At 34.2% G+C, this 57671-nt stretch carries 56 protein-coding genes and 1 pseudogene (1 of these 57 running past the window's edge); 15 read left to right on the forward strand and 42 right to left on the reverse strand.

The window, feature by feature from the left end:
• A partial coding sequence (locus tag CQ058_RS24170) for a Gly-Xaa-Xaa repeat protein (protein WP_142396402.1) occupies positions 1-824 on the forward strand: 824 nt, incomplete at its 5' end.
• Between the two features lie 81 nt (positions 825-905).
• Here CQ058_RS24170 and hfq read toward each other — a convergent pair.
• A complete protein-coding gene (gene hfq, locus CQ058_RS24175; RefSeq protein WP_000813896.1) occupies positions 906-1130 on the reverse strand; it encodes an RNA chaperone Hfq in 225 nt (74 codons plus the stop codon).
• Between the two features lie 21 nt (positions 1131-1151).
• A complete protein-coding gene (gene miaA, locus CQ058_RS24180) occupies positions 1152-2105 on the reverse strand; it encodes a tRNA (adenosine(37)-N6)-dimethylallyltransferase MiaA (protein ID WP_002192716.1) in 954 nt (317 codons plus the stop codon).
• A 180-nt stretch (positions 2106-2285) separates the two neighbouring features.
• Here miaA and CQ058_RS24185 point away from each other — a divergent pair, with 180 nt between their 5' ends.
• Positions 2286-2531, forward strand: a complete 246-nt coding sequence (locus tag CQ058_RS24185; RefSeq protein WP_033728137.1) for a hypothetical protein — start codon at positions 2286-2288, stop codon at positions 2529-2531.
• Positions 2532-2593: 62 nt separating this feature from the next.
• On the opposite strand, the gene CQ058_RS24190 is transcribed toward CQ058_RS24185, so the two are convergent.
• The 8 genes from CQ058_RS24190 to gabP all read right to left on the reverse strand — a co-directional run bounded on the left by CQ058_RS24190 (position 2594) and on the right by gabP (position 11607).
• On the reverse strand, positions 2594-3559 hold the full coding sequence (locus CQ058_RS24190) for a 3D domain-containing protein (RefSeq protein ID WP_002014694.1): 966 nt from the start codon (positions 3557-3559) through the stop codon (positions 2594-2596).
• A 348-nt stretch (positions 3560-3907) separates the two neighbouring features.
• Positions 3908-5767, reverse strand: a complete 1860-nt coding sequence (locus CQ058_RS24195; RefSeq protein ID WP_002190435.1) for a PTS fructose transporter subunit IIABC — start codon at positions 5765-5767, stop codon at positions 3908-3910.
• A gap of 13 nt (positions 5768-5780) precedes the next feature.
• A complete protein-coding gene (pfkB, locus tag CQ058_RS24200) occupies positions 5781-6692 on the reverse strand; it encodes a 1-phosphofructokinase (protein ID WP_002128626.1) in 912 nt (303 codons plus the stop codon).
• The gene (locus CQ058_RS24205) at positions 6689-7441 is read right to left on the reverse strand and encodes a DeoR/GlpR family DNA-binding transcription regulator (RefSeq protein ID WP_002128628.1); all 753 of its coding nucleotides are present in this window, start codon (positions 7439-7441) and stop codon (positions 6689-6691) included. The genes pfkB and CQ058_RS24205 overlap by 4 nt, the downstream gene beginning before the upstream one ends.
• Positions 7442-7598: 157 nt before the next feature.
• Positions 7599-8762, reverse strand: coding sequence for an iron-containing alcohol dehydrogenase (locus tag CQ058_RS24210; RefSeq protein ID WP_002190436.1), 1164 nt, complete (start codon positions 8760-8762; stop codon positions 7599-7601).
• A 119-nt stretch (positions 8763-8881) separates the two neighbouring features.
• On the reverse strand, positions 8882-9424 hold the full coding sequence (locus tag CQ058_RS24215; protein ID WP_000228316.1) for a DUF420 domain-containing protein: 543 nt from the start codon (positions 9422-9424) through the stop codon (positions 8882-8884).
• Positions 9425-9740: 316 nt separating this feature from the next.
• Positions 9741-10079 (reverse strand): hypothetical protein, encoded by a 339-nt coding sequence (locus CQ058_RS24225; RefSeq protein ID WP_080019309.1) that lies wholly within the window; start codon positions 10077-10079, stop codon positions 9741-9743.
• A 133-nt stretch (positions 10080-10212) separates the two neighbouring features.
• On the reverse strand, positions 10213-11607 hold the full coding sequence (gene gabP, locus CQ058_RS24230) for a GABA permease (protein WP_000360102.1): 1395 nt from the start codon (positions 11605-11607) through the stop codon (positions 10213-10215).
• Positions 11608-11877: 270 nt separating this feature from the next.
• Here gabP and CQ058_RS24240 point away from each other — a divergent pair, with 270 nt between their 5' ends.
• Positions 11878-12960 (forward strand): chitinase, encoded by a 1083-nt coding sequence (locus CQ058_RS24240; RefSeq protein WP_002190438.1) that lies wholly within the window; start codon positions 11878-11880, stop codon positions 12958-12960.
• Between the two features lie 54 nt (positions 12961-13014).
• On the opposite strand, the gene CQ058_RS24245 is transcribed toward CQ058_RS24240, so the two are convergent.
• Both CQ058_RS24245 and CQ058_RS24250 read right to left on the reverse strand, forming a co-directional pair.
• A complete protein-coding gene (locus tag CQ058_RS24245) occupies positions 13015-14226 on the reverse strand; it encodes a M20 metallopeptidase family protein (RefSeq protein WP_002167780.1) in 1212 nt (403 codons plus the stop codon).
• A gap of 124 nt (positions 14227-14350) precedes the next feature.
• Positions 14351-15244, reverse strand: a complete 894-nt coding sequence (locus CQ058_RS24250; RefSeq protein WP_002128636.1) for a metallophosphoesterase — start codon at positions 15242-15244, stop codon at positions 14351-14353.
• Positions 15245-15440: 196 nt separating this feature from the next.
• Between CQ058_RS24250 and CQ058_RS24255 the strand changes: the two genes are divergently transcribed.
• On the forward strand, positions 15441-16256 hold the full coding sequence (locus CQ058_RS24255) for a formate/nitrite transporter family protein (RefSeq protein WP_002192713.1): 816 nt from the start codon (positions 15441-15443) through the stop codon (positions 16254-16256).
• A 141-nt stretch (positions 16257-16397) separates the two neighbouring features.
• A complete protein-coding gene (locus CQ058_RS24260) occupies positions 16398-16670 on the forward strand; it encodes an HU family DNA-binding protein (RefSeq protein WP_002033657.1) in 273 nt (90 codons plus the stop codon).
• 19 nt (positions 16671-16689) lie between these two features.
• On the opposite strand, the gene CQ058_RS24265 is transcribed toward CQ058_RS24260, so the two are convergent.
• The 6 genes from CQ058_RS24265 to CQ058_RS24290 all read right to left on the reverse strand — a co-directional run bounded on the left by CQ058_RS24265 (position 16690) and on the right by CQ058_RS24290 (position 22506).
• Complete coding sequence (locus CQ058_RS24265) at positions 16690-17169, reverse strand: GNAT family N-acetyltransferase (RefSeq protein WP_002128639.1); 480 nt, start codon at positions 17167-17169, stop codon at positions 16690-16692.
• A 218-nt stretch (positions 17170-17387) separates the two neighbouring features.
• A complete protein-coding gene (locus CQ058_RS24270; RefSeq protein WP_002190442.1) occupies positions 17388-19808 on the reverse strand; it encodes a heavy metal translocating P-type ATPase in 2421 nt (806 codons plus the stop codon).
• Positions 19809-19902: 94 nt separating this feature from the next.
• Positions 19903-20109: a copper chaperone CopZ gene (gene copZ, locus CQ058_RS24275; protein WP_002033654.1), complete on the reverse strand. Its 207-nt coding sequence runs from the start codon at positions 20107-20109 to the stop codon at positions 19903-19905.
• Positions 20110-20304: 195 nt separating this feature from the next.
• Entirely contained in the window at positions 20305-20607 is a 303-nt protein-coding gene (locus tag CQ058_RS24280) for a metal-sensing transcriptional repressor (protein WP_002014668.1), read from the reverse strand.
• A 292-nt stretch (positions 20608-20899) separates the two neighbouring features.
• Positions 20900-21127, reverse strand: coding sequence for a hypothetical protein (locus CQ058_RS24285; protein ID WP_002190443.1), 228 nt, complete (start codon positions 21125-21127; stop codon positions 20900-20902).
• A 308-nt stretch (positions 21128-21435) separates the two neighbouring features.
• The gene (locus CQ058_RS24290; RefSeq protein WP_002190444.1) at positions 21436-22506 is read right to left on the reverse strand and encodes a helix-turn-helix transcriptional regulator; all 1071 of its coding nucleotides are present in this window, start codon (positions 22504-22506) and stop codon (positions 21436-21438) included.
• Positions 22507-22593: 87 nt separating this feature from the next.
• Here CQ058_RS24290 and CQ058_RS24295 point away from each other — a divergent pair, with 87 nt between their 5' ends.
• Positions 22594-23283 carry a class I SAM-dependent methyltransferase gene (locus tag CQ058_RS24295; RefSeq protein ID WP_002190445.1) on the forward strand — a complete coding sequence of 230 codons (690 nt, stop codon included), beginning with the start codon at positions 22594-22596 and terminating at the stop codon, positions 23281-23283.
• Between the two features lie 37 nt (positions 23284-23320).
• Here the strand turns inward: CQ058_RS24295 and CQ058_RS24300 are convergent, their stop codons facing one another.
• The 6 genes from CQ058_RS24300 to CQ058_RS24325 form a co-directional block, all read right to left on the reverse strand.
• The gene (locus CQ058_RS24300) at positions 23321-24139 is read right to left on the reverse strand and encodes an alpha/beta hydrolase (protein WP_002192712.1); all 819 of its coding nucleotides are present in this window, start codon (positions 24137-24139) and stop codon (positions 23321-23323) included.
• Between the two features lie 17 nt (positions 24140-24156).
• Positions 24157-24978, reverse strand: coding sequence for an ABC transporter ATP-binding protein (locus CQ058_RS24305; RefSeq protein WP_002014663.1), 822 nt, complete (start codon positions 24976-24978; stop codon positions 24157-24159).
• A gap of 14 nt (positions 24979-24992) precedes the next feature.
• Complete coding sequence (locus CQ058_RS24310) at positions 24993-26015, reverse strand: FecCD family ABC transporter permease (RefSeq protein WP_002190450.1); 1023 nt, start codon at positions 26013-26015, stop codon at positions 24993-24995.
• Positions 26008-27015 carry a FecCD family ABC transporter permease gene (locus CQ058_RS24315; RefSeq protein ID WP_002014660.1) on the reverse strand — a complete coding sequence of 336 codons (1008 nt, stop codon included), beginning with the start codon at positions 27013-27015 and terminating at the stop codon, positions 26008-26010. Before CQ058_RS24315 ends, CQ058_RS24310 begins: the two co-directional genes overlap by 8 nt.
• A gap of 27 nt (positions 27016-27042) precedes the next feature.
• On the reverse strand, positions 27043-28008 hold the full coding sequence (locus tag CQ058_RS24320; RefSeq protein WP_002014659.1) for an iron-hydroxamate ABC transporter substrate-binding protein: 966 nt from the start codon (positions 28006-28008) through the stop codon (positions 27043-27045).
• A gap of 303 nt (positions 28009-28311) precedes the next feature.
• A complete protein-coding gene (locus CQ058_RS24325) occupies positions 28312-29070 on the reverse strand; it encodes an exodeoxyribonuclease III (protein ID WP_002190451.1) in 759 nt (252 codons plus the stop codon).
• Positions 29071-29224: 154 nt separating this feature from the next.
• Here CQ058_RS24325 and CQ058_RS24330 point away from each other — a divergent pair.
• From CQ058_RS24330 to CQ058_RS24340, 3 genes and pseudogenes are all read left to right on the forward strand, one after another.
• A pseudogene (locus CQ058_RS24330) lies at positions 29225-29796 on the forward strand (bifunctional transcriptional activator/DNA repair enzyme AdaA).
• A gap of 4 nt (positions 29797-29800) precedes the next feature.
• The gene (locus tag CQ058_RS24335) at positions 29801-30325 is read left to right on the forward strand and encodes a methylated-DNA--[protein]-cysteine S-methyltransferase (protein WP_002190454.1); all 525 of its coding nucleotides are present in this window, start codon (positions 29801-29803) and stop codon (positions 30323-30325) included.
• Between the two features lie 2 nt (positions 30326-30327).
• A complete protein-coding gene (locus CQ058_RS24340; protein WP_002190455.1) occupies positions 30328-31239 on the forward strand; it encodes a DNA-3-methyladenine glycosylase 2 in 912 nt (303 codons plus the stop codon).
• 34 nt (positions 31240-31273) lie between these two features.
• Here the strand turns inward: CQ058_RS24340 and CQ058_RS24345 are convergent, their stop codons facing one another.
• Together CQ058_RS24345 and pepT are read right to left on the reverse strand one after the other, a co-directional pair.
• Complete coding sequence (locus CQ058_RS24345) at positions 31274-32338, reverse strand: lactonase family protein (RefSeq protein ID WP_002142814.1); 1065 nt, start codon at positions 32336-32338, stop codon at positions 31274-31276.
• Between the two features lie 101 nt (positions 32339-32439).
• The gene (pepT, locus tag CQ058_RS24350) at positions 32440-33672 is read right to left on the reverse strand and encodes a peptidase T (RefSeq protein ID WP_002190456.1); all 1233 of its coding nucleotides are present in this window, start codon (positions 33670-33672) and stop codon (positions 32440-32442) included.
• Between the two features lie 182 nt (positions 33673-33854).
• Between pepT and CQ058_RS24355 the strand changes: the two genes are divergently transcribed.
• Positions 33855-34499, forward strand: a complete 645-nt coding sequence (locus CQ058_RS24355; protein WP_105590019.1) for a YczE/YyaS/YitT family protein — start codon at positions 33855-33857, stop codon at positions 34497-34499.
• Positions 34500-34566: 67 nt separating this feature from the next.
• On the opposite strand, the gene CQ058_RS24360 is transcribed toward CQ058_RS24355, so the two are convergent.
• Together CQ058_RS24360 and CQ058_RS24365 are read right to left on the reverse strand one after the other, a co-directional pair.
• Positions 34567-35142, reverse strand: coding sequence for a histidine phosphatase family protein (locus CQ058_RS24360; protein ID WP_002142816.1), 576 nt, complete (start codon positions 35140-35142; stop codon positions 34567-34569).
• A gap of 224 nt (positions 35143-35366) precedes the next feature.
• Positions 35367-35756, reverse strand: coding sequence for a VOC family protein (locus CQ058_RS24365; RefSeq protein ID WP_002014647.1), 390 nt, complete (start codon positions 35754-35756; stop codon positions 35367-35369).
• A gap of 426 nt (positions 35757-36182) precedes the next feature.
• Between CQ058_RS24365 and CQ058_RS24370 the strand changes: the two genes are divergently transcribed.
• On the forward strand, positions 36183-38903 hold the full coding sequence (locus CQ058_RS24370) for a putative bifunctional diguanylate cyclase/phosphodiesterase (protein ID WP_142396404.1): 2721 nt from the start codon (positions 36183-36185) through the stop codon (positions 38901-38903).
• 107 nt (positions 38904-39010) lie between these two features.
• On the opposite strand, the gene CQ058_RS24375 is transcribed toward CQ058_RS24370, so the two are convergent.
• The 4 genes from CQ058_RS24375 to CQ058_RS24390 are packed head-to-tail and all read right to left on the reverse strand — an operon-like array spanning position 39011 to position 42359.
• Positions 39011-40075, reverse strand: a complete 1065-nt coding sequence (locus CQ058_RS24375) for an undecaprenyldiphospho-muramoylpentapeptide beta-N-acetylglucosaminyltransferase (RefSeq protein ID WP_002190459.1) — start codon at positions 40073-40075, stop codon at positions 39011-39013.
• Between the two features lie 48 nt (positions 40076-40123).
• Positions 40124-40468 (reverse strand): DUF6572 domain-containing protein, encoded by a 345-nt coding sequence (locus CQ058_RS24380; RefSeq protein WP_170972799.1) that lies wholly within the window; start codon positions 40466-40468, stop codon positions 40124-40126.
• Positions 40468-41376 (reverse strand): SDR family oxidoreductase, encoded by a 909-nt coding sequence (locus CQ058_RS24385; RefSeq protein ID WP_002128673.1) that lies wholly within the window; start codon positions 41374-41376, stop codon positions 40468-40470. Before CQ058_RS24385 ends, CQ058_RS24380 begins: the two co-directional genes overlap by 1 nt.
• The gene (locus CQ058_RS24390) at positions 41373-42359 is read right to left on the reverse strand and encodes a UDP-N-acetylglucosamine 4,6-dehydratase family protein (protein WP_002142824.1); all 987 of its coding nucleotides are present in this window, start codon (positions 42357-42359) and stop codon (positions 41373-41375) included. Before CQ058_RS24390 ends, CQ058_RS24385 begins: the two co-directional genes overlap by 4 nt.
• Before the next feature lie 467 nt (positions 42360-42826).
• On the opposite strand from CQ058_RS24390, the gene CQ058_RS24395 reads away from it, so the two are divergent.
• Both CQ058_RS24395 and CQ058_RS24400 read left to right on the forward strand, forming a co-directional pair.
• Positions 42827-44005: a DUF2515 domain-containing protein gene (locus CQ058_RS24395; RefSeq protein WP_002192709.1), complete on the forward strand. Its 1179-nt coding sequence runs from the start codon at positions 42827-42829 to the stop codon at positions 44003-44005.
• A complete protein-coding gene (locus CQ058_RS24400; protein WP_002190462.1) occupies positions 43980-44381 on the forward strand; it encodes a CBO0543 family protein in 402 nt (133 codons plus the stop codon). Before CQ058_RS24395 ends, CQ058_RS24400 begins: the two co-directional genes overlap by 26 nt.
• A 27-nt stretch (positions 44382-44408) precedes the next feature.
• Here CQ058_RS24400 and CQ058_RS24405 read toward each other — a convergent pair whose 3' ends face one another.
• The 10 genes from CQ058_RS24405 to CQ058_RS24455 form a co-directional block, all read right to left on the reverse strand.
• Positions 44409-44831 (reverse strand): YfmQ family protein, encoded by a 423-nt coding sequence (locus CQ058_RS24405; protein ID WP_002190463.1) that lies wholly within the window; start codon positions 44829-44831, stop codon positions 44409-44411.
• 65 nt (positions 44832-44896) lie between these two features.
• On the reverse strand, positions 44897-45568 hold the full coding sequence (locus CQ058_RS24410) for an LrgB family protein (protein WP_002190465.1): 672 nt from the start codon (positions 45566-45568) through the stop codon (positions 44897-44899).
• Positions 45569-45591: 23 nt separating this feature from the next.
• Positions 45592-45948, reverse strand: coding sequence for a CidA/LrgA family holin-like protein (locus CQ058_RS24415; RefSeq protein ID WP_002190466.1), 357 nt, complete (start codon positions 45946-45948; stop codon positions 45592-45594).
• A 33-nt stretch (positions 45949-45981) separates the two neighbouring features.
• On the reverse strand, positions 45982-47415 hold the full coding sequence (gene pdxR, locus CQ058_RS24420; RefSeq protein WP_002190467.1) for a MocR-like pyridoxine biosynthesis transcription factor PdxR: 1434 nt from the start codon (positions 47413-47415) through the stop codon (positions 45982-45984).
• A gap of 67 nt (positions 47416-47482) precedes the next feature.
• Positions 47483-48280, reverse strand: coding sequence for an alpha/beta fold hydrolase (locus tag CQ058_RS24425; RefSeq protein WP_105590021.1), 798 nt, complete (start codon positions 48278-48280; stop codon positions 47483-47485).
• Positions 48280-48960, reverse strand: a complete 681-nt coding sequence (gene bshB2 / locus CQ058_RS24430) for a bacillithiol biosynthesis deacetylase BshB2 (protein WP_002190469.1) — start codon at positions 48958-48960, stop codon at positions 48280-48282. Before bshB2 ends, CQ058_RS24425 begins: the two co-directional genes overlap by 1 nt.
• A 32-nt stretch (positions 48961-48992) precedes the next feature.
• Positions 48993-49187, reverse strand: coding sequence for a hypothetical protein (locus tag CQ058_RS24435; RefSeq protein ID WP_002014626.1), 195 nt, complete (start codon positions 49185-49187; stop codon positions 48993-48995).
• 199 nt (positions 49188-49386) lie between these two features.
• The gene (locus CQ058_RS24445) at positions 49387-50094 is read right to left on the reverse strand and encodes a GntR family transcriptional regulator (protein WP_002088023.1); all 708 of its coding nucleotides are present in this window, start codon (positions 50092-50094) and stop codon (positions 49387-49389) included.
• Positions 50095-50124: 30 nt separating this feature from the next.
• Entirely contained in the window at positions 50125-51534 is a 1410-nt protein-coding gene (locus tag CQ058_RS24450; protein ID WP_002014623.1) for a glycoside hydrolase family 1 protein, read from the reverse strand.
• 232 nt (positions 51535-51766) lie between these two features.
• On the reverse strand, positions 51767-53461 hold the full coding sequence (locus CQ058_RS24455) for a methyl-accepting chemotaxis protein (protein ID WP_033728138.1): 1695 nt from the start codon (positions 53459-53461) through the stop codon (positions 51767-51769).
• A 556-nt stretch (positions 53462-54017) separates the two neighbouring features.
• Between CQ058_RS24455 and CQ058_RS24460 the strand changes: the two genes are divergently transcribed.
• Complete coding sequence (locus tag CQ058_RS24460; RefSeq protein ID WP_002033705.1) at positions 54018-55355, forward strand: NAD(P)/FAD-dependent oxidoreductase; 1338 nt, start codon at positions 54018-54020, stop codon at positions 55353-55355.
• A 550-nt stretch (positions 55356-55905) separates the two neighbouring features.
• On the forward strand, positions 55906-57671 hold the 5' portion of the coding sequence (locus CQ058_RS24465; RefSeq protein WP_002190471.1) for an LTA synthase family protein. It continues 154 nt past the right edge of the window; 1766 of the gene's 1920 nt are visible here — the first part of the coding sequence; it begins with the start codon at positions 55906-55908; its stop codon lies beyond the right edge, outside the window.

Below are 57671 nucleotides of genomic sequence, written 5' to 3' on the forward strand. Positions count from 1 at the left end.
AAGGTAATACAGGTGCCACTGGACCTCAAGGCGTTCAAGGTAACACGGGTGCTACTGGACCTCAAGGCGCTCAAGGTAACACGGGTGCTACCGGACCTCAAGGCGCTCAAGGTAACACGGGTGCTACTGGACCTCAAGGTGCGCAAGGTAACACAGGTGCTACTGGTATAGGAGTTACCGGACCTACCGGACCTTCTGGTGGGCCTCCTGGACCTACTGGACCTACTGGACCTCAAGGTAACACGGGTGCTACCGGACCTCAAGGTGTTCAAGGTAACACGGGTGCTACCGGACCTCAAGGTGTTCAAGGTAACACAGGTGCTACCGGACCTCAAGGTGCTCAAGGTAACACAGGTGCTACCGGACCTCAAGGTGTTCAAGGACCAACGGGTGCTACTGGTATAGGAGTTACCGGACCTACTGGACCTAGCTTCCCAGTAGCAACAATCGTTGTAACAAACAACATCCAACAAACAGTACTCCAATTTAATAACTTTATTTTTAGTACTGCAATTAACGTAAACAATATTATCTTTAACGGCACAAATACAGTTACTGTTATTAACGCTGGTATTTATGTAATTAGCGTATCTATTTCTACAACTGCGCCAGGATGCGCTCCACTTGGAGTAGGAATTTCAATTAATGGAGCTGTTGCTACTGACAACTTCTCTTCAAATCTAATAGGCGACTCACTTTCATTTACTACAATCGAAACATTAGCTGCTGGAGCAAACATTTCTGTCCAATCTACTCTTAACGAGATTACGATCCCTGCAACAGGAAACACTAACATTCGTCTTACTGTATTTAGAATCGCTTAAATTTCACTATTTATTGTTTATGACAAATAAAAAAAAGAGCGAGAAACTCGCTCTTTTTTTGTTATGTACAATAATTCATTACTACTCTAATTCAATTGAAACATTTTTTTGTGGTACAAATGTAGAAATTGCATGTTTATAAATAAGCTGTTGCTTACCTTCTGTTTCCAGCAGGACTGTAAAATTATCAAATCCTTTAATTAATCCACGAAGCTGGAAACCATTTAATAAGTACAGCGTAACGAACGTATTCTCTTTACGGAGTTGATTTAAAAACTGATCTTGAATATTGATTGATTGCTTCATGTCGAATCCTCCTCTTTTTCTCTACTTACTATTATTCGACTTTAGTTGTAGCTTTCCTTCTATGTATCGTAAAATTTCTGACGTTTTTTCACCATCAGTAACATCGAACCACGTGACATCCATCTTATTACGGAACCACGTTAATTGACGTTTTGCATAACGGCGTGAATTCGTCTTTAATTGTGATACCGCTTCTTCTAAAGATACACGATTCTCAAAATAATCATATATCTCTTTATAACCAATCGCTTGAATAGATTGACAATCTCGCACTCCTCTTTCATGTAAACCTTTTACTTCTTCTAATAAACCTTGTTCAATCATTAGGTTAACACGTAAGTTAATGCGATCGTATAGCATTTCTCGATCCATTGTCAAGCCAATTAATGAAACATCGTACAGTAACTCATTTTCTTGTTTTTCGAGCTGGTTACTCATTTTTTCACCCGTCGTGTGAAAAATTTCTAACGCCCGAATAACACGCCTTACATTATTGGCATGAATACGCTCCGCACTTTCTGGATCTACTTCTTGTAACTTTTTATGTACATATTCCACACCGTGTTCTAATGCTAACTTTTCCATCTGTTCTCGGTATGTAGCGTCCCCAGCCTCATCTGTAAACTGGTAATCGAATAGAACAGATTGTATATAGAGACCGGTTCCACCAACAATAATTGGTAATTTCCCGCGCTCTGTAATTTCTCGAATGCACTTACGGACACGTTCTTGAAATTCCGCCACAGAAAATGAATCTTCCGGATCTTTTATATCAATCATATAATGTGGAATTCCGTCCATCTCATCTGTCGTCACCTTTGCAGTCCCGATATCCATCGTACGATAAATTTGCATGGAATCACCACTAATAATCTCACCATTCAACGCTTTTGCAAGATCGATACTTAATTTCGTCTTTCCGACAGCAGTTGGCCCAATGATGACAGCAACTTTTTCACGTTGCACTTCTCCCATATCATTCAACTCTCTTTATGTAATATACTCCATCTATTGATTATACCCAATCTTACCAATTTTAACGGCATGATTGCAAGTTCTTTGAATCTAGTACATGAAATTACACAAAAAAAGAGCATAGCTTGTCCAATTCTGCATATACATGATAAAAAATAGCTCGGAGAGGGTGCAATGACTATGAAACAAGCGACTATCGATTTTCCATTATTAATAAAAGACCTTATTTTAGCTACTGCTACAAAAGAACAAAATTGTTCACAAGAAGAATTATACTTCGCACTAAATTGTTTACTACGTTCCTTTCATTCTACTCTTCAAGAAGCAACGTTACATCCAGAAAATAAAAATACAGAGTATATGCAAACTCAATTTTGCACCGCGTATAAAATTATTACAGGTAAAACAATTTACCCTTTTCAATAATTCTTATATAAAAAAAGCGGCCGCTTAGACATTTTCAAGCAGCCGTTTTTTATTTTAATAAATTATTTTATAACTTTCACTTTAACGGATTTACGCCCCCAACTATCAGCAGTGCTATCTGAACCAACTAAAACATCAATACGGTTTCCTTTAATCGCGCCACCAGTATCTCCAGCAATTGCTTCTCCATATCCTTCTACCCACACTTTTGATCCGAGAGGAATTACTTTCGGATCAACAGCAATAACTTTCATATTTGGATTCGCTGTTAAATCATGCCCCATCGCAGTTAACACACGACCACCATATGTGCCATTTTCACTCGGGTGAGCTGTGTAAGCTGTCGCTTCTACTGTTATTTCACGACCAGCAGGTTCACTTGTTTCAGTAGATTTTGCCACTGGCTTAGTTGCCGGCTTCGCTTGCGCTACTGGTTTACTTGATGCTCCACTTTTAACTGATTCTTTTCCATTAACTGCCGTATCATTTTTAGCCGGTGCTTTCTCCTTAACTGATGTATCATTTTTAACCGCCGTTTTCACCTTAGTTGGCGCTTCATCTTGAGCTGGAACTTCTTTTCTTTCAATAACAGGTGCTGTACCTGTTAAAAATGGTATGTGAACATACGCCGCTTTCCCGCCATATTCGAATTGTAACCATTCGTTTTGTACTTGATTTGTCGTTTCAATCAAGTCATCTTTTTTAAGCGTGCCAAGAATTTCTGAATCAGTATTCGCTCCAGCACGAATGTTTAATACGTTTGCTGTTACATAATAAGAACTTTTCGTAAACTCAGCACTTACAAAAGCTTCTTTACCATCTAATTTAATTTTGGACCATCCGTTTTCTGTATTTATAACATCTAATTTATTTCCACTTAACATTTTACCTACAAGTTTTGATTCTACAGTTGGGTTTTCTCTAACGTTTAATACATCTGTTGTTACAATCGTTTCCGCTTTAGCAGAACCTGCAAAAATCCCAAGACCAAAAACTGCTGCTGTTGCTATACCTAATAATTTTTTCATGAATAGCCTCCATTTGCTTTGTTTTCGTGTTCTCATTATAGCAACAGTTTTTTGTAGAATTTCGAAAATCACACAATTACAAAGCATTCGTAATAAACGATTAATGATTTGTAACATAAATTTCCATATTAAAAAATTGTATTTCTACCAAAATTAGCAATAGTTTTCATATATTTCTCACAAATTAGTATAAGAATTTTTTTCCAGAAAAAATTACAGTATTACTTTTTTGTTACAAAAAAATCACTTTTCATTACATATTTTACCAAAATCCATCATAATCCAATTATTAAATTACTTTTTATAACGAAAAAGGAACAACTCCTATTAGCTGTCCCTTTTTATCTTTTATTTAACTTTCTTCTTCCAAACACCTATCATAATAGCTGAAACAATCGTTCCAATTAATATAGAAACAATATATAGCAACGGTTTATTCACTAATGCGATAACAAACAATCCACCATGCGGTGCCGGCAATGTAATTTGGAATAACATAGATAAGGCACCCGCGATACTTGAACCAACAACACAACTTACTATTACTCGAACCGGATCGGCAGCTGCAAATGGAATCGCACCTTCTGTAATAAACGATGCTCCCATAATATAATTTGTTAAACCAGATTTACGTTCTGCTTCTGTAAATTTTGTTTTAAAGAATGTGGTTGCGAATGCAATCGCAAGTGGCGGTACCATACCACCAGCCATAACTGCTGAGTGCACTCCAAAATTCTGCGCTTCTATTGCAGCAATACCAAATGTAAATGCCGCTTTATTAATTGGACCACCCATATCAATTGCCATCATACCACCTAAAATAAGACCTAATAATATAGCATTCGTACCGTTCAAACCATTTAACCATCCTGTTAACATTTCATTTAATGCTACTACAGGCGGATTTACTACTTTTTGCATAACAACTCCTGTAATCAACAATCCAAAGACTGGATATAACAAAACAGGTTTAATTCCTTCTAACTGTACTGGTAATCCTGAAAATAATCTTTTCAATCCTAAAACAACATATCCAGCTAAGAAACCAGCAATTAATCCACCTAAAAATCCCGCATTCGCTTGTGCTGCTAAAAACCCACCTACAACACCAGGCATAAAACCAGGACGATCAGCAATAGAACTCGCAATAAATCCAGCTAAGATTGGTACAAGGAATAAAAACGCACCTGTTTTTCCTCCCCCAATAGACATGAACAATTCAGCTAAAGGACCTTCCGCTTTTATACCACCAAACGAAAACGCTAGCGCTATTAAAATCCCACCACCAACAACGAACGGAAGCATATTACTTACACCGCTCATTAAATGCTTATAAATTCCTAGCCCTTTTTCTTTCTCTACATTTTCTGCCTTCCCATCCTCTTTTACCCCTTTAAAGATTGGTGCATCTTGTTTTATAGCTCGATTAAGAAGGATTTCAGTTTTTCTAATCCCATCGGCGACTGGTACTTGAATGACATGCTTCCCAGCAAAACGATTCATTTCTACTTGTTTATCTGCAGCTACAATAATAGCCGTTGCGCGTTCAATGTCCTCTTTCGTTAAATCGTTTTTAACACCTGTTGATCCATTCGTTTCAACTTTAATCGCTATTCCTAACTCTGCTGCTTTTGCTTTCAAACTATCCGCAGCCATATATGTGTGAGCGATACCAGTCGGACAAGCTGTAACAGCTAATACGTATGGCTCATTCCCTTCCGGCTTTGCTACTTCAACTTCTTCGTCTTCTTTTTCATTCTCTTTTTCATCAAATAAACGGAGAAGCTCATCCTCATCCTTTGCTTCTAATAATTGCTTGCGGAACCCTTCATCCATCAATAACGTAGAGAGACGAGATAACGTTTCTAAATGAGTATTATTCGCCCCTTCACTCGCAGCAATCATAAAAAACAGATGTGCAGGCTGTCCATCAAGCGACTCATAGTTGATACCGCTTACACTTCTACCAAAACAAATCGATGGTTGTTTTACGGCATTCGTCTTCGCATGAGGTATAGCAATCCCTTCCCCTATGCCAGTTGTACTTTGTGACTCCCGCTTTAAAATAGCTTCTTTAAATTCAGCTTTACTATTTAAACGATTTGCTCCGTCTAATTTCTCAACTAATTCATCTATGACAGCTTCTTTATTTGAAGCTGTCAAGTTCATAATAACTGTATCCCTTTTTAATAGTTCTGTAATTTTCATATGTTGCTTCCCCCTATCGCTTAGTTACAATTACTTGCGACAATAATTCTTCTACTTTTTCTTTTTCACATAAATCAGCTGAAAATGCTGTTGCACTCCCTGTTGCAACGCCATATTGAAATGCCTTTTCAATATCTTTTGTCTGTTCATATTTACCTACAAATCCTGCAACGAGAGAATCTCCGGCCCCAACCGAATTAATTACAACACCTTTTGGAACAGTTGCTTCATATATACCTTGTGCCGTAAATAATAAAGCCCCATCTCCAGCCATTGATACGATAACATGCTCTACACCTTGTTCAACTAATTTTCTTCCAAACGGTAAAACATCTTCTACTGTTGAAATCTCTACTCCGAATAACTCACCAAGTTCATGATGATTAGGCTTTATTAAAAATGGTTTATTTTTAATTACATGCTGCAGCGCACTTCCACTTGCATCGACTACTACGCGAATACCTTTCTCAGCTCCGAGCGCTGCGATTGATTCATAAAAAGTAGTTGAGATAGACGCCGGTACACTTCCAGCTAGTACAACACAATCTCCCTGCCTCATACTTTCGATTTGTTTCATTAATTGTTCAAATTGTTCATTTGTCACATTAGGACCTTGCCCATTTAATTCTGTCTCTTCTTGCCCTTTTATTTTCACATTAATTCGGGAATCACCGTCTACTTGGACGAAGTTTGTTGTTACACCTTCCGCCTGTAATACATCTTTAATAAATCGACCGGTAAATCCACCAGTAAATCCAAGCGCTACATTTTCAACACCTAAACGATGAAGAACACGAGAAACGTTAATGCCTTTCCCTCCAGGAAATTTCATATCTTTCTCTGCTCGATTTACTGCGCCTAAATCGAAGGAATTAACTTGTACTACATAATCAATAGATGGGTTTAAAGTAACTGTATAGATCATTGTTTATCAGCCTCAATTACATTGGTTTGTCTTTTATATTTTTCTAAATCAATTTCTAAATGGTTTGTAATAATATTCGCTTCTTCAACATTGGCAATTTTCGCAAATGCAACTTCTGAGAACTTACTTTCATCAATTAAGAAATATCCTTCGTTCGCAAATGTTAATGCCATTTGTTTTAAAAGTGCCTCTTCTGGATCTGGAGTTGTAAAACCAAGCTGTTCATGTACACCATTTGCTCCTAAGAAACATTTATCAAAACGGTACTTTTGCATACTTTCCTGTGCCATAGCACCAATTAAAGCTTTCGTCCTACTCTTCATCATCCCGCCTAGTAAATACGCACGAATATTATTTTCAACTAAAGCTTCAATATGCATAAGTCCATTCGTTACGACAGTAACATCTTTGTTTATTAAAAATGGAATCATTTCAAATGTTGTACTTCCTGCATCTAAATAAACGCAATCCCCTTGTTCAACAATACTAGCCGCATACTTGGCAATTTGTTGTTTTATTTGAATGTTTTTGGATGATTTTTCAATCATCGTTGGCTCCTGTCCTTTTCCTGTTAAAACAGAGGCACCACCATGAACTCTTTTTAATAACCTTTGTTTTTCTAATTGTGCTAAATCACGACGAATTGTCGATTCAGAGCTTTCTGTTCTTTCAACTAATTGTTGTAATTTAACAACCTTCTGCTCTTTTACAAGTTGCAATATCATTTGATGACGTTCAGGAGTTAACATTTTATTCACCTCTTCTTTGATTACAGTATAATGAAAACGATCACAAAAATCAACCATAAACAGTCAAAAATAATCACTATCAATCAAAACCGGTTATAAACAAAAAAAAGAAACCTATTTGATACAACAATCAAATAGGTTTCTTCTCTCGCTTCACTTATAAAGAAGCTTTATAAATTGCAAGAACATCATCTTTATTTAATTTTTTAAAGTTACCGAATTCACCATAAGCCATCGCTTTATCCGCCATTAAGTCAATTTCACTTTCTCTAATAGCGTAATCAGCTAATGTTACTGGAGCTTCAATTGAAGTCCAAAATTGACGTAACGCCTCAATTCCCTCTAATGCAACCTCTTTATCTGTCTTCCCATCTGTTTCTACATCGAATACACGAATAGCGAACTGTTTAAAGCGACTCACATTTTCATCTATAACAAGCTTCATCCAGTTCGGGAATAGAATCGCGAGTCCGCCCCCATGCGGTATGTCATGAACAGCAGAAACTGCATGCTCAATATTATGAGTTGCCCAGTCTCCTTTTACTCCCATCGCTAAAATGCCGTTTAACGCCATAGTACCGCAATATAAAATTGTTTCCCTATGCTCATAATTTTCTAGATCACTTAAAAGCTTAGGAGCTGTTTCAATTACTGTTCTTAAAACAGATTCACAATAACGATCTTGTAATTCTGTATTCATGCCGTGATGGAAATATTGCTCTAATACGTGCGACATAATATCGACCATACCATAAATCGTTTGATCTCTCGGCACAGACGAAGTATGTAGTGGATCTAAAATTGAAAACTGAGGAAATGTAACTGGACTGCCCCAGCCGTACTTTTCATTCGTTTCCCAGTTTGTAATTACAGATCCTGCATTCATTTCAGAACCTGTTGCCGCAAGAGTGAGTACAGTACCGAACGGTAACGCCTCGCTAGCAAATGATTTTTTCGTTACAATATCCCATACATCTCCATCATATTTACTACCAGCAGCAATCGCCTTCGTACAATCGATTACACTTCCTCCGCCAACCGCTAAAATAAATTCGACTCCATTGTCTTTACAAATTTGAATCCCTTTCTTTACTGTTGATAAACGAGGATTCGGTTCAACTCCTGTCAACTCAAATACTTCCGCATTTATATCCTTTAAAATAGAAATCACATTATCATAAATACCATTTCTTTTAATGCTGCCTCCTCCATACACGAGAAGAACTTTTTTACCGAACTGTGGAATTTCCATTTTTAACTGCTCTAACTGTCCTTTACCAAAAATAAGTTTTGTCGGATTACGAAATACAAAATTTTGCATATATCTTTACCATCCCTTCTATATAAAAAGCAACTATACTTTTGTATACCACAATTTTTTCATTTCACAAAAATATTTGCCTAATAAAAAAAATCCCAGCCTACAGGCTGAGATTTTTTTTATTGATAATAAGGTGAGATCATTAAGTAAACAATAACACCAGATAAACTTACATATAACCAAATCGGCATCGTCCAACGTACAATTTTACGGTGACGTGTTAATTGATTCGTAAAACCAAACACAAGTGCAAACAATGCAAGCGGTACAATAATTGCTGCAAGGATAATATGTGTAATTAAAATGATGAAATACACATATTTAATAAATCCTTCTCCGCCAAAATGTGTTGCTGGCGCCAAGTAATGATACGATAAATAAGAAACACAAAATAGCAACGTCGTTGTAAATGCTGCTAGGATGAAACCACGGTGCATTTTCACATTCTTCTTAATAATAGAGTATAAAGCTGCTAATAAGAATACGAACGTAAAGCTATTAAAAATTGCATTTAACATTGGTAAAATTGTTACATCAAAATGTACTTCTCCTTCATAGCCAACAGGTCCAAAGAACAAAAATAAAATAATCGCATTTACAATTACAGAAAGCGTTATCACAATAGGAGCATAGCTTTTCTGATTCGTTGATTGATCCACCAAAATGGTCACTCCTCTTCCTTCAAATATGTATACGTAACCTCACTATTTTAACATATTATTCACAGTGTAAATGTGACAATAGTTTGACACAGTAAGACAGGGCAAAGAAAAAACCCTTCTTAACAATACTTCTTAAGAAGGATTTTATCGCTTTATTATTCAAATAGCAATGCGATTAGTTTTTGTTAAAAAACGTACTGCTATACGCTTGATATATTTCAGACACTTGATATCCCATTAATGAAATTGCTGTTAATGAAAAGAAACCAATCATAAGAAATCGAAACCACATATAAATCTCCTCCTTGTATTTAGCTTAAAAAACAGTCGCTATATTACAAGTTGAGTGGCACTCTTCATCGTCACTTTCCTTTTTCTTTACAATTGCTGTTATAAATCGAATCATAAAGAAAATCACAAAAGGAAATTGTTCGTAATTTACCTTGGCATAGTTTGGCAACGGCTCGCGCTGCACATCGAACGGAGATGAGAAGGAATAGAACATACCTTGCTCTTCCATATATACAATTACAATTTTCATACAAAACATTATTCCTAGAAATGAAACAATATCTTGCCATTCTGTCGTATATAAAAAGTTATACAGCTCTAATACGTACTCTTCCATCGTCATCCCCCCTTCCTTTTTTACCATTTTGCTCGCCTTCATATAAAAAGTCAAGAAAAAAGTTTATATTCACTATGACAATAGTAATTACTTGTTTCTATGATTATATATGATTCTTTTATAGCAATGATTGGGTGTAACTCTCTTCTAAAACAAGAAATTAGAATCGAACAGATTCCTCATTCTTACTTTTAGGATTCAACAATGTACTATTTTTATTTCTATTAAAAATAAAATAAGAAATTATTATAAGAACAGTAACAAGCATTGTTAAAAGCGCTTGTGAACGTAAAGATTCAATTGCGAGCATGGCAACTAAAACTGCTATAATCGCAGCAATTGTAACATATGTTACATATGGAAAAAGCCACATTTTCACTTTCAAATTTTGTTGTTCCGCTTTCCCCATTTTTTTACGTATCTTGAAATGTGAAACTGCTATAACGAGATAAACGAGTAACGCAATCCCGCCAGATGCATTCACTAAAAATAAAAATACTTTATCTGGAGATATGTAACTAAAAACAACTCCAATGTAAGCAAAGAAAGTTCCAAATAAAACCGCCCGAACTGGAACACCACTACTATTCAATTTCAAAAATGCCTTTGGCGCATCTCCTCTTTCTGCCATTGAAAAAAGCATTCTTGAGTTCGTATATAAACCCGAATTTAAACAAGAAAGTACAGCTGTTAAAACGATAAAATTCATAATTTGCGCTGCCGCTGGTATCCCTATATGTTCCAGTACCGCCACAAATGGGCTTTTTAGTATGTTCGCCGAATTCCACGGAAGGAGTGTAACAACTACAGCGATCGATCCAATGAAAAATACGAGAATACGCCAAATTACACTATTTGTTGCTGTTTTGACTGCCTTTACAGGTTCGGCAGACTCTCCAGCGGCCACTGCAACAATCTCAGATCCCATAAATGAAAATATAACGACGGTGATTCCAAGTAACACCGAACTTATACCATTTGGCATAAATCCTCCTTGACCTACCAAATTCGAAGTGCCAGGTGCTTCCGTTCCTGGTACAAATCCTAAAATAACAGCTAGTCCAAGACAAAGGAACAAAACAATACTTATTACTTTAATAAATGAAAACCAATATTCAAATTCTCCAAATGATTTCACCGAGAAAACATTCGTCAACGTTAATAAAATCGTTAATATTAAGCTTAATAACCAGAGTGGGATTTCTGGAATCCAGTATTGAATAATACCAGCACCTGCTGTAGCTTCTATTGCAATAACAATTACCCAGAAAAACCAATATAGCCACCCAATTGTATAACCTGCCCATGGACCAATTGCCTCTCTTGCATATGTTGCAAATGAACCACTTGTCGGATTAATAGCTGCCATTTCTCCTAGCATTCTCATAACGAAAATAACTAGAAGTCCTGCTAATGCATATGAAACGATAGAACCTGGACCTGCTGAATGCACAACCGCACCACTTCCAACAAACAAACCAGCTCCTATTACGCCACCAATGGAAATCATTGTAATGTGGCGTATTTTGAGGTCTTTCTTAAGATTTTTATCCAACTCTTGTACATCCCCTTCCAAACTTAATTTTGAAATTTATGTAAGAGTATTATGTGAAAAATCTTATCCTATACTTTAAAATATATCAAAATATTCTGAATTTAACAATCGTAATTCGACCTCCTTCAAAAATTATTTCATTAGGTTTAATAATTTCCCATACACAATTGTTGAGAAAATTATAGTCACCTTACAAAAGAATGAATTTTCAGATATCATTAAATAAACAAGATTATACATCTAGACAACTTTTTGTATAGGAGTGTTGATATGTTAAACAAGTTTAAATTCATTTGTTGTACTTTAGTAATTTTCTTACTGCTACCGCTAGCTCCCTTTCAAGCACAAGCAGCAAACAATTTAGGGTCAAAATTACTCGTTGGATATTGGCATAACTTTGATAACGGTACTGGCATTATTAAATTAAAAGATGTTTCACCAAAATGGGATGTAATAAATGTATCTTTCGGTGAAACTGGTGGTGATCGTTCCACTGTTGAATTTTCCCCTGTGTATGGTACAGATGCAGAATTCAAATCTGATATTTCCTATTTAAAAAGTAAAGGAAAAAAAGTAGTTCTTTCAATAGGTGGACAAAATGGGGTCGTTTTACTTCCTGACAATGCTGCTAAACAACGTTTTATTAATTCCATACAATCTCTAATCGATAAATACGGTTTTGATGGAATAGATATTGACCTTGAATCAGGTATTTACTTAAACGGTAATGACACTAATTTTAAAAAACCAACAACTCCTCAAATCGTGAATCTTATCTCAGCAATTCGAACGATTTCAGACCATTACGGTCCAGATTTCCTATTAAGCATGGCTCCTGAAACAGCTTATGTTCAAGGCGGCTATAGCGCATATGGAAGCATCTGGGGTGCATATTTACCTATTATTTACGGAGTGAAAGACAAACTAACATACATTCACGTTCAACACTACAACGCTGGTAGCGGGATTGGAATGGACGGTAATAACTACAATCAAGGTACTGCAGACTACGAAGTCGCTATGGCAGATATGCTCTTACATGGTTTTCCTGTAGGTGGTAATGCAAATAACATTTTCCCGCCTCTTCGTTCGGATCAAGTCATGATTGGACTTCCTGCAGCACCAGCGGCCACTCCAAGTGGCGGATATATTTCTCCAACTGAAATGAAAAAAGCTTTAGATTATATCATTAAAGGAATTCCTTTCGGAGGAAAGTATAAACTTTCAAATCAGAGTGGCTATCCTGCATTCCGTGGCCTAATGTCTTGGTCTATTAATTGGGATGCAAAAAACAACTTTGAATTCTCTAATAACTATAGAACATATTTTGATAGTCTTTCCTTGCAAAAATAATAAAAAACAACAATAGGTTTTATATGACCTATTGTTGTTTTTTATTTATGTAAATTACTTTTTCACTTCTACATGATGAAGAAATTCTTTTCCATCTCTTGAATAACTATTCACAAGACTTAAAAGCAACTTCCCACCAACCAACATCGCACGTTCATCAAAATCGAATTGAGGATGATGGTGTGGATATGTTGCCCCTATTTCTTCATTACCGGCACCTGTGAAGAAAAATGCTCCTGGAACATGTTCTAAGTAGTATGCAAAATCTTCTCCGCCCATAATAGGTGGTACTTCCATGACCCTTTCTTTGCCAAGATCGTGTTCCGCAACCGTCATAAAATGACGTGTTTCAGCTACATGATTTATTAATATTGGATAGCCTCGTTTATATTGAATATTAACTTCAGCATGAAGGGACTGACAAATCCCCTCAACAACTCGTCTAAATTCCTTCTCCATATATTCTCTCACTTCAGGATCTAACGTTCGAATGGTTCCTGTAAACGTAGCAGTATCCGCAATAATATTATCGGCTTGCCCGGCATGGAATGTACCAACTGTTAAAACTGCTGATTGAAGTGGATCGACTTTTCTACTCACTAAAAGTTGCAACTGATTAATAACTTGTGTTGCAACGATAATAGCATCTACAGTATGATGTGGCATACCGCCGTGACCACCTCGCCCTTGAATCTTCACTTCAAAAGTATCAGCTGCCGCCATCATTGCTCCAGCTTTCGTTCCAACAATTCCTAAAGGCATCTGAGAAGATAAATGTGTACCAAAAACAACATCTACTCCTTCTAAACAACCATCCTCAATCATGGCAATTGCTCCGCCAGGCTCTTTCTCTTCTGCATGTTGATGAATAAGGACTATTTTTCCTGAAAGTTGGTCTCTGTTATCACTTAATATTTTTGCAACTCCTAAAAGTGTTGCTGTATGTCCATCATGGCCACAAGCGTGCATTACACCAGGAACCTTTGATTTATATGAAACTTTCTTTTCATCTTGAATAGGTAGTGCATCAAAATCAGCACGTAGCGCCATCGTCTTCCCAGGTATTCCACCTTCAATTACGCCGATTACCCCTCTTCCCCCGACATCTGTTTTCACATCAATATGAAAACTTTTTAAAATTTCAGCTATTTTTTTCGGTGTTTCTATTTCTTGAAACGATAGCTCTGGGTATTGATGAAAATCTCTTCGCCACGAAACCATTTGATTATATAAACTTTCCAATTCTTTATGCCATGTTTCTATCATAGAAATTCCCCTTTCTTTTTAACAGTTTAAATAAAAAATACATAATATTCTGTATTTAATCAATAAAAAAAGAGAACTTTCTTTAAAAGTACTCTTAATTCTTCAAAATATTAAACGTTCTACTTCAGTCACTACTTTGCTTCAATACAAATAGTGAAAGTTCCGGTACACTCAAAAATCTAACAGGCATTCGGGTTGTCCCAATACCACGATTTACGTATAAATGTAACAGCTTACTCTTCCCTTCTAATTCATACATACCTTCAACATGACTCTCAGCTAGTTTTGTAGTAATTAAAGGACCTACAAAAGGAATTTGAACTTGTCCTCCGTGACTATGTCCTGACATTTGAAAATCGACTGGATAACGAGATACTTTATCTACAACATCCGGCTCATGTATTAATAGCATATTGAAATCTTGTTGTCTTAAGTTTTTTAAAGTCGAGTCTATTTGTGGCTTCCCTAATAAAAAATCATCCAAACCTGATATTGTAATATACTTGCCGTTTTCCGCTTTAATTTTCTGCACTTCATTTACTAACACAGAAAAACCAGCTTCCTCCATATACTTTTTGTAAAATAAACTACCGCCCCCACCTCTATCATGATTCCCAAACACAGCATATTTTCCTAGGGGAGCTTTAATTTTCTGCAAAATAACCTTTGCTTCTTCTCTTTCCGCACTATAGGATCCAAACTTATCTATTAAATCTCCTGTAAAAACTACTATATCTGGATGTAATTCATTCATCTTCTCCACCAAATTTTCTAGTTGTTTCAATGTAAAATCTGGTCCTAAATGTAAATCTGAGAACTGCAATATTTTTTTATTATTAAACTCTTTAGGAATTGTAGGAGCTTCTATTTCATTCCACGTAACTGTTACTAGTCTTCTTTCTATTTCAGTCGCATAGAAATACAAACTTACTGGTATCATTAATATACTTATGAAACTAATAATAAATATCTTTACGATTGATTTTTTTCGTTCTTTTTTTACATGATGCGTATTCATGTTTTCACCTCTAAAATCACTTTAAATCCTTATTGTTACATTAATGTGACAACATGAACAATGTTCGTTATATCCAATTTCAGCCCCAATCACTTTGACAAATTTATACAGAAATCATATCATATTTTTATCATACATAGATTCTTTAAAATGTTTCTTCTATTCATTCCATCATTCTATTAAGGAGAGGTTATTCATGTCTGTATTTACACCAGAAGAAATGACGGAACTTGCTGCTAATTCTGGAAGAAAAAAAGCTCATTTATCATTGCTCCCTATGCTAATTCTCGGTTTTTTTGGTGGTGCTTTCATAGCATTAGGATATTTACTTGATATCCATGTTATCGGAACAATGCCAAAATCTTGGGGATCATTTACTAGCTTTTTAGGTGCTGCCGTATTCCCTATCGGTCTTATACTCGTTATCCTTGCAGGCGGTGAATTAGTAACTGGCAACATGATGACCGTTTCAATGGCATGGCTTCACAAAAAAATCGACTTATTTCACTTCATACGAAATTTAGTTATTGTTACGTTTAGCAACTTCATAGGTGCTATATTCGTCGCTTATTTTTTTGGTCATATCGTCGGCTTAACGGAGGGAGCTTTTTTAGCAAAAACAGTTACTATTGCACAAGCTAAACTACAAGATACACCACTGCAAGCCTTCATTTCTGCAATCGGGTGTAATTGGCTCGTTTGTTTAGCTGTTTGGCTCAGTATGGGAAGTAAAGAATTTATCGGAAAGATTGTCGGTATTTGGTTCCCTGTTATGACTTTTGTTGCGATTGGATTTCAACACGTTGTAGCCAATATGTTTGTCATCCCAGCTGCAATTTTTTCTGGTCATTTAACTTGGGTTGAATATTTTCCAAACTTCATTTTTGTTTTCTTCGGAAACTTAGTAGGGGGTATGTTATTTGTAGCATTACCTTATTTCATATCTTATAATAAGAAACTACCTTCCAATAAAGAGCAAACTGCATTAAAGAAAAAATCTGTATCCGCTTAAATTGAATGTCTATAAATTGGTCCTAAAAAATATCACAAATTTCATTTTTTTTGCGAATATATGTACGTACACTTGTTCTCGAATGTTTTATACGTTATAATAACAACTTAAATAGCATTATTTACATATGAGGTGAAAAACATGAATAAGACAGAATTAATTAAAAACGTAGCACAAAACGCTGAGATTTCTCAAAAAGAAGCTACTGTAGTTTTACAAACTGTAGTAGAATCAATCACTAACTCTTTAGCTGCTGGCGAAAAAGTACAACTTATCGGATTCGGTACATTCGAAGTTCGTGAAAGAGCTGCTCGTACAGGCCGTAACCCACAAACGGGTGAAGAAATGCAAATCGCAGCTTCTAAAGTACCTGCTTTTAAAGCTGGTAAAGAACTAAAAGAAGCTGTAAAATAATGAAAAATAGCCTTCTCATTTATGAGAAGGCTATTTTTTTCATGACATAATTAATAAAAATCTGACCATTATGCTGCTTATTTTGTTCCTTTATGCAAATAAAACCTTTGCTTTCAAAGAAAGGTTTTGCTGTAATACTCGCCTCTGTATATATATCCCTATGCTGCAAGTTCACTGCTTCTTTTTCTAACTTCTGTAGTATGTATGATGCTATCCTTTGTCCTTGATAATCTTTATGCGTAAATAAGCGATCTACGTAATGATCATCATTATAATCCCCAAATCCCACTATCACACCTTTATAATCAGCAACGTAACAAATATTCTTTTCTAAAGACTGTAGCCATCTCTCTCTATCTAGTCGCTCTGGGGCCCACGCCTGTAGCTGTAACTCGTTATAATCTTTTGCATTCACCGTATGAACCGTTTCATAGAACAATTGTAATACTTGCTCTAAATCCTCTTTCTGGAATGTTCTAATTTTAATATCTTTAAACATATGTAAAACTCCTTATCAAACTAACTCTTTTATTTCGGTTATCCGGATAATTATTTCGTGTTTATTTTCGAAGCAGTTTCTTCCACTATATGTGATTCTACTTCTGCTCTTTCTATATTATATCGACTTTTCCTTCTAAACGAACAATAAACAATACTTATACAAAGTATTGTTTATTGTAAAAAAGCATATTAAATTCGCTTTATAGCTGAAAGTGTTTAAGATTTCAATTTAACTCTTTGTAATCTTAATGCATTTAATACGACTGATACAGAGCTAAATGCCATTGCTGCACCTGCAACCCAAGGTGCTAAGAAACCGAGCGCCGCAATTGGAATTCCTAGGCCGTTATAAGCTAACGCCCAGAATAGATTTTGCTTAATATTTCTAATCGTCATTTTACTCATAAAAATTGCATCAGCAATACTATTTAAATCACCACGGATTAACGTAATATCTGCCGCTTCCATCGCTACATCCGTTCCGGTTCCAATTGCCATACCGATATCCGCCGTAGCCAGTGCAGGAGCATCATTTATTCCATCTCCAACCATTGCTACTTTCTTACCTTGCGCTTGCAGTTTTTTCACTTCTTCTGCTTTTCCTTCTGGTAATACTTCTGCAATTACGTGATCAATACCAACTTGCTTAGCGATTGCCTGAGCAGTTTGTGTATTATCTCCTGTAATCATAACAACGTCTAGACCCATTTTCTTAAGTCTTGCGATAGCTGCTTTTGAAGTATCTTTTACAGTATCCGCAACAGCCACTATACCAGCATATTCTTTATTAATCGCAATAAGCATTGCTGTTTTTCCTTCTCGTTCTAGCGCTTCCATCGATTTAGAAACTTCTTCAATATCAATATAGAATTTCTTCATTAATCGACGTGTACCAATTAATAATTGTTTCCCTTCTACAACTGATTCGATGCCGAATCCCGGAATCGCTTCAAATGTTTCTGAACTTGGGATAACAATTTTCTTTTCTTTAATTCCTTCTACAATCGCTTCTGCAAGTGGGTGTTCAGAATTTTTTTCTGCCGCACCTACTAAACGTAGTATTTCTTCTTCATGGAATCCATCTGCTACAATTACATCTGTTAACACCGGTTTCCCATTTGTCACAGTACCTGTTTTATCTAGAATAACTGTATCTAATCGGTGGGTTGCTTCTAAATGCTCCCCGCCTTTAAATAAAATGCCATACTCAGCCGATCTTCCTGATCCAGCCATAATAGATGTAGGTGTCGCAAGACCTAATGCACACGGACAAGCGATAACAAGTACTGCTATCATTTTCTCAAGTGCTCCGCCAAAATCACCAGGTGTAACAAATAGCATCCACACTGCAAATGTGATAATAGCAATTACAACTACAACTGGTACGAAAATACCAGAAATTTGATCAGCTACCCTTTGAATAGGCGCTTTCGATCCTTGAGCTTCTTCTACTACTTTAATAATTTGAGCTAATGCAGTATCTCTTCCTACCTTAGTTGCTTTAACTTTTAAAAATCCATTTTTATTCATTGTAGAGCCAATTACTACATCCCCAATTGTTTTATCAACAGGAATACTCTCGCCTGTTAACATCGATTCATCTATCGCTGATTTTCCTTCTACAATTTCTCCATCTACTGGGATTTTTTCACCAGGTTTAACATAGACAACATCACCAGCTACCACTTCTTCGATTAAAATTTTCATCTCTGTTCCATCTCGCACAACTGTGGCAGTTTTCGCTTGTAGTCCCATCAACTTTTTAATAGCTTCTGATGAACGCCCTTTTGCTCTCGCCTCAAATAATTTACCTAAAATAATTAAAGTAATAAGTACCGCACTCGTTTCAAAATATAAATCTGTCATATGTTCTGAAGAACCAATCGACCTAATACTTAAATACACACTATAGAAATAAGCTGCGGACGTTCCAAGTGCCACAAGAACATCCATGTTTGCACTTTTATTACGTAACGCTTTATAAGCCCCAACATAAAACTGGCCTCCAATTATAAACTGTACTGGAGTTGCAAGAGCTAGCTGCACCCAAGGGTTCATAAGCATATCAGGTAAATAAATAAATGATGTAAATGAGAAATGACTTACCATTGCCCACAGTAACGGGAATGATAAAATAAACGAAATGATAAATTTCTTCTTTTGTCGTTCAATTTCTTGTAAGCGATGATCAGTTGATCCATCTTGCTCATCTGATTTCACTTCCAATTTATATCCTAATTTCGTGATTGCACTCTTCATTTCATTTACATTAATTTCATCAGGATTAAAATCTACTGTAGCTGATTCCAAAGCGAAATTTACTGTCGCTCCGTTCACACCTTCTAACTTATTTAAACGCTTTTCTACTCTATTCGCACATGCTGCGCATGTCATCCCTGAAACAGTAAACTCAGCTTTATCACTTACAATTCCATATCCTAGCGACTCAACTTTTTCCTTAAATTGTTGTGGATTTGTTTTATGGGGATCATACATTATTTTTGTTTTTTCAAGTGCAAAATTTACATTTGCATCATGAACACCTTCTACTTTTTTCAGGCCTTTTTCAATTCTATTTGCACAGGCTGCACATGTCATGCCTGATATTTGGAGATTGGCCTCTTTTTGTTCATTCATGTCTCTCACCTCTATATACCCTTATAAGGTATAATTTTTAGCAAAATAAATCGTACTCCATATAAAGTACGATTTATTTCTATATTAAAAATTATTATTGAATTTCATAGCCTTGATCTTCAATTACAGCAACGATATCTTTTAACGTTACAACTGATGAGTCGATAGTAACTTCAACAGTTCCTTCTGCTAATTGAACTTTTACTTGTTCAACGCCGTTTAGTTCTTTCACATTACTTTCAATAGAATTTACACAATGCCCACAAGACATACCCTCAACTTTTAATGTTAACTGTTCCATTTAAAATCCTCCTCTTGTTTATTCATTGTTTATTAATCACAACTACATCTTACCATACCCCCCTAAGGTAATCAATGGTTTTGTATCATGATTTTTATTTTTTTCTAAAATCTTTATTTTTTTGCTCCAATTATGAATTTATATATCTTCTCCTATATAAACAAAAGCCAAGCTAGTCAAATACTAGCTTGGCTTTTATGCTTTTGAAAAACGTTCAAATACTGTCATTAATTCTTCAATTGCTTCGTCACCATTACCATTTTTAATAGCTCCTGAAACACAATGACTCGTATGATTTTTTAAGACACCCATTCCTACTTTTTTCATCGCTGCATTAATCGCAGAAATTTGAACTAAAATATCCACGCAATAACGATCATTTTCAATCATATTTTGAATACCACGGACTTGGCCTTCAATTCTCTTTAATCTATTTATAATTTGTTCTTTTTCTTTTTCTGATCTATGTGTTACTGATTCATGGTCCTTATGATCCATATTATCACCTTCTTAAAGTTTCTCTTCATCCAATAAAACAATTGCTTTTATGAGTATACCAATTATATCATCAAATATCTATGTAGGATACCCCATATGAGTATATTTTCGCTTTATGATTATTCTTAACACATCATTAGCTTCTCAGTCTCAATTAATATGATACCCTTTCTTTTTTTCAAAAAAACAATAATAAGCAGGGATTGTCCATCCCCGCTTATTATTCATCCACAAATATAAAAGTCTCAATTTTCACACGTGTAAATTGAGACTTTTTTCCTCCTATATATAATTATTGCTGATCACATACTTTTGTATCATTCACTACTGAAGTTCCTTCAACGGTTACCGTATGAAAACAGTCATTTACACGAACTGTCACAACATTATCTTGCCGATCAATGATATGATAGTCATTAAAATTTTTATTCAGAGCACTGCGAATTTGTTCTCCTTCATAAATTGGAATACCATGCGATAAAACCCAAATAAGCCCAGCGATAGCAAGAATAGTTTTCATACGATCTACCTCCTTGAGAATATAGTGAACTTTTAATCCATGCTTTTTCAGCTCTATTAATCATGAATGGAATGAATCAAGCCTTTTTGGAAATAAGTTCATTTCGTCTATTTTATGTTTATGCTAATTGTGACCGAATTGTGACAACTTTTTGTCTATTTAGACGAAAAGTTGAAACAAAACTTTCAAAAAGGACAATTCTACTTATAAAAAAAGGTTATGGAATGTTTCATCCATAACCTTTTTTCAGCCCTATTCTACAACTCATCCACCGTACTTCATGTGATTTTTGTAGAGTTATTTTATTTTTATTCATCGACATCAAAACAAAATCTTGAAAAAACTTCCCACACGAGTTCATTTCTACTACTTACCCCAGTCTTTTCAAAAATGGATTTTAAATGATCTTGTACCGTGTATATAGATATACAAAGTTCATGGGCTAATTCCTTTGTCGACATACCTGTAAGAATTTTACGTATTACTTGCTTCTCACGTGTTGTAAAACTATACACTTCCGTAATAAGCGGAAAGATTTCTTCCGGTCTTGCTCTTTCGAATAGAACAACATAACCACCCTGAAAACTACTTGTACGTTCTAACTTACTGGCCCGAATGATTAAAAAATGTCCATAGGCTAAAGGTATACAAACTTTTTCTTCTCTATTCATACAACCTACATTATATTCGTTAGCCTTTACTTTCGAACAAACCGCACGTATTGGCCTTGATATTTCTTTTATATTTAACTGTTCATACTTTCTAAGATTTGAGAGCCAATCGCTGCCATCTTGATTCCAATATAATAAATTAAAATCCTCACTTAATATAATCGTACCTGTCCCTATTACCTTCTCTTCTGAAAAAGGTTTAGGAAATGCCTTTTTTAAAGCCTCTCCAGCAATCGGGACTACCATTGCCAAATACTTACAATTATCTATATGAAAAGCGGGACTTGTACTCCCTCGAAATAAACTAAGATGCCCAAAACAGTTCCCCTTACTCATACAAACGCCCCTTAATTCATCTCCAAAACTTGCTGGTTTTAAAATATTTCGGTATCTAGAGCTTTTCTTTTGTTCACCATTTGTCACCATACTAAGAGAAGCAACATGAGGATAGTGTTCTGATAAATATTTAAATTTATTAAAATCATCTTCTAGAAATTCATTCATAAACAATTGTGGATGAATCTTTTCAACACTTTCATCCGTAAATGCCCCAGTAGATAAAAAAGAAATTGGGTCTATAGCTGTAAAACAAGCGGCGTCAAAATCAATGACTTTACGTATTAAGTGGAGAAATGACTCTTGAAATGTCCTTATAGAACTTATACGATTCGCTACCATTGTAATTTCTTTCGTTATTTTTTCATACATCCTCTTCCCCCCAGATTTACGGGATTGTTTCCCTTCATAATTTCATTCCATAATAAACCTATAACACACATACTTAGGAGGTTAAAAATGAATTGGAATGATACTACCGTAAATTCATATGAACAAAGAATTCCATGTAAAATCCCAGGCTACTACAACCTATATGAAATGATGAATCATTTCTTGTTTACTACACTCCCTAAAGAAAATATGAATCCAAATTTTCTAGTTATAGGTGCTGGTGGTGGACAAGAAATTCTCTCAATAGGCAAACAAAATAGCAACTTATCTTTTACAGGTGTTGATCCATCTGAAAGCATGCTACAGCTAGCTAAAAAAAGAATTGAAAGCGAAGGCATACAAAATCAAATTCACTTTGTACATGGAACTGTCCATTCATTATTAACCAATCCATTATTTGACGCTGCTACTTGTATGCTTGTTCTTCATTTCATCCCAACTATTAAGGAGAAAAAAGAGCTTCTTAATGAAATTAGTAGTCGCTTAAAACCTGGTGCTCCATTCTTTCTCTCTACAATAAATGGTGTACCCCATACAAGTATGTTTTCTGCACAATTGAATGCTTGGCGCAACCACATGATGCAAAATCAAATTCCATTAGAAGATTGGAACCGATTTGAAAATTCTTTTGAAACAGAAATATTTCCTATTTCCGAAACGAATCTACTAGCTATCATGGAGGAATGTGGATTTATTCACATTCCTCGCTTTTTCAGTAGCTTTTTAATTGATGGATACGTTGCCTTTAAACAATAATGAAAAAAGGTAAGCAATTGCTTACCTTTTCCCTCTTCTATAGGTGACTAATAAACCTTAACCCTTTACTTAAAGAAGTCGGCACAACTGACGCATGATTTTCCCCTTCAGCTTCATAAAACGTAAATCTAAACTGATCGTGTTTTACTTGGAGAAGGCGCTCTGATAATTCGTTTGCACCTAAAACCATATGCTCTCGTTCCAATGACCCAACTGTAAGGAATACTCCCGTTTCAACCTTAGCATTGTTTAATTCATTTATAAGATTCTTTTCTTTTTCAAGCACGGATTGGTTATTCCACCAAATAGATGGACTACTTATAAAATAATTTTGAAAGGCATTTACGTTTGTGAATAGTATATGTAAAGCAAATAGACCACCTAAAGAATGTCCAAATAACGTTTGTTTTCCTTTATCAATCTCAAAATCATTTTCGATTTGAGGCTTCAGTTCTTCTTCTATAAAAGTAAAGAAGTTATGTGCTCCTCCTGTTTTAGGCCACGGTTTGCCATCTGGTTTTAAAGGCGCATCTTTTGAAATTACGCTAGGCGTAAAATCATAACATCTTTCTTCACCTGAAAATGCCCCTTCAATACGATAACCAATACCTACTATAATGGCTGGTGAGACACCTGTTTTCTCTGCTCTAACTGATTGTATTTTAACCGCTTCATGGAATGTTTGAAAAAAGGCATTGCCATCTAATACGTATATAACAGGATATCCTGACTCTGGTGCTGGCTGCCTCGGCTTTGAAATATGAATTTGATATTCTTTACCTTCTAATTTTGAATACATTTTCCACTGTTCTGTATTAAATGTAATAACCTGCTGTTTTTCAATAGTAGTATTCATCTTATATCCCCCCCTTCTTAACTCGTTACATATATTTCTACTTTCTCTTCTTGAGATACAACGCTATCGTAACCGAAACAAACAGGAGACCCATTATACGGATCAATCATGACACGTGCATCAATATGAAATACTTCTTTTAACACTTCATTTGTAATTATTTCTTCTGGGCTACCAGTTGTAACGATTTCCCCTTCCTTCATCGCAATAATTTCATCTGAAAACCTTGCTGCATGGTTAATATCATGTAATACCATAACGACCGTACAATTATGTTCTTTATTTAACTTCTCCACAATTTGTAATACATCTAATTGATGAGACATATCAAGATATGTAGTTGGCTCATCTAATAGCAACACTTCTGTCTCTTGTGCTAAAGCCATCGCTAGCCATACCTTCTGTCGTTGACCACCTGATAAATTTGCAATTTGTCTCGTTCGAAATTCAGAAGTTTTCGTTATTTCTAATGCCCAATCAATCATTTCTTTATCTTTTGAAGTTAACTTATTTACGTTATTTCGATGTGGATAGCGTCCATAAGAAATTAACTCTTCTACTTTAAGCTCTCCTGGTGCAATTGGAGTTTGCGGAAGTAAAGCTAACTGCTTCGCAATTTCTTTCGTTGGAATTGTATTTAAATCCTGTCCTTGCAAATATACTTTACCGCTCTTTTGCTTTAAGATTCTTCCCATTGTTTTTAACAATGTCGATTTACCGCACCCGTTTGGCCCTATAATTGTCGTTACTTTTCCTTCTTGTATTTCCACATTTAAATCGCGAAACACTGTAAGCTTTTCATAACTCGTCTCTAAATTTTTTGCACTTAAAATACTCACTTTTATTCCTCCTCTTACGCTTTCGCCTTATAAAGTAAATATATGAAATACGGTACACCGACAATAGAAATAACGATTCCAACTGGTAACTCTACAGGTGTGAAAACTGTTTTTGCAATAAAGTCTGAAGCAATTACAAGGAACATTCCGATTACTCCGCACGTAGGAATTATATGCTTATGCTGAATACCGACAAGTCTTTTCGCTATATGCGGTGCCATTAGTCCAATGAAACCAATACTTCCTGAAACAGCAACACATGCGCTCACAAGTCCGATACTACTTAATAGTAAAATAGATTTCTCTCTTTCTACTGAAACACCTAGACTTGTAATACTCGTTTCTTCCAATTGAAATAAATCTAATAAATAAGCTTTCTTTTGTATAAGCGGAATTAATATGATAAGCCACGGCAACATAGCAACAATATACTTCCAGTTTGCACTATATATGCTTCCAGACACCCAAACTGCAGCCATCTCGAAATCAGTTGACTTCATTTTGAGCGATAAATACATAGAAAACGCTCCAAATCCAGATCCAATTGCAATCCCTGTTAATAAAAGACGTTGCGAGTCTAACTTACCGTTTTTCCAAGAAAACAGATAAATTATTATAGCGGCTCCTAGCCCACCGACTAAACCAAACATCGGCATCATCATAATAGAAACCCAGTCTGTGCTCTTTAATTGCCCTTGAAAGAAGAACATGAAAATTACGATGGCTGTACCTGCTCCGGCATTCACTCCTAAAATACCTGGGTCCGCCAATCCATTTCTCGTAATCCCTTGAATTACAGCACCCGCAACACCGAGGCCTAATCCTACTAATCCAGCAATTACAATGCGCGGAAGGCGAAACTCAAAAATAACTAAATCATGGTCTGGTACTGGATCTATTCTAAAGAGTGTTTTAAATACATCTGTAATCGTAATATCAAACGTACCATTCGTTAAACTAATATAAATAGCACATAATATTAAAAATATACTAATCCCCATTGTCATTCCAAAACGTTGACTTGAACTTTTAAGCATGTCTCTCTCCTCCTCTTGTACGGATTAAATAAAGGAAGAAAGGAATTCCAATTAAGGAAGTAACGACTCCAATTGGCGTTTCAAATGGATAGTTTACAAATCTACTTAAAATGTCACATAATGCTAAGAAAACTCCACCAATAACGCCTGCGCAAGGCAAAATCCACTTATAATCTACTCCAATTATAAAGCGCGTAATGTGTGGAATAATTAAACCTACAAAACCAACTTTCCCCACTAAAGCAACTGCTGTTCCTGTTAAAAAAATAACTGATAAAATTGCCATCGCTTTAACTAGTTTTGTACGCTGCCCTAGATTAATAGAAACTTCTTCTCCTAAAGAAAGAATGGTAATAGATTTTGATATTAACAGTGCTAAAATTATACCAATTATCCCAAATGGTATCGTGATTTTAATGATATTAGGGTCCACTTGATCTAACTTTGCATTAAACCAAAAACTAACATTTTGAGAAATTTGGAAATATGAAGCCATTGCAGCCGATACACTACTTAAAAATGTTCCAATAACTGTCCCTATAATTGCTAATCTAACTGGGGATAAGCCATTTTGAAGGAGTGAGCCAAAACCAAACACTATACCGGCTCCTAGTGCAGAGCCAATCATTGAACATAAAACCATACCAATCGATGACATTCCTGGAAGAAAAATCATACAAAGTGTAATAACAAAGGCTGCACCATCCGTCACACCCATAATAGAAGGGGATGCAAGATAGTTTCTTGTCATCCCCTGCATAAGTGCTCCTGATATGGCTAGAAATGCTCCGACTAAAAGAGCTGCAACTACCCTTGGTAAACGTGAAGTAATAATAATATTATGATTTACATCGCTTGAATCAAAATGAAATAAAGCATTCCACACTGTTTCAGCATCAATGTTTTTCGCCCCATATAAAACAGAAAGTATAACTGTAAATAAAATCAATATGGGTGCTATACATAAAATGGTTACTGGTACCGCATTCGTTTTCTGCATATCATTCAACGCACCTTACTTATTGTATTATTTAGATAAATTTTTCACTGCTTCTTTTAAGAATGCTGTTTTACTCCAAGCTGTGCCACCTTGGGCCATTGGATCTACAACGTTTACAAATACTTTCTTTTCTTTCGCAGCATTCATACTTTGCCAAATTGGATTGCTTTCAATTTCTTCTAGCACTTTCGGGTTTTTATTTTCACTTGCCTCATATTGTAAGAAAACATAATCTGGGTTAAGTTCAGCAAGTTTTTCAAATGAAATTTTCTCTTGTGCTTTTACAGTTTTAAGTTGTTCTGGAGCAGTTAGTCCAAGATCTTTATAAATTACAGGGTTGAAGTATACTCCTTCTGGATATAGGAATAATTCATTTGCTCTTAGTCTAATTACAAGTACTTTTTTGTCTTTTAACTTATCTCCTAATTTTGCTTTTGCTTTTTCAGCGTCCGCATTGTAATCTTTAATAATTTTTTCTGCTTTATCTTTTTTACCAGTTAATTCTCCCATTAACTTTAAGTTATCTTCCCAATCTGTTGAAACGTGTGATACCGGGAACGTCGGAGCTACTTTCGTAAACTTTTCAGCTGTTTCTGCTGGGAATTTCGTACTAGATGTAATAACATCCGGTTTTAATTGAAGTAATGTTTCAAAATTAGGTTGCATTTTTTCACCCACAGATTTTGCACCCTCTAATTCTTTTTCAAGATACTTTGGTAATTTACCACCTACAGTAATTGCACCGACTGGTTTAATTCCAAGTACTGCTGCATCTTCCATTGACTCTAAACTAGCTGTTGCAATTTTATCTACTTTTGCTGGTACTGTATATTCTTTACCTAAATATGTAATTTTTCGTTTTTCATCTTTTTTTGTTTCCGTAGCTTTTGTCTGTTGCTTTTGTTCCCCTGAAGTTTTATCCGTACTATTACATGCTGCTAAACCTACACTTAAAACTGTAACCATCCCTAATGTAAATAACTTCTTGTTCATCTTTATATATCTCCTCTCAAAACTTGTAAATAGATTATTTTCATATGAAAACTTAACTACATGAAACTTGTCCCAAACATATATTTCATTAGATTAATAATTTTATCCGGAACTCATTCTCATTCACTTCCCCTAAACTATAATTCTTTTACACTTCATCCATCGATAACCTTTTTCAATGATAATGATTATCGTTACTAAGTATATATTTAATATGCAATTATTTCAAGAATGATTTGAAAAATTTTAACAAACTGAATTAAAAAGAAGTATCCGCCTATTATTAGCGAGATACTTCTTTTTTTAGAAATTTATATGTAATTCAACTGGACAATGGTCTGATCCCATCACTTCACTGTTAATTTTCGCATCGGTAATTTTATGTTTTAGCCTTTCAGAAATCACAAAGTAGTCTAAACGCCAACCGATATTTTTCGCTCTTGCATCCATACGGTATGACCACCATGAGTACGCTCCTTCTTGATCAGGATAAAGATAGCGATACGTATCAATGAATCCCGCCTCTAAAACACATGTGAATTTCTCTCTTTCTTCATCCGAAAAACCAGGATTTTTCCGATTACTTTTCGGATTTTTTAAATCTACTTCTTTATGGGCAACATTTAAATCTCCACAAAAAATAACTGGTTTCTTTTCATCTAATCGCTTAATATAGGCCCTGAAATCATCTTCCCATTCCATTCTGTAATCTAAACGTTCTAATCCTCGTTTAGAATTTGGTGTATACAGCGTTATCATATAAAAATCATCAAATTCTAACGTAATAACTCGTCCTTCTTGATCATGCTCTTCAATCCCTAAACCATATGTAACAGAAATCGGTTCTTTTTTCGTGAAAATAGCCGTTCCTGAGTAGCCTTTTTTCACAGCATAATTCCAATATGTATAATATCCCTCGGGATTTAAATCAATTTGTCCACTTTGTAATTTAATTTCCTGTAAACAAAATATATCTGCATTAGATTTTTCTAGATATTCTAGAAATCCACCTTTTGCAATAACTGCTCGCAAACCATTTACATTCCATGAAATCAACTTCATCTATGTTCCTCCTCTTGATGTGCATTTTCAATTTTCATGCTAACACAAAATAGATACCCTATCATAGTTTCATCTTTGTAATCTTGCTCTTACATTCGTAAATACGTACATACGTACTTTATTCAGGTTATACTAATGCCAGAGGTGATGTTCTGTGCATAATGAAGAGTTCACAGTAACAAATGAGTATTGGCAAGCAATTATTCATAATGACTCCACATATGATGACAAATTCTTTTACGCTGTAAAATCAACCGGTATTTTTTGCCGACCATCATGTAAATCGAGAATACCGAATAAAAACAATGTACGTATTTTTCTTAAGGCAGAGCAAGCATTACATGAAAATTTTCGTCCGTGTAAACGTTGTAAACCAAACGGGCTAACTTTACCTAATGAAGAATGGGTAGAGCAAATTAAAGAATATATCCAAAAACATTATTGTGACGTGCTACCCTCGACTTACTCGCAGAAATATGCCATGGTAGCCCTTATCATCTACAACGCACTTTCAAGAAAATTGTAGGGATTAGTCCAATAGAATATATACAGCAATTCAGAATTAAAAAAGCGACAGAATACCTTTCACATACAAATCAATCCATTATGGAAATTAGTACTGATGTTGGGATAGAAAATCCGGATTATTTCGCGACTTTATTTAAAAAGAAGACAGGATTTACCCCTACTGAATATCGAAAAAAGAACGGAATAAAAGAGGTATGAAATAATGAAACCATATGAAAATAAAACTATATATTGGACATTGCTTATTCATAAACATTGGCGTATGCATACTGCAGCTACTTCAAATGGATTATGCTTCATCGGATCGCAAAATGAAACTTTTGAAGAACTAAATACGTGGGCTAGCAAAAAACTGCCACAACATACATTCATCCAAAATCCAGATTATCTGCAAACATATACAAAAGAACTTATCGAGTATTTGGAAACCAAACTAGAAACCTTTACAATTCCTATCGATGTTTACGGAACTGCATTTCAATTAGCTGTTTGGAATACGGTACGTGAAATTCCTTATGGGGAGACACATTCTTATTCAGAGATTGCGGAAAGAATTCAAAAACCTAACGCTGTACGTGCAGTTGGGACTGCCGTTGGGGCAAATCCTCTGCTTATCACTATTCCTTGTCACCGCGTTATTGGGAAAAATGGTAAACTTACCGGTTTTAGAGGTGGTTTAGAAATGAAAAAAGAATTGCTCAAATTAGAAGCGCTTCGGGAGGAGTAAATATGACAGAGGATTGTAATGAAATATTGTCTTTAGTCGTTCCAAAAGAATTTAGTTTTCAAGAAAACTTACGCTATCTATCGCGTTCTAAAAATGAATGTATGTTTCATATTGAAAATAATAAAATCTATAAAGTCATTCCTGTTCAAAACATAAATCCATTAGTTGAAATTGGTTTTAATGCCGATAGTAATATTCAAATACGTTTTTTAGGAGAATCATATGTCTCTGAAAAATGGGCACACGATGCCGTATCTAACTATGTAAAAGAGTGGTTTGATTTAACTACTGATTTAGCTCCCTTCTATAAATTAGCTAAACACGACCCACTCCTTCAAAAACCCATTAAAGAATTTTACGGTCTTCGTACTTTGGGAATTCCGGATTTATTTGAAGCACTATGCTGGGGGATTCTAGGTCAACAAATCAACCTCACATATGCCTATACTCTAAAAAGAAGATTAGTCGAAAATTTTGGCGATTATGTAGATTGGAACGGTAGAAAACATTGGATATTCCCATCACCTGAAGTAATAGCAAATTTAGATGTAGAAGATCTCGCAACATTAAAAATGACTACAAGAAAGTGCGAATACTTAATTGATGTCGCGCAGCTCATTACAGAAGGTAAATTATCAAAAGAATCTCTATTACAAATACAAGATGTGAAGCAAGCTGAAAAACAATTAACTAGCATTCGCGGTATAGGGCCATGGACAGCTCACTATGTTTTGATGCGTTGTTTACGATTCCCTTCAGCTTTTCCAATTGATGATGTTGGTTTGCATAATGCAATTAAATTTATAGCAGGTGCCGAAAAGAAACCGACTAAAAATGAAATAAAAGAATTTGCATCAAATTGGACAAATTGGGAGTCTTACGCGACTTTTTATTTGTGGCGGGTGCTATATTAAAATTTCCTAATAAAAAATAGATAGGGAAACCTATCTATTTTTTCACATGTAAAAACTTCACACATACTGGCTCTGGAACATTTACGTCCGTCTGTACAAGCGTTAGCTCCCCTGTCATTTCATCCCTAGCAAATAAAGTCAAAGTATTAGATCTTTCATTCGCTGCAATTAAAAATTTTTCATCCGGATCTAAAGAAAAATCACGTGGCCAATCACCTTCTGTCGATACTGTTTCAATAAAAGCGAGCTCTCCATTGTGCTCATTCACTCGGAAAACCGCGATACTATTATGTCCCCTATTTGCTGCGTAAACAAACTTGCCATCAGAAGAAATGTGAATTGCACTTCCGTAACTATCTTTTCTAAAATCTTCAGGTAATGTAGAAATGTATTGTTTTTCTTTAAAACTGCCACTCTTTGCATCATATTGAAGTACAATAATCTCTGAACTTAATTCTGTCATAACATATGCATACTGCGCACTTGGATGAAATATAAGATGCCTTGGACCACTACCATGTTTTACAGATAACCGTGTAACTTCTATTAGTTCTCCATCACTTTCTTTATATGTAATCACCTTGTCTATTCCTAAATCAACTGCTACTACATATTTTTCATCAGGAGTAAAATCTATATAATGAGCATGTGCCTTTTCTTGCCTTTCCTTATTTGGTCCTGACCCTTTATGTTCTACAATTACCGTAGCAGCATTTAAACTTCCATTATCCTTTTTCACTAAATAGGACTCTACTGTTCCTTTATGATAATTAGCTGCTACTACTATACTATTCTCCCGATTCACACTTACATAGCACGGCGATGCCCCTTCTAAAACTTGCATGCTAATCGAATTTAGATTACCGGATTTATTATGAATAGAAAAACTAGCAATTCCACCTAACCCATTATCTTTCGCAACAGAATAAAGGTACTCGTTGTTATGACTAATCGTTACATATGTCGGACTTCCTATATGAGCTGCTAATTCAATCCCTTTAAGTTCTCCGATGTTCGTATCAAGTATAAATTTATAAATCCCCTTACTCTCTGCTTTGGTATATGTCCCTATATAACCATGAAACTGATTTTCACTCATAACATTTCCCCCTTTTACAAACGTCTTGTAACAAGTTTCACTTTGTATTTTTTACTATAGAAAAGAACCAAGTAGCACTTCATTACTACTTGGTTCTCTTTTTAAGCTTGTTCTTCAAATCGTCTTGCGATTTCTACAATTACTTGAACAGCTTTTTCCATAGTATCTACCGAAACATACTCAAATTTACCGTGATAGTTTTCACCACCAGTGAAAATATTTGGCGTTGGTAATCCCATATATGATAATTGCGATCCATCTGTTCCACCGCGAATTGGATGAATATTCGGTTCAATATTTAAACTTTTCATTGCCTCATACGCAATATCAACAATTTCTCTCACCGGTTCAATTTTTTCAAGCATATTATAATACTGATCATTCATCTCTAAAACGATTGCATCTTCGCCGTACTTCTCTTGCATGTTTTTCACAATATCTTTAATGTTATTTTTACGCGCTTCAAAATGATTACGATCAAAATCTCGAATAATATAGTAAGCTTTACTTTGCTCGACATCACCATTTAAAGAGAGTAAATGATAAAACCCTTCATATCCCTCTGTATATTCTGGCGCCTCTTCTACTGGCAACTGTCTATCGAATTCCATAGCGAGTTTACTTGCGTTACGCATTTTGTTTTTCGCTGTTCCAGGATGTGTATTTGTCCCTCTAAAAGTTAATTTGGCACTTGCAGCGTTAAAACTCTCATATTCTAAACCACCTAATGGACCTCCGTCCATTGTATAAGCAAACGATGCACCAAACGCTTCTACATCAAAATGTGATGGTCCACGGCCAATTTCTTCATCCGGTGTAAATGCTACTCTTATTTTTCCATGCTTAATTTGCGGATTATGTATTAAATAATTCATTGCGACCATGATTTCTGTAAGACCAGCTTTATCATCTGCTCCAAGAAGTGTTGTACCATCAGTTGTAATAATTGTATGTCCTTTATATGATGGTAATTCCGGGAACTGTTCAGGTGTTAACACAACATTTAATTCTTCATTTAACGTAATCGCATTACCATCAAAATTTTCATGAATTTGTGGTTTTACGTTTTTCCCTGTAAAATCTGTTGCTGTGTCTAAATGAGCTAAAAAGCCGATTACAGGAACATCCTTATCTGTATTAGCAGGCAGTGTTGCCATTACGTAACCATTTTCATCCATCGTCACTTCTGGTAACCCAATCTCTTTCAACTCTTCCACTAATAACTTACCAAACTCAATTTGCCCTGGTGTTGTAGGCACTGTATGACTTTCTTCATTTGATTGTGTATCAATCTTTACATATCTCGTAAATCTTTCAATAAGTTCTTGTTTCAAATTCGTTCACTCCTTTTATAGTTCTCTCTCTATTATAATCCTTATAACGAAATATTTTAACTTTTTTGACTGTGGAAATATATATCCATTTACATTTTTAATAAATCATAAAAAGACATAATATTTGTACATTGAAATTCAAACATGTAATATACATCATTATATATTGGGAGGTTTTAAAGATGAGGCTAACTCTCTTTCGCTATTTTCTTTTTTTCCTAGGATTAATTTTTTTTGGACTTGGAAATGCTCTCGCAGTCAAAGTTAAATTCCTCGGTTTACATCCTTGGGAAGTTTTAAATATGGCTCTCTACCAACGGTTTGGGTGGACAATTGGTACTTGGAGTGTCATATGTGGATTATGTCTCGTTCTTATCTCTTTACTAGTAGATCGAAAATATATAAACGTGGGCACATTTTTAAATGCACTACTTATCGGTCCTATTATGGACTTTTTCTTACAATCAAAAATCCTTCCAAACGCTAGTGATTATTTATGGATAAACTTACTCATTTTATTTTTTGGTATTGCAATTACAGGAATTGGGGGCGGCATGTACGTCGCGGCTGGCATTGGTGCTGGACCCCGCGATGGATTCATGCTTACCATTTCTGACAAAACTGGGTTATCTATTAGCCGTGCTCGAATCATTGTAGAATGCTTTGTACTAGTCATTGGATTCATGCTAGGAGGTCCTGTTTTTATCGTAACTTTTCTATACACTTTAATTCAAAGTCCAATATTCCAGCATTCATTTAAGGTATTTCAAAAACTCTTACATACTTTAAATAACAAAAACAAAGAACGTATTAGTGAAAATATTTAAAACTCAACTTAATGCAAAAGAGTGTGTTTTAAAAGTAATTTTTAAAACACACTCCATATACCCCATTTCATTCTTCTCTCCATAATCTCTCTACATTCATTAATTGCTCTTCTTTAAATTCTAGCTTATATATATCCGGTTTGGATGTATTCATTAAAAATTCAAGTCCATATTGATTATCAAAATAGTTCATCATTAGTGTCATTACAAGCCCATGTGTACCAATTACAATTTTATGTCCTTGAAAATTCATTAATATTTCTTTTAACACTCTCACTACTCTTCGCTGACAATCCGCATATGACTCTCCATCTGTCAGTGCATATTCTGGATTAAAAAACATCTCCTTTACAAGTGGGTACACTTCCTTATCCGATATAATTTTATTTTCATTTGAAAACTTACACTCTTTAAGATCTTCATATACTAACATTTCTTTTTCATGGAGATTCGCTGACTCTTCTATCGTTAACATAGCCCTCTTATACGGACTTGAAATGAAAGTATTAATTCCCTCTGTTTCTAATATCTCAGTTATTCTTTGAGCATCTAAAATTCCCTTCTCAGTTAATCCACGTGTTCTTTCATTTCCTTCTAATTTTGGCGATTCACCATGCCTAACCATATAGATATATGTATTCATAATTCCTCCCTTTTCTATATCCCTCTTTAAAGACATGACTATCAACCCATAAGAATATACGTTCTTATTTCATATCTTTCCAGAACAAATTATCAAATGTTAATCTTCAGATAAATTCACAAAAAAGCTTCACCTTGATTTTATCCCATTCAAGGAAGCTTATATATATTTTCTTTTACACTATCAAAACTCGAAACGTCTTTCTCCTCTAGTTTCGCCACACCTCATTCTTCTATTTTCATCAATACAATTCTCCAACCATCCGGATCTTCTATCGTTATCCCCTTTTCTTTCCAATACGGATTTTCTGGTTCTACTTCACCATACCCCATTGTATGCAGCCTTTTACTCACTTTTTTCATTTCACTATCTTCTCGCATGTAAAATACAAGTAAGTTATCTTTTGTTGGAGCTGGACATGGGCTCCCATCTATATATCTTGTAAATTCTAAATGATATTCTTCATCTGGTAGTCCAAACATGACGCCATCGTACCCTTCATGACCGTAAAATTCACCTATACGCTTTAAACCTAATCCTTTTTCATAGAATGCTATAACCTCTTCAAACTTATCTGTTGGACGTGCTATTCGAAACTTCACCCAATTTTTCATGCTTTTCCTCCCATACTAAAAACGTAATGAATGACTATATTTTATTGTATATTCTTAAAACATTTTTGAAATCCCTCATTAGTATGAAAATAGATACATACAAAGGTGTTACTTACTAGCCTATAACAATCAAAAACTCACCTAGAAAGAAAATCCCATCATTTTATATGCAAATTTGCATCTCCACTTGCAAAGCACTAAAAAACCTTTAAAATATACTGGATGACTAAATATACAATTCCCATCTAAAATCTTGATACACTAAAAATCATTAAATATAGTGTTTTTTCATTTTCAAGAATTATTGCACTCTTGTTTTTTTCCTTATAAGCATGCTTTTTATAAGGAAATCTGATACAATCCTTAAGTAATATTATTACGTATAGATATTACGAATATAGTACATACTTAAAGAAGGTGATTTTTTTGAAATTAAATAAAAATTTACAGCTATGTATATTAATCACAACATTAATATGCTATTCAATCTATTTTATGTTTTTCTTTCTGTTCCCTACTAATTTTTCAAATTTCAATGTACGCTTCGCTTCACTCATCGTTGAAGTCATTACATTTATATCGCTAATTTACTCTATATACTCTAAAAAAGTTAGTTCAAATCCTTTTTGGATATGTATTACAATTGCAATTGGTAGTTTTTTATTAGGAAAAGTAGTATATACGTATCAAGATACCTTTTTCGAACTTCCAATACATCATTTTACTATTTCTGATGTATTTTACATGTTTTTTCTATTCTTCTGCCTTATCGCTTTTTGCTATAAGATCTTAAAAGAATGCAATAAATGGGAAAGAGCTTTCTTTATTTGTGATATATGTATAGTACTTACTTCCATATTCACATTAGAATGGTATTTATTTAATCAGCCAAATTTAAATATATTCTCACTTTCACTCGGAGATATTTTCCTTTCATTTCTATATCCAATTGCAGATCTATTATTTCTTCTACTAGGTGTTAGTCTCTTTTTCCGCCCAACAATTTTTAAGTCCAAGCGGAAAATTTATATCTTTATTTTTGTATTGATTAGTTCTGCAACTTTTAACTATATTTATTTTTACTTAAATACCCATTTATCAACTGACACTATAACATTTTTACGTCTTTTATATAGAATACCTATATTGCTTATCGCAATAGCTGGGTCTATTTCAGAAGATGATAATAGCCATAAAAATTATTTCATTGTAAACCCTATACTAGGAAAAAAAGTATTAGTCGTATTTCCCTATCTTGCTGTTGCAATACTAATCGGGTTTACATTAAAAGAACAAACATCGTCTTCAACTCTCATTACAGGAAATTGTATCGCTTTTGTTTTCGTACTTATTCGCCATTCTATTGTGCGTATGCAAAACGACACCCTAACAAAACGTTTACAAGTATTTAATGCTCAACTAGAAGAAAAAGTTACTTTAAGAACTTCTGATTTAGTCCATAAATCAGAGGCCCTATCTCAGAAACAACAAAAATTCAAATCATTATATGAATATCATCCTGATCCCATTTTTACGATTGATTTAAATGGAATATTCTTAAATGTAAATAAAGCAGGAAGCATACTACTTGGAGCACCAACGAACGAGTTACTTGGTGAGACATGTTTTTCTATTATTTTAGATGCAGATAAACATAAACTGATATCTGCATTAGAAAAAGTTAAACAACAAGAATCAGCATCCTTACAACTTAGTTCTCAATATAAAGATGGCTTTACTTATTTTTTATACGTTACCATCGTTCCTATTATGATAGATGGACAAATTTCAGGAAGCTATATTATGGTAAAGGATATTACCGCACTAAAAAAACAACAAGAAGAAATAAAATATTTAGCATTCCACGATACTGTAACGAAAATTGGGAACCGATCCTTTTTCCATAGGAAGTTAAGAAAATTTATAAAAAATGCTCAAACAACACAAAGTGAGTTTGCATTATTATATTTAGATTTAGATCGCTTTAAAGTAATTAACGATACACTTGGACATTCGTCAGGTGATTACATATTAGAAGAAGTAGCAAAACGTTTCCAATCATGTCTTCCATCACATACTCATCTGTCAAGAATCGGTGGTGATGAGTTTACAATCTTAATTGAAAACTATACTGACGAAGATTCCTTATTCGAGTTATGTAACCAATTATTTGAAAGCATGGAAAAGCCGTTTGTCATACATGAGCATAAATTAACTTTATCACTGAGTATCGGTATCTCCATTTATCCACATTCCGGAATCGATACCGCTACACTTCTGAAAAACGCTAATGTTGCAATGTATAATGCAAAGGCAAAAGAGCTTAACTCTGTCTCTATTCATGACGATGTAATCGCTAAAAAAATCGAAAGACGATTACGATTAGAAAAAGATTTACCAAACGCAATACAAAATGAAGAATTGTTCCTTTTGTATCAACCTCAAGTTGATAGTGAATCTAATAAAATTATCGGTGCAGAAGCTTTAATCAGGTGGAATCATCCTGAATTAGGTGTTATTTCTCCATACGAGTTTATTCCGATTGCAGAAGAAACACTACAAATTATTCCAATAGGAAAATGGACATTACAGCAGGCTTGTGAGCAAATGAAACGTTGGCGCGCACTCGGATATTCGCATTTAAAAATAGGGGTAAATTTATCTGCTAAAGAATTTGAACAAGAAGGCTTTGTAAAATCTATTTCTTCTACTTTAGCAACTACAGGCTTACCAGCAAGTTCCCTTGATCTAGAATTAACAGAACGAATTGCAATGATGGATGAGAGAGAAACATTGATAAAACTGCGTACACTAAAAAGTTTAGGGATTCACATTTCAATCGACGACTTTGGTACAGGCTATTCTTCCCTAGCCTACTTACCTTTATATCCAATCGATACGTTAAAAATCCCAAGAGAATTTATTACAATGTCTGAAACGTGTGAAGATGGAATGGAAATCATTAAAACAATCATCACATTAGCAAATACATTAGGAATGTCTGTCATTGCTGAAGGCGTAGAAACGAAAGAACACGTAAATTTCCTTCAAAAAAATAAATGTCAGTTTATTCAAGGTTACTATTACAGTAAACCTATTTATGCCAATGCATTTACTAAGCTGTTAGAAAACGGTATTCGTCCATAGTAAATCAAAATGCATATAACTCTATACGGAATTTAATCGTTATAGGTAATAATGAATTTGAACAACTATAGTAAAAAGGAAAGAAAATAATTTCTTTCCTTTTTTTATTATTTAACTACTTCATTTATTAAATCTATTAATTGATGAATTCCCTCCTCATTTGTTTTCTTAAATCCATTCATGTTTTGAATATATCTCTCCTTATTTACATACAACTTATTTACCACATCTGTAAATGTACTGGTGCTTATTCTATCTTGAAGTAATACTTCCGCATATCCTTGCCTAGAAAAATAGTCAGCATTTAAAACTTGATCCCCTCTACTGGAACCATTAGTTAACGGAATAAGCAACATCGGTTTCTTCAAAAATAACAATTCAGAAATAGCAGTAGAACCAGCCCTGGAAACTACAACACTTGCCATATTCAGTATATGTGGCAACTCTTCCCCTATATATTCAAATTGCATATAACCTTCCATTCCGATAGAAGGATCCACCTTCCCTTTACCACACATATGAACAATATTAAAACTTAATAATAATGTATCTAAACTTTTCCTTACCATATCATTTATCCACTTAGCACCTTGACTCCCACCCATTATTAACAATACCGGTTTATCTTGCTGAAATTCACAATACCTTCTTCCTCGTAATACGTTACCTCTCTCAATTTCTTCCCTTACAATTGGTCCTACATAAACCTTTTTCTCATTACTTACATTCTTCCCTGTATGAGGGAATGTTGTGCATAGTTTTGTAGCAAAAGGTAATGCTATTTTATTTGCAAGTCCTAACGTGCTATCTGGTTCACGTATTACGATAGGTACACTATTTAACCATGCCCCTATTACTACAGGAACTGAAACAAATCCTCCTGCCGAAAAGATAACGTCAGGCTTTATTTTCTTAATTAATTTATAACTTTGTAAGCAGCCTCTTATAATTTTAAAAGGATCTTTAAAGTTCTCCCAATCCCAATATCTCCGGAGCTTCCCCGTTGAAATACTATTGTACTTAACATTTTGAACTAATAATTTTTCAATTCCATTTTGAGATCCAATATACTCAACTCCCCATCCTTTTTCCATAAATTTAGGAATCAATACCATATTAATCATTACGTGTCCGGCTGTACCGCCCCCAGTAAAGAGAATCTTTTTATTCATAACTTATATCCACCTTTATCATTTAAAGTCTAGCTTTATAGTAATCTTTCAAATGTACATTAACTTACTATGATTTATATAAATCTTTAACTCCAGACCTATGTCTTGCAAAAGATCTTTGATGAGTTCATAAAAATCATTTCCATACTCACTACATTCATACTGAGTAAAGACTTGGATTACAGGCCTAGTTCCTGTATATATTGTTTTGGGTTTTCGATTAACCTTTTCCACATATGCTCGACATGTATTTATCGCCTCATAGATGCGCAAAACATGTTCTTCTTCATCTTTCCAATCCAGCGTATCAACAATCGAAAGCGATAGCATATTTTGATTATTTATAGTCTCATAACAATTCATATATTTCTTACATCCTTTTATATTTTTCATTAAATGCAGATGTCACTACACTTCGCATACTCAAGTACATCTTTTAATGATTGCTGAAATGGGATTTCTGGAACCCAACCTAACTTTTTTATATCCTCTAATACTAAACTTTCATTTGAGCCGCTCTCACTATTCTCTGTTTCTTTTATAGTAAAATTCAACTGTGTTAATCCTTTATATTGTTCCAATACATCTAATAAAGAGCGTTTTACTCCTGATCCAATATTATATTGTTTTCCATTTATACCATCACGTAATAACACATGATACGCTTTAACTGCATCACGTACATCTAGAAAGTCTCTACTATCTTTCAAACTGTTTACTTCAATAATCGCCTTACTTCTACCCGATTCTATATCTATCATTTTTTTTGCGAGAATTGAACAAACACCATTCGATACTCCTGGACCAATTAAATTTGAGGGCTTTGCAATGATAATATTTGAATCCATTAATCCGCCCCAAGCCTCCGCAATAATGACTTGCATAGTTTTACTTAAACTATATGGATTTGAAACTTTTATGTTTTTCATACTATCTGCTTGCAATGCAGATCCTATAACTAATGTTTTACAATGCGAGGCTTCCTGCTTAATGGCTTCTAATAAATATAAAGTCCCTATTACGTTAATCTCTATATATTCCAGAGAAGCTGTCCAAGACTCATTAACTGAGTTTCTTCCTGCTAAATGCAATACATAGTCTGGTTTTATTTGTTTAATTACCTTCATTACTTCACTCTTATTTGTTAAATCACAAGTAATACCATTTTCGATTTTTTCTCTATGTGAACGATTTTGAAACATAGGAATTACATGAAAGCCCTGCTCTAAAAAATATTGGCAAGCATGACGTCCTGTGAAGCCATTTGCACCAGTTATTAAAAGGCTCGCATTTCTTTTCATCGTAAAAACCCTCCTTTTTCTAACATTTGTTTCACCTCATGTTTTGTAAGTAAGTCTTGTTGAGAACTAAAACTCTTCACATCCACAAGCGGATAACTAGCATAATATTCTTGAAGTCCTTCTATAGGAATAGTCGGTAGTACCACAAAATAATTTTGATCAAAACTAATACTTGTTTTACTCTCTACCTCAGATAAAAGCATTTCACTTAATTTTTCACCAGGTCTTATCCCTACCTCTTTTATCTTCACGTTTTCTTTTTTTGAATCTTCAATCAATATTCTTGCTAAATCCGTTATTTTACATGCTGGCATTTTCATAACAAAAATTTCTCCTCCTCTTCCTTCAGATGCTGCTTTAAATAACAATCCAACAGCATCTTCAATGGTTAAGAAAAATCTAGTCATATTTGCATCGGTAATCCCTACTTTTGAAGATTGCTTAATTTGCTTTTTAAAAAGCGGTACCACACTTCCACTCGTTCCTAAAACATTTCCGCCACGAACACAAATGAATTTTGTTTTCTTCGTTTGCACATTCGCATGAACCATTAATTTTTCACCAATTGCTTTTGTCATCCCATACGTATTTGATGGATCCGCCGCTTTATCAGTTGAAACATATATAACTTTCTCAACTTGATTCTGGATAGATGCTTCAATTACATTTTGCGTACCATGTATATTTGTTTTTATAGCTTCATAAGGATAATATTCACATACTGGAACATGCTTTAAAGCTGCAAGATGAAATACATAATGTACACCTTGGCAAGCATATACTAGTTGCTCTTTATCACGAATATCTCCAATAATAAATTTCAATCTCTCTTCATTTATAAACTGTTGCTGCATTTCAAACTGAACCGTTTCATTCCTTGAAAAAACTCTAATTTCTTTCGGTGATTTTTCTAATAGTTGTTTTATAAGTTCGTGTCCCCACGAACCTGTACCACCAGTAATTAAAATTATTTTATTAAGCATTCCTTTTCCTCCTACCATACATTTCAATTCAAATTGTATTTATTAAGGTTATTGAATTATTTTCAATTGATTCAAATCATAATCGTCGTTTGTTACATTTAATTGACAAAATAAAAAAACAGAAACTATTTTTTAATAGTTTCTGTTTTTCATTTCACTTCTTAGCAATTAGATTTTCTTTATACTGTTTGAATGATAACTATATTACTGGTTTAAAAAACACCGCTCATTTATTTCTTATACTCGTAATAAAATAAAGTGAAACTTTAATTAGTGGGGATTTTGTCCATCCCCCACTGATTATTAGTTGAATCAATCGGGCTTTTACGAGCAGCCCCACCCTCACCTAACTTCTTTGCTTTAGCCGACTTTTGAGATGGGAGTCTTACTGCTCGTTAATAGCGGGATAAATGGAATGATTCATAACCAATACCACATTTAAACTCATAGAAAAGGGAGGTAATGGAATGTACCAAAGCAATTCAAACAATACGTCTAAAGAATTCTCAAAAGCACTCCCTCTCTCCCTATTCGACGTGAAAAACGAGTTACAACAAAAAAGCGATCTCATCTCTTCTGTTACCATATATAAATTAACGAAAGAAGAGCAACTTATCATCGATAAAATTAAAGCTCAGACAAAAGAACTAAATAAAAATAACGTCACAAGAACACGTGCATACTACCAATTTTACATTCAATATCCAGAAATACATTGGGCACTACTTGGGCATATCGTATCACGTAACGGTGGCTGGAATATGACAGATTTAAAGGGAGATTTATATACGAGGCTTTTATCCGAGAAAGATCAAATTACATTTTTCTCTTTTTTAGAAAGAGGAAATTGGCTCATTTTCCAAGATGTATATCCTCAATTTTTACTATATGAGCAAAGTGTAAAAAAATCAAAAAAGCTATTTCATCTTCTCACTCACTTAAATGTTTCTACATTTATGGAAACAATGTGGAACGATTTTTGGAAAACAGGTAACAAAAAAACATTAGCGATCGCAACTATTATTAATGAACAAAACTACTTAGAAAAAAGAGTTATTCAAAATGCACACTTTAAAAAGACTGTATTAAATAGTATTGGATTTAAACTCTTTGATTTTTTTCAGTTTAATCATATCCTTTTCCCATTTTACGAAAATGATAAAAAGCAAAAAGTATTACTATTTGGTGATACAATGAAACATTTCACTTCTTTGCATGAACGAATTTCACTTGGAAAACGGTTGTATTCATTGTTATTTCGGGATACACATATTTTATCTCAAATAATAAACTGGGTCGATCACCATCCACATACAGGCTCAAGAAAAGATTACTGGCCTCATTTATTTTCTAGTGTAAATGAATCTTTTTCGCGTGAGTTTTATAAACGCCGAATAAAGAAATGCCAGTTACGTAGTGACGCGTATCGTATATACAGCCCTGCACTCATCTATGCATGGCGGGATATGAAACATGAAGAAGTTGAAAATGAAGATTGGTTTAACGATTGGCAAGTTGTAAATTATTTAGTTGATAAGGAGGAAAATATAAATGGAAAAATTACAGAAGACTACTGCAAAACACTCGAAAAAATTGAACTCGCAATTCTCGCGAAGAAAAATGTCCTCCTTCGAGAAGAAGAATGATTTTTTACCATTATTAGTTACAGTCTTACTTTCTTCTATTATTGGAACTTGCTTAGATGCTTTATTTGTGCATACACAAATATATTCCTTTCCAGTTAGACCTTTCTCATCTATATTTTCAGTTAACATAGGCTTTACGTTGTTCGTGCTACCAATTTTAACAATCATTTTCATACAAATTTCAAAAACATTATCTGCAGTTTCTAGAACTCTATTTATTATTTTAATAGGGCTTTGTGCTAGTATTTTTGAACAAGTTGCTGAGAGGTTAGGTTTATTTGTACATAACGGGAATTGGCATCATGCTTATTCTTTATTTGGATATATCATTTTCTTTTCTCTTATTTGGAAATTATATACTTGGATGCAAAAATAAAGAGACCGTTATAATAACGGTCTCTCCTTAAGCATAATCTTCAGTTACTGCTACTGAACGACTTTGAAGGCTTTTTGATCGCAAACGATATGCAACTACTTTTTTCTTATATTGCTTTACTACATCAACGTGTTCCTCGTAGCTATATATAGAAAATCTAATCTCTCTTTTTCCATTCTTCGTCTCCATGACTATCGGTGTACCACTCCCTTGCGGCGGAAAATAATGTTTATCTAAAAATAAAGCCTCGTTAAATTCATGAATAACTTGAAGTTTCATTTCTCCTTCTATACTTTCCCCATCTACCGTTACAGTAGTATTTTCCTCATCAAGTTTTTGGTGTAACTCAAATCTACTAATAATTGATTCTACAACAGAAGTTGGCATACTAGAAACTAGTACTTTAAGAGCACCAAAAATAAATAATGTAACTATAAACCATGTTGTCATTTTAATCATCTCCATTACGCTCTAAAATGAGTAGTGTTATACTCCTTATTACGATTCATTAATTTTCAAAATAAAAATTTCACTCCATAAGGTACTAATATACTAATAAGTATCCCTGTTACAATCATCGTTACCGAACCGATAGTTGCCTCTTTCTCTCCTTCTTTCACTAGACGGCTCACACCAATAATATGTGATGCGCAGCCCATCCCCACTCCTTTTCCAATCGTACTTGTTATACGGAAAAACTTAAGTACTGTCGGTCCGATAATAGCACCTGTTATTCCTGCAACAACTACAAAACTAGAAGTCATAGATGGAATGCCACCAATTTGATCCGCTAATGAAATGGCAATAGGCATTGTCGCTAATTGTGGTAAAGTTGTTAATATAAGTTCCTTATCTATATTTAAAATTCCACCAATCACTATATTCATACTCGTTAAAGCCACTATACCTATCACTACGCCGATTAGTATCGCTAAAAAGTTTTTCATAAGTATCTTTCGCTCTTTAAATAGAGGTATGGCTAACGCTACAATTGCAGGACTCAAAAAACCTGAAAGAATGTCTCCCCCATTTTTCCTATACTCATGATGAGAAATACCAAATATCAAAAATAAGCAAATCATAATTGCTGTAACTGTTAATACCGGTAACGTAAATGGAAACGTAAATTTTTTATATAACTTTGTCGCCAATAAATAAATTACTACAGTAATAATAATTAAGACCATTTGAATCGTGCACCTTGTCGATTTTATTTTTTTGATGTTACTAATAATTGACTTACATACCCTGAAACAATCAATGTTACTACCGTACTTGCAATTACTAAAAGGAATATAACACTCCCCTTACTTAAAAGAAAAGATCCATATTCCATTAATCCTGTTGTCGAAGGAATTAGAAATAACGGTAAAAATACTATTAACTTTTCTGCCCCTACCTCAAACCACTTTAATGGAAAAATACGAGTAGAAAGGAGTAGAAACAATATTAACATCCCTATTAAACTTCCTGGCATCGACAGATGGAATACTCCTTGAATCCACGTACCAGCTAAGCTAAACACATATAGCACGCCTACTTGAAGTAAAAGCGTCACGTACTTCATTTCTTTCCCTCATTTCCATATTACGCTTCACTATTATGAAATCTCATTTAATGTTTCCGCAAACCTTGTAACTCCAAGCTGAATTTGTTCTACATTCGCTCTGCCAAAAGTAAATCGGATATATTCACTTTTCGAACCTAGGACGCTTCCTGGGACAAATGCTACACCATTTTGTATAGATTCACCTAGTAAATGATATTCATCAAAAGTTCCTTGCACTTTGCACCATAAATGTATTCCGCCCTCAGGAACAAAAAATTCAATCTGGTCCCCTAATATTTCTTCAAGCTTTCTAATTAACTCATCTCTTCTTTGTTTCAGTTGTCCACGAAGCATCGTAATATGCGTATGAAAATCCTCAGATTCTAAAAATTGGTTCGCTACCCACTGTGTAAATACACTATGACCGAAATCAACTTGCTGCTTCGCATCTGCCAATCTCTCAATTACGCGCGTGGGGCCAATTACCCAACCAATACGTAATCCTGATGCAACAATTTTTGATAATGAGCTCACATAAAGAACATTCCCATTTTGATCCATCGATTTCAATGTTGGATTCACTTCTCCATTAAAAGAAGTCAAACTATACGGATCATCTTCTACAATCGGTATACCAAATTCAGAAGATAGTTCTAAAACCTTTTTACGTCTTGCCAATGAAAGTACCGTTCCAGTTGGATTTTGATAATCCGGATTTAAAAACACCATACGAATGCGATGCTTTTTGTGCAAATCGATTAAGTCATCTGGATTCATACCATGCTGATCAACTGGTAAACGGAATATTTTTAAACCTGCTGATTTAAACATCGGAAGTGAATAACAATAGGAGGGATCCTCAATTGCAATCGCATCTCCAGGCTTTAACAAACATTGAACGATAAGATTAAGTGCTTGCTGAGCTCCAGATGTAATAAGAATAGAGCTTGAATCTGCTTCTATTTGTTTATATTGCTCGACATGTGCCGCAATGGTTTTTCGCAACATTTCATTTCCAAGCGGATGGTCATAACCGAGATTTCCCATAAATGTTTTCTCCGACAAAATTGTTCGAAATCTATCACTCGGAATTAAATCTGATGACAATTCACCACTCGCTAAATTGATTAAATCATCTTTTTGTGTTTCCGTTCGAATTTGTTGAACAAGTGGTACATTAGGTAAGAACGATCCATCCTCAACGTACCTACCCCAGTTCGGTATTCGTTTATGTGACACACCCCATATATCTGTATTCACCCGAGTGCCGCTTCCTTTTTTCCGTTCTACTACCCCAAGTGATTTCAATTCCTCATAAGCAGCTATGACCGTACTCCGGTTCACTTGTAAATTCTGTGCTAACATACGCTCGGAAGGTAATTTTCTATCAGAAGGGAATTCACCGGTAGAAATGCCTCTTTCAATGTAATCAGCAATTTGTTTATAAACTGGTATCTTATCTTCACGATTCGGTTGCCATTCCATTTAGTTCCCTCCTCTCCAAGCTGGTGTCCTGAACTCATTAATAACAGTATTCACTGCAAAAATGGTATTAATCAAGCGCATGATTTAAAAATGCCTCTACCGTCACATTAAAGCTAGTAGGCTGTTCTAAATAAGGCAAGTGCCCACTATTTTTCAACTCAACGAAAGTCACGTTTCTCAGGTGTTTTTCAAATTCTCTCCCATACTTTTCCGGAACAAAATAATCATTCTCTCCTCGTATTATTAATGCAGGACATGCAATGTTAGAGAGGTATGGTCTTTGATCGTAATCAACTAATTCAGCGAATAGCCTTTGAATATGCGTCGGATGAATCGTTTGTAGGGATTGATGAAATCCTCGGACAATTGCATCATTATCTTCTACTCCCATTGCTCTCAATAACGTATCAGCCCAAGTTTTCCCTTTATCCTGCAAGCTAAGTAAATCATATACTTCAAGTCGTTCTTTACGATCTGCCGGTTCTAAATAGGGAAATGCATTTACAACAATTAAGCTAGAAACAAAACGTGGATATTGAATAGCAAAATCGATACCCACTCTAGCTCCTTTTGAAAGACCACAAATTGTTACTGATTTTAGCTTTAAATGATTACATAACTCATATAAAACATTTGAATATTCTTTAAAACTAATTTCCATCCCTTCGGATTTCCCATGCCCAGGTAAATCGAGTGAGATTACGGTCCATGTCTTCTTGAAGTATTTTCTTTGATATAACCAATTATTCGAATTTTCTCCAAGACCGTGTAAAAACAATATGACAGGACCCGATCCTTCTATATTGTAAAAAATCTTTCGATTCTTATATTCAAAATACATATTCATCACCTTCAGATGTAGCATCACATATTTTTATCTTTGAATGAATATATCCAAAACGGTTCTCTTTCTAACCACTCAACTGTGCCTGAAATACCGTCTTCATACTCTCTTTCCAGCTCATCCACTTTAGTTGTAAATTGTGATGCATGTGCTCGTAATGCTTCCAATTTTTTCGGAACATATTTTTTCACTTCATTTTTAAAATCTGGAGGTCCTATTTCGTCTTCATGATTTTTCGAAAAAGCTACAGCATAAAAGGCTGGTCGTTTACTTTCCGAAATATTAGCTAAGACCTCTACTACTGCTTCCCCTGTTGCATCGTGATCCGGATGAACTGCATACCCAGGATAGAAAGAAATAACTACAGAAGGATTCAATTCTTCAATACAGTTTTGAATCAAGCTTCTTAATTTTCCAGGCTCTTCAAATTCAAGAGTTTTATCACGATATCCCATCATACGTAAATCTTCAATCCCTAAAATATTTGTAGCTCGCTTTAACTCTTTCTCTCTAATTGTATATAAAGATTCACGAGTTGCAAAAGGTGGCTTCCCCATCGCTCTCCCCATTTCACCAAGTGTTAAGCAAACATAGGTAAGAGGGACTTTCTGCTCCGTATAAGCCAAAATTGTGCCAGCCACACAATACGACTCATCATCTGGATGCGGGAAAACAACTAAAACATGGCGCTCATTTTTCATCAATGCATTAACTCCTTCATCATATACACACTCTATAAAATAACGACCGCATACCAAGTAACTCCCACAAGAAGCCCTAAAAGAAGAATGATATAGATAGCAGATAAGTTTTTTACATTCCTCTTTGTAGACTTACCGTAATTCTCTTCTACATTTCGTGCCACTAGTACGGTCCCAAATAGTGATACAACTACAATAATAACAACTAGTGAAATCGCAAAACTCATTGTCTTCCACCTCTCTAAGGCCAGTCTATTTTAAAGCATGAATAAAATACTACCTTTCTTCTCTTATCATAATAGAAGTTTGTAAAAAACGGACCAACCACTTTTGTGTTTTTTTGCTCATCCACTTTAAAAATAAAAAGCAACTGCTCACTTAGGACCAGTTGCTTTTTTACAAGGCTACTTATACTTATATTCATTTTCAATTAAAATTAATTCGATTTAAAAGTTTGGTCTTTTCATAATGAAACATTGATTGAGATAGCTCGAAAATTGTTCCATTTACAAGATAAACTGTATTTTCAATAAGAAGCGCTGGATCACCTTCATTTAGTTCTAAAAGCTTTGCATTTTCTTTATTTATTTTTTCACAACTAATAACTTTATCGGCAAAGCCAATATTTAATCGTAAATCCTCAATGAAATAACTGTATACAGAACTTAATGCTATTTCTTCATTCAAATAAGGAATGATATCTTTTTTGAAATAACTTACTTCAATAGAGAATGGTTTCCCATCTACAATTCTTACGCGCTTCAAGAAATATAACCTAGTTCCAATCTCGCATTGCATCCGTTCTACTATCTCTTCATTTGCCTCTATTACTTCAATCTCTAGCACTTTCGTTTCAATATTTTGTGAAACGAGATTTTTCGTTAATCCGCGTAAACTTCCTAAATTAATGTAATCTGTTACAGAAGTTTCACGTAAAAACATACCACTACCTTGCACTTGAAAAATATAACCTCTATTCACAAGCTGACTAATTACTTTACGTATCGTATTACGGCTTACTTCAAATCGATTCATCAACGCTTCTTCTGTAGGTAATTTTTTCGTTTCATTAAAAAGCCCATCTCGAATGTTTTGCTCTAACACATCTGCAATTTGTTTATACTTTGCACTCATACACTTTCTCCTAAAATACTCTTTTATCTGTTATAACTCTTCTCCTCTCGTTTCGATCACATGTTTATACCAATGAAACGAAAGTTTCTTCTTACGTTTTAAGTTATCATTATGATCGACAAAAATAAAGCCATATTGCTTTTTATATCCATTTAACCAACTTAACAAATCAATAACTGACCATGCATAATAACCTTTTAAATTAATTCCCTCTTGAATTGCACGCTTCATTACTTTTAAATGCTCTTCAATAAATTTAATTCGCGGAACATCTACAATTTCTCCGTCAATGATTGGATCTTCATCACCAAGTCCATTTTCCGTTACATACATCTTTATGTCACCGTAACGCGCTTTCAACATATGCAATCCATCTAAGAAACCTTCGGGAGATATTTCCCAACCCCATTTGGTATATGTTTTATCATCCATTTTTACTGTTCGATAAAAACCATCAAAAGAAGGATTACCTGGAGCAAGTGTTGAGTTTTCTCGAGAATGCTCCTCGCTCTTTATATCCATATCATATCTTTCTACTCGTATTGGCTGATAATAATTCAAGCCAATAAAATCATTTTTTTCGGCATTTTGTTTAATGATTTCTAATTCTTCAACCGTCCAATTAGGAGTCCACCCATTTTCCTTTAATTGTTGTACAACATAAGACGGATACTCACCTTTTAAAACTGGATCGTAGTACCAATACGTTTCATATTCATTCGCATGATTTGCTGCTAGTATATTTTCTTTTTGATCATCCACACTATAAGCAGGTAAGAAAACATGTGTAATCCCTATCTCCCCATACTGTTTCAGCTGCTTGTACACCGCAACTGTTTTCGCATGCGCATAAAATACATAATGAGTCGCTTGAAAATACTTTGGAACATCATTTTGTATTCCTGGTGGATGTGCACCTTTTAAATAGCCTAATCCACAAAACATTACTGTTTCATTAAAAGTAATCCAATGTTTCACTCTATCACCAAATGCCTTAAAGCAAATTTCTGCATACTTTACAAAAGCCTCTGCTGTTCGTTTATTCGTCCACCCACCATCTTTTTCTAACGGTAATGGTAGATCCCAATGATATAAAGTGGCAAACGGTACAATCCCGTACTTTAAACATTCATCAATTAAATTGTTATAAAATTCAATTCCTTTTTCATTTACCTCTCCATCTCCAGTCGGCAATATTCTCGCCCAAGAAATCGAAAAACGATACGATTCCAATCCCATCTCAGCCATTAAACGAACATCTTCCTTATATCGATGATAATGATCAACCGCTACATCACCATTTGTTCCATCGTATGTTTTGCCAGGAATTTTTGAAAACTCATCCCAATTCGTAACACCTTTTCCATCCTCATTCCATGCACCTTCTACTTGATAAGAAGCTGAAGCAGCTCCGAATAAAAAATCATGTGGAAACTTCATAGTATATACCTCCGTTTCATTAGAATAAATCAAATTCATTATTACATATAAATTTTATAGGTACAAATTTAAAAATTTATTATATAATAAGTTTCTGCTTTTCACTATAATTAAACATAGCATTCACACCATTTATAAAAAAAAGAACCTATGAAGGTCCTTTTTCAAATTGTGCAACGCAGCACTATATTAAGTATCTTAAAATTTATACTAATGATAAATGTTAACAGACTTATTCTTCAATAATGAATTGTGAAATTAGCATTTCTAAATTTTCGACTTTCTTTTTCATTTCATTAGATTTCGTCGTTATTTCTTGAATCAATGTGGCTTGTGCTTGAATTGATTGTACCGTTCGATTCGTTTCTTGTGCGACTTGTGTTGCAGTTTCAGAAACTATTGATAAAGAGGCATTCACTTCTTCTGTCCCAGCAGACACTTCTTGAATTTGGGACGTTATTCTATTAATATCTTGCTTAATAGATGAAAATGCGAGTTCTGCCTTATGTGCTGCTTCTTTACCACCACTAGCCTGTTGTTGACCTTTTTTCATTACATGAACTGTATCCTGTGTATCTTGATGTATAAAACGTAATAAGTTGTTTATATCATTTACAGATGTTTTAGATTTCTCAGCCAGACCTCTTACTTCAGCTGCAACTACTGCAAATCCTTTTCCATTTTCTCCGGCGCGTGCTGCCTCAATTGCTGCATTTAAGGCAAGTAAATTCGTTTGTTCCGCAATATTAGTAATAATATCTAATACTTCTTCAATTTGTTGTGTACGCGTAACAAGTCTATCAATGACCTTAGAAGTTTCTTCGACAACTTCATTCACACTATTCATTTGACGAATAGATTGTTTTATAACTTCACTACCAGAATTTGCTTGGTCTATTGTTGCAACAGCAACTTCCGCAACCATCGCTGAAGATTCAGCTACTGTTTGAACTCCAGTTGCAATCTCTTCCATCGAAGTTGAACTTTCTTGAATACTAGTCACTTGTCCCTCTATTTCTTTATTTACTTCAGAAGTAGTTCGAACAACCTCGTTTGATATATGTGCTGCCGTTTTTGTCTCTTGTAACATATTTTCAGTTGAAATAATCACTTCTTTCGCTGTAACCTTCACCTGACCGACTAATTGTTGCAAGTTATCTAACATACTATTAAAGGATTGTACAATACGACCTAATTCGTTCTCTGATTTATAAGAAGTTCGAATTGTTAAATCTCCAGCAGATACTCGTTCCATATCTTTTTGTAATAATACAATTGGTTTTTTTATAACATTTTTTATTATAAAACCAATAAAAATGATTATTATGATTCCAACAAATGAAATAATTACAAATGTTATTATTGTATTTTTCACACTATTAACATTCTCTTTTTGTAGTTGTTCAGCCGCGGTATTATTATATAAAATAAGTTCACGAATAGACTGAATTGTTTTTCTCATATTAGGTTCAATTTCTTTTAAATAATAGCTATACGCTTCTTCATTATTAGTCAGTCCCAAATCTTGTGCTTTCTTCATTTGTATTCTTAACTCTTTGAATTGACTTTGAAATGCATTATACAAGTCCTTTTCTTTATGAGAACTAATTCTAGTTTCAAATTGTTTTAATAACTCATCACTTTCTTTCCTAGTCTTATCTATTTCTGATATTAGTTCTTTCATTCTTTTTTCATCTTTCGATATCATAATCTCCATAAAATTCATATTAGCATGGTAAAAATTTGATTCTACACTTCCTATCCATTGAATTGGTAATAGCCTTTCGTCATACATACTAGAAGATGTATTTTCACCTTTTTGAAGCCCTAAAAACCCCAGTGAAGATAACATGATACAAGCCAAACTCGATATAATGACTAACACATTTAATTTCGTTCCAATTTTACTATTTTTAATAAAAGACAACAAATCCACTTCATCTGTATATTATGTTTATATTACAATAATTATCGACATTTATCGACATTTTTTTCAAATCAATCTTATAAATACATTAAATTATTATATTAACTATATAAATCTCTTCAAAGAACTTTGATTCTCATAGTATCAAATACTAAAAAGTCTTATAGGAATTCCACAAGACTTTTAATAGAGTTACATTGTTTTCTGTGAAATTATGGTAAAAATTAAAGTGACTTATTAGTTCTTATAACTTCTTGATAGAGAATCGGTAACCACGTCTTCGCTAAATAAGATTTGAAATCATTAACAGACCTCTTCACTTAAAAGGTCTGTTTTTTATATGTAAGATTTTATTAATCATATGACATAGTGATCATTTAAAACTATTTCTTCTTTCAAATAAAAACATTTGTATTTACTCCACCACTCGGAGAAATTAGAAAAGTATCAAGTTCAAAAACTCCCTCTTTATTAATAAAAGCTATTTCTTAACTTCATAAAAGTGTTATACACTAAGAAAATAAAAAACAAACTATTCGTTAGCAGGTGAAAGAATATGTATGATGTTACAATTATCGGAGCTGGAGTGAGTAGCATTTTTATGGCTTATTCACTAGCTAAAAGTAATAAAAAGGTTTTAATTCTTGATAAAGGTAAAGCGCTAGAAGATCGCCATTGTCCTTTAGACCAAGGAAAAGTGTGTAATTGTACTACATGTGATAAATATTTCGGGTTTGGTGGTTTAGGAAAATCTGAAGGGAAATTTAATTATACAAACGGATTTGGCGGAGAACTTGAGCAAAAAGTCGGTAAAGAAGGCTTTTTACAACTTATGGCTGAAGTAGATGAGATTCTATGTCAGTTCGGAGGAAATTCTGTTTCAAAATATTCTACAGAAAATCCAACTCTTAATAAGAGAGCTGAAACGTGTGGTTTACAAATGCTCACAACAGAAGTAAGGCATCTTGGCACTACACTTTCAAGTAATATTTTTCAGCAGCTCTACGAATTTTTACTTACGAAAATAAATATCCGATTCCATATAGATGTAGAGCATATCATGAAACAGAAAAATCATTTTAAAATAGATACAAATCAAGGAATAGTTCAATCTAAGCAAATCGTATTTGCAACAGGACGTTCCGGGGCGGATTGGTTAAAAGAAATGTGCACTTCTCTAAATATTTCTCAAGAGCAAACTCGTGTAGATTTAGGTATTAGAGTAGAGATGAAAGAACAGCAATTACGTTCTATATTAAAAAATACATTTGAGACGAAACTTTCTTATGAGCATGAACTTTTCACGGCTACTACTTACTGTATGAATCCAAAAGGACGCATTATTCGAAAGTACGAAGACGGCTTGATTATGCCTGACGGTCAAAATTTTCGAGAGCAAGGAACTGGCACTTCTAACTTAAATTTCACTTTATTTATCCCGCGCTATTTTCCAACTCTCAAAGAAGCAAATGTATACGCAAGTTCAATTATTAAAAGCATTAACCAAGGACGAGATCGGATTGTTATACAGCGTTTAGAGGACTTAATAAAGAAACAACCTACAGCCGAGAACAACATGAAACATAATCGTATACAGCCTACACTACACGGAGATTATGGAGATTTGAATGAAGAAATTCCTCAATTATATATTGAAGGACTCAAAAAATTTTTATTACGTTTAGAACAATTTATCCAAGAACCTATCGATAAAGATACTTTATTATATGGAATTGATGGAAAGTTCTATGCTCCTACAATAAAAATCAATAACCATTTTGAAACAAGTATGAATGGGCTATTTTTAATTGGAGATTGTTCAGGCGTCACTCATTCATTATCTCAAGCAGCTGCAAGTGGTCTGTATGTTGGAAAATATTTATCAGGTATTTAAACTTTTTAATTAAGATGCCAGTCAAATGTTTTAAGTTTCACCAACACTTTACTTATCTAATAATAGCTTTAACGAAATTATTATCCCTCCCCCGCTGATGATTAAGCCACAAAGAATCAGGATTTTACGGGATATATTGAAAACACATGAAAAACTACATTCTATATAGAATGTAGTTTTCTACTAATTAATATAACCGTTTTCTTCAAGTTTACTTTTCTGAAAATTCAAACTGGTTGAATGTCAATAGTTTAAAAATCATCTATTCATTTTCACTTTCATTTGTTCGATATTTTGTAACATCGCCGTAGTGTTTAATATGTTAGGATGTCTATAAGTATTTTTTACTACGACTATGACTTTTTCTGCTCCGTTTCTAAAAAAATTAGATTTATGTTACTTCGCTTTAAAATTCTCCATTGTATGTATATGAATACTTCAAATTATTACCTTTAGAAAAATATAATCTAAATGGTTCACCACACTCTAATAGTTATAAAAATATAATATATAACATTAGTTAAATAAATTCTATAAAGAAGGTGTAAAAATGAAGAATAAAATAAATTTACAACTGCAAAATATAAGCTTTGTTATAATAATTGCTTTAGCAGTATGGTTAAAAACATATCTTATTACGCGATTCAGTTTTGATTTAAAAATTGAGTCTTCTACACAAGAACTTATTTTGTTTATTAGCCCTCTCGCTGCATCGTTAGCATTTGTTGGATTAGCATTATTTGCAACCGGTGAAAAGAGAAATTATATAGCGCTATGTATTAATCTCTTATTAACAATCGTACTTGCTGGGAATGTAATGTTCTATGATTTTTATAATGATTTCGTTACGTTACCAGTACTTGGACAAACATCAAACTTCGGCCAATTAGGCGGCAGTATTATAGAAATATTGAACTACAAAATTATACTCGCATTCGTAGACATTATTTTCTTCTTTATTTTATTAAAAAAGAAAGCAATAGTCTTTAAAACAGAATGTGTAACTCATTCTGCACGCTTATTATATTTTCTTTTAACAATTGGTGTATTTTTTGCAAATCTACAGCTTGCAGAAAAAGAACGACCTGAATTATTAACGAGATCCTTCGACCGCGTAATGCTTGTGAAAAATTTAGGACTATACACTCATCAAGTATATGATTTAACACTACAAGTAAAAGCTGGATCCCAAAAGGCACTTGCAGATAGTAGTAAATTACAAGAAACTGAAAACTACGTAAAGGCAAACCATAGCGAGCCGAATCCTAACATGTTTGGTGCAGCTAAAGGAAAAAACGTAATTGTCGTTACTCTTGAATCCTTGCAAACCTTTTTAATAGGTGCATCCGTCAATGGTCAAGAAGTTACACCGTTCTTGAATGAATTCATAAATGAAAGCTATTACTTTGATAACTTTTTCCACCAAACTGGTCAAGGAAAAACATCAGATTCTGAATTTCTAATAGATACATCGTTGTATCCATTAAATCGAGGAGCTGTATTCTTCACGCACGGTAACAACGATTATACTGCGACTCCAGAAATTTTACGTCAGCAAGGCTATTTCACTACTGTATTCCATGCGAATAACGCAACATTTTGGAATCGTAATATCATGTACTCTGCTCTTGGTTATGATCGTTACTATAATGAACTTGATTACAAAATTACACCCGAAACAAATTTAAATTGGGGATTAAAAGATATCGAATACTTTGATCAATCAGTAGATATATTAAAAACTGTTGATCAACCATTTTACGCTCGTTTCCTTACTTTAACAAACCATTATCCATTTACGTATGATGAAGATACAAAATTCATTGAACCATACAACTCTGGTAATGGCGTATTTGATCGCTACATCGTAACAGCACGTTACTTAGACGAATCAATTAAAAAATTTATTGAGCGTTTAAAAGCCGAGGGAATGTATGATGATTCTATTATTGTGTTATATGGTGATCATTATGGCATTTCTGAAAAACATAATCGCGCAATGGCACAGTTTTTAGAAAAAGATCAAATAACAGAATTTGATACTTTAAATTTACAACGCACACCTTTATATATTCATATCCCTGGCCAAACAGAAGGTCAAACTATTTCAAAGCCTACGGGACAAATCGATATGAAACCTACTATTCTAAATTTATTAGGGGTTGATACTACTAACGATATCCGCTTTGGTCATGATATGTTTTCAGATGAATATACCGGTTTTGTTGTTTTACGTGATGGTAGCTTTATTACAAACAAGTATGCATACAAAAACAATACTTTCTATGACCGCATAACAGGTCAAATTGTAGATTT

The sequence above is a fragment of the Bacillus sp. MYb56 genome (assembly GCF_002976445.1).
GTDB lineage: Bacteria > Bacillota > Bacilli > Bacillales > Bacillaceae_G > Bacillus_A > Bacillus_A mycoides.

Excerpts from the sequence above, each read along its gene's own strand:
- pdxR (WP_002190467.1), bottom strand. The coding sequence starts at position 47,415 with ATGGAATGGCAACCGAATCGTGAAGATAAGATACCAGTTTATAAACAA.
- CQ058_RS24270 (WP_002190442.1), bottom strand. The coding sequence starts at position 19,808 with ATGAATGAACAAAAAGAGGCCAATCTCCAAATATCAGGCATGACATGT.
- hfq (WP_000813896.1), bottom strand. The coding sequence starts at position 1,130 with ATGAAGCAATCAATCAATATTCAAGATCAGTTTTTAAATCAACTCCGT.
- copZ (WP_002033654.1), bottom strand. The coding sequence starts at position 20,109 with ATGGAACAGTTAACATTAAAAGTTGAGGGTATGTCTTGTGGGCATTGT.
- CQ058_RS24355 (WP_105590019.1), top strand. The coding sequence starts at position 33,855 with ATGAGGCTAACTCTCTTTCGCTATTTTCTTTTTTTCCTAGGATTAATT.
- miaA (WP_002192716.1), bottom strand. The coding sequence starts at position 2,105 with ATGGGAGAAGTGCAACGTGAAAAAGTTGCTGTCATCATTGGGCCAACT.
- CQ058_RS24280 (WP_002014668.1), bottom strand. The coding sequence starts at position 20,607 with ATGGATCATAAGGACCATGAATCAGTAACACATAGATCAGAAAAAGAA.
- CQ058_RS24375 (WP_002190459.1), bottom strand. The coding sequence starts at position 40,075 with ATGAATAAAAAGATTCTCTTTACTGGGGGCGGTACAGCCGGACACGTA.
- CQ058_RS24380 (WP_170972799.1), bottom strand. The coding sequence starts at position 40,468 with ATGAAAAATATAAAAGGATGTAAGAAATATATGAATTGTTATGAGACT.
- CQ058_RS24225 (WP_080019309.1), bottom strand. The coding sequence starts at position 10,079 with ATGGTAAAAAAGGAAGGGGGGATGACGATGGAAGAGTACGTATTAGAG.
- CQ058_RS24395 (WP_002192709.1), top strand. The coding sequence starts at position 42,827 with ATGTACCAAAGCAATTCAAACAATACGTCTAAAGAATTCTCAAAAGCA.
- CQ058_RS24345 (WP_002142814.1), bottom strand. The coding sequence starts at position 32,338 with ATGAGTGAAAATCAGTTTCATGGTTATATAGGGACATATACCAAAGCA.
- CQ058_RS24190 (WP_002014694.1), bottom strand. The coding sequence starts at position 3,559 with ATGAAAAAATTATTAGGTATAGCAACAGCAGCAGTTTTTGGTCTTGGG.
- pfkB (WP_002128626.1), bottom strand. The coding sequence starts at position 6,692 with ATGATCTATACAGTTACTTTAAACCCATCTATTGATTATGTAGTACAA.
- CQ058_RS24260 (WP_002033657.1), top strand. The coding sequence starts at position 16,398 with ATGAATAAGACAGAATTAATTAAAAACGTAGCACAAAACGCTGAGATT.
- CQ058_RS24195 (WP_002190435.1), bottom strand. The coding sequence starts at position 5,767 with ATGAAAATTACAGAACTATTAAAAAGGGATACAGTTATTATGAACTTG.
- CQ058_RS24415 (WP_002190466.1), bottom strand. The coding sequence starts at position 45,948 with ATGAAGTACGTGACGCTTTTACTTCAAGTAGGCGTGCTATATGTGTTT.
- CQ058_RS24210 (WP_002190436.1), bottom strand. The coding sequence starts at position 8,762 with ATGCAAAATTTTGTATTTCGTAATCCGACAAAACTTATTTTTGGTAAA.
- CQ058_RS24315 (WP_002014660.1), bottom strand. The coding sequence starts at position 27,015 with ATGCAGAAAACGAATGCGGTACCAGTAACCATTTTATGTATAGCACCC.
- CQ058_RS24265 (WP_002128639.1), bottom strand. The coding sequence starts at position 17,169 with ATGTTTAAAGATATTAAAATTAGAACATTCCAGAAAGAGGATTTAGAG.
- CQ058_RS24185 (WP_033728137.1), top strand. The coding sequence starts at position 2,286 with ATGAAACAAGCGACTATCGATTTTCCATTATTAATAAAAGACCTTATT.
- CQ058_RS24450 (WP_002014623.1), bottom strand. The coding sequence starts at position 51,534 with ATGAAGTTTCCACATGATTTTTTATTCGGAGCTGCTTCAGCTTCTTAT.
- CQ058_RS24410 (WP_002190465.1), bottom strand. The coding sequence starts at position 45,568 with ATGGTCTTAATTATTATTACTGTAGTAATTTATTTATTGGCGACAAAG.
- CQ058_RS24320 (WP_002014659.1), bottom strand. The coding sequence starts at position 28,008 with ATGAACAAGAAGTTATTTACATTAGGGATGGTTACAGTTTTAAGTGTA.
- CQ058_RS24240 (WP_002190438.1), top strand. The coding sequence starts at position 11,878 with ATGTTAAACAAGTTTAAATTCATTTGTTGTACTTTAGTAATTTTCTTA.
- CQ058_RS24365 (WP_002014647.1), bottom strand. The coding sequence starts at position 35,756 with ATGAAAAATTGGGTGAAGTTTCGAATAGCACGTCCAACAGATAAGTTT.
- CQ058_RS24205 (WP_002128628.1), bottom strand. The coding sequence starts at position 7,441 with ATGTTAACTCCTGAACGTCATCAAATGATATTGCAACTTGTAAAAGAG.
- CQ058_RS24325 (WP_002190451.1), bottom strand. The coding sequence starts at position 29,070 with ATGAAGTTGATTTCATGGAATGTAAATGGTTTGCGAGCAGTTATTGCA.
- CQ058_RS24250 (WP_002128636.1), bottom strand. The coding sequence starts at position 15,244 with ATGAATACGCATCATGTAAAAAAAGAACGAAAAAAATCAATCGTAAAG.
- CQ058_RS24405 (WP_002190463.1), bottom strand. The coding sequence starts at position 44,831 with ATGACAACATGGTTTATAGTTACATTATTTATTTTTGGTGCTCTTAAA.
- CQ058_RS24300 (WP_002192712.1), bottom strand. The coding sequence starts at position 24,139 with ATGAATACTACTATTGAAAAACAGCAGGTTATTACATTTAATACAGAA.
- CQ058_RS24285 (WP_002190443.1), bottom strand. The coding sequence starts at position 21,127 with ATGAAAACTATTCTTGCTATCGCTGGGCTTATTTGGGTTTTATCGCAT.
- CQ058_RS24290 (WP_002190444.1), bottom strand. The coding sequence starts at position 22,506 with ATGTATGAAAAAATAACGAAAGAAATTACAATGGTAGCGAATCGTATA.
- bshB2 (WP_002190469.1), bottom strand. The coding sequence starts at position 48,960 with ATGAAAAATGAGCGCCATGTTTTAGTTGTTTTCCCGCATCCAGATGAT.
- CQ058_RS24385 (WP_002128673.1), bottom strand. The coding sequence starts at position 41,376 with ATGAAAAGAAATGCGAGCCTTTTAATAACTGGTGCAAATGGCTTCACA.
- CQ058_RS24360 (WP_002142816.1), bottom strand. The coding sequence starts at position 35,142 with ATGAATACATATATCTATATGGTTAGGCATGGTGAATCGCCAAAATTA.
- CQ058_RS24255 (WP_002192713.1), top strand. The coding sequence starts at position 15,441 with ATGTCTGTATTTACACCAGAAGAAATGACGGAACTTGCTGCTAATTCT.
- CQ058_RS24390 (WP_002142824.1), bottom strand. The coding sequence starts at position 42,359 with ATGCTTAATAAAATAATTTTAATTACTGGTGGTACAGGTTCGTGGGGA.
- CQ058_RS24340 (WP_002190455.1), top strand. The coding sequence starts at position 30,328 with ATGACAGAGGATTGTAATGAAATATTGTCTTTAGTCGTTCCAAAAGAA.
- CQ058_RS24425 (WP_105590021.1), bottom strand. The coding sequence starts at position 48,280 with ATGCTACATCTGAAGGTGATGAATATGTATTTTGAATATAAGAATCGA.
- CQ058_RS24435 (WP_002014626.1), bottom strand. The coding sequence starts at position 49,187 with ATGAGTTTTGCGATTTCACTAGTTGTTATTATTGTAGTTGTATCACTA.
- CQ058_RS24335 (WP_002190454.1), top strand. The coding sequence starts at position 29,801 with ATGAAACCATATGAAAATAAAACTATATATTGGACATTGCTTATTCAT.
- CQ058_RS24245 (WP_002167780.1), bottom strand. The coding sequence starts at position 14,226 with ATGATAGAAACATGGCATAAAGAATTGGAAAGTTTATATAATCAAATG.
- CQ058_RS24295 (WP_002190445.1), top strand. The coding sequence starts at position 22,594 with ATGAATTGGAATGATACTACCGTAAATTCATATGAACAAAGAATTCCA.
- CQ058_RS24460 (WP_002033705.1), top strand. The coding sequence starts at position 54,018 with ATGTATGATGTTACAATTATCGGAGCTGGAGTGAGTAGCATTTTTATG.
- CQ058_RS24445 (WP_002088023.1), bottom strand. The coding sequence starts at position 50,094 with ATGAGTGCAAAGTATAAACAAATTGCAGATGTGTTAGAGCAAAACATT.
- CQ058_RS24310 (WP_002190450.1), bottom strand. The coding sequence starts at position 26,015 with ATGCTTAAAAGTTCAAGTCAACGTTTTGGAATGACAATGGGGATTAGT.
- CQ058_RS24400 (WP_002190462.1), top strand. The coding sequence starts at position 43,980 with ATGTCCTCCTTCGAGAAGAAGAATGATTTTTTACCATTATTAGTTACA.